Source organism: Rhodococcus sp. 1168 (assembly GCF_002091955.1).
GTDB lineage: Bacteria > Actinomycetota > Actinomycetes > Mycobacteriales > Mycobacteriaceae > Rhodococcoides.
Window position 1 is genome coordinate 1 of the sequence record NZ_MKKY01000032.1, and the last position, 57,671, is coordinate 57,671.

At 63.3% G+C, this 57,671-nt stretch carries 52 protein-coding genes (1 of these 52 running past the window's edge); 30 read left to right on the forward strand and 22 right to left on the reverse strand.

Annotated elements, in window-relative coordinates:
- Nucleotides 1-63: 63 nt before the first annotated feature.
- The 3 genes from BJI47_RS04000 (at nucleotide 64) to BJI47_RS04010 (ending at nucleotide 2,586) form a co-directional block, all read left to right on the forward strand.
- Nucleotides 64-525, forward strand: coding sequence for a hypothetical protein (locus BJI47_RS04000; RefSeq protein WP_176224659.1), 462 nt, complete (start codon nucleotides 64-66; stop codon nucleotides 523-525).
- Nucleotides 498-1,535 (forward strand): DDE-type integrase/transposase/recombinase, encoded by a 1,038-nt coding sequence (locus BJI47_RS04005; RefSeq protein ID WP_217808503.1) that lies wholly within the window; start codon nucleotides 498-500, stop codon nucleotides 1,533-1,535. The genes BJI47_RS04000 and BJI47_RS04005 overlap by 28 nt, the downstream gene beginning before the upstream one ends.
- A gap of 112 nt (nucleotides 1,536-1,647) precedes the next feature.
- The gene (locus BJI47_RS04010) at nucleotides 1,648-2,586 is read left to right on the forward strand and encodes a hypothetical protein (protein WP_088942520.1); all 939 of its coding nucleotides are present in this window, start codon (nucleotides 1,648-1,650) and stop codon (nucleotides 2,584-2,586) included.
- Nucleotides 2,587-2,683: 97 nt separating this feature from the next.
- Here BJI47_RS04010 and BJI47_RS04015 read toward each other — a convergent pair whose 3' ends face one another.
- Complete coding sequence (locus BJI47_RS04015) at nucleotides 2,684-4,594, reverse strand: prolyl oligopeptidase family serine peptidase (protein ID WP_088942521.1); 1,911 nt, start codon at nucleotides 4,592-4,594, stop codon at nucleotides 2,684-2,686.
- A 64-nt stretch (nucleotides 4,595-4,658) separates the two neighbouring features.
- Nucleotides 4,659-5,366 carry an SOS response-associated peptidase gene (locus BJI47_RS04020; RefSeq protein WP_088942522.1) on the reverse strand — a complete coding sequence of 236 codons (708 nt, stop codon included), beginning with the start codon at nucleotides 5,364-5,366 and terminating at the stop codon, nucleotides 4,659-4,661.
- Nucleotides 5,367-5,455: 89 nt separating this feature from the next.
- Between BJI47_RS04020 and BJI47_RS04025 the strand changes: the two genes are divergently transcribed.
- Nucleotides 5,456-6,709 carry a pyridoxal phosphate-dependent aminotransferase gene (locus BJI47_RS04025; protein WP_088942523.1) on the forward strand — a complete coding sequence of 418 codons (1,254 nt, stop codon included), beginning with the start codon at nucleotides 5,456-5,458 and terminating at the stop codon, nucleotides 6,707-6,709.
- 304 nt (nucleotides 6,710-7,013) lie between these two features.
- Nucleotides 7,014-8,291: a YibE/F family protein gene (locus BJI47_RS04030; RefSeq protein ID WP_088942524.1), complete on the forward strand. Its 1,278-nt coding sequence runs from the start codon at nucleotides 7,014-7,016 to the stop codon at nucleotides 8,289-8,291.
- Between the two features lie 13 nt (nucleotides 8,292-8,304).
- On the opposite strand, the gene ald is transcribed toward BJI47_RS04030, so the two are convergent.
- Complete coding sequence (gene ald, locus BJI47_RS04035; RefSeq protein ID WP_088942525.1) at nucleotides 8,305-9,387, reverse strand: alanine dehydrogenase; 1,083 nt, start codon at nucleotides 9,385-9,387, stop codon at nucleotides 8,305-8,307.
- 99 nt (nucleotides 9,388-9,486) lie between these two features.
- Here ald and BJI47_RS04040 point away from each other — a divergent pair, with 99 nt between their 5' ends.
- The gene (locus tag BJI47_RS04040; protein WP_088942526.1) at nucleotides 9,487-10,023 is read left to right on the forward strand and encodes an Lrp/AsnC family transcriptional regulator; all 537 of its coding nucleotides are present in this window, start codon (nucleotides 9,487-9,489) and stop codon (nucleotides 10,021-10,023) included.
- Between the two features lie 8 nt (nucleotides 10,024-10,031).
- Here BJI47_RS04040 and BJI47_RS04045 read toward each other — a convergent pair whose 3' ends face one another.
- Together BJI47_RS04045 and BJI47_RS04050 are read right to left on the reverse strand one after the other, a co-directional pair.
- A complete protein-coding gene (locus BJI47_RS04045; protein WP_088942527.1) occupies nucleotides 10,032-11,684 on the reverse strand; it encodes an Hsp70 family protein in 1,653 nt (550 codons plus the stop codon).
- A gap of 107 nt (nucleotides 11,685-11,791) precedes the next feature.
- Entirely contained in the window at nucleotides 11,792-13,321 is a 1,530-nt protein-coding gene (locus BJI47_RS04050; RefSeq protein ID WP_139804845.1) for a hypothetical protein, read from the reverse strand.
- A 323-nt stretch (nucleotides 13,322-13,644) separates the two neighbouring features.
- Between BJI47_RS04050 and BJI47_RS04055 the strand changes: the two genes are divergently transcribed.
- The 12 genes from BJI47_RS04055 to BJI47_RS04110 all read left to right on the forward strand — a co-directional run bounded on the left by BJI47_RS04055 (nucleotide 13,645) and on the right by BJI47_RS04110 (nucleotide 27,951).
- On the forward strand, nucleotides 13,645-13,902 hold the full coding sequence (locus BJI47_RS04055; RefSeq protein ID WP_088942529.1) for an acyl carrier protein: 258 nt from the start codon (nucleotides 13,645-13,647) through the stop codon (nucleotides 13,900-13,902).
- 5 nt (nucleotides 13,903-13,907) lie between these two features.
- A complete protein-coding gene (locus BJI47_RS04060; protein WP_088942530.1) occupies nucleotides 13,908-15,065 on the forward strand; it encodes an acyl-CoA dehydrogenase family protein in 1,158 nt (385 codons plus the stop codon).
- A complete protein-coding gene (locus BJI47_RS04065; protein ID WP_088942531.1) occupies nucleotides 15,066-16,007 on the forward strand; it encodes an amino acid--[acyl-carrier-protein] ligase in 942 nt (313 codons plus the stop codon).
- 33 nt (nucleotides 16,008-16,040) lie between these two features.
- Nucleotides 16,041-17,837, forward strand: a complete 1,797-nt coding sequence (locus BJI47_RS04070; RefSeq protein ID WP_254900366.1) for a hypothetical protein — start codon at nucleotides 16,041-16,043, stop codon at nucleotides 17,835-17,837.
- Nucleotides 17,834-19,492 (forward strand): lipopolysaccharide biosynthesis protein, encoded by a 1,659-nt coding sequence (locus BJI47_RS04075; protein ID WP_088942571.1) that lies wholly within the window; start codon nucleotides 17,834-17,836, stop codon nucleotides 19,490-19,492. The genes BJI47_RS04070 and BJI47_RS04075 overlap by 4 nt, the downstream gene beginning before the upstream one ends.
- Complete coding sequence (locus tag BJI47_RS04080; RefSeq protein ID WP_088942532.1) at nucleotides 19,489-20,760, forward strand: hypothetical protein; 1,272 nt, start codon at nucleotides 19,489-19,491, stop codon at nucleotides 20,758-20,760. The genes BJI47_RS04075 and BJI47_RS04080 overlap by 4 nt, the downstream gene beginning before the upstream one ends.
- A gap of 5 nt (nucleotides 20,761-20,765) precedes the next feature.
- Nucleotides 20,766-21,482, forward strand: a complete 717-nt coding sequence (locus BJI47_RS04085) for a hypothetical protein (RefSeq protein WP_125458656.1) — start codon at nucleotides 20,766-20,768, stop codon at nucleotides 21,480-21,482.
- Nucleotides 21,483-21,499: 17 nt separating this feature from the next.
- On the forward strand, nucleotides 21,500-22,408 hold the full coding sequence (locus tag BJI47_RS04090) for a glycoside hydrolase family 16 protein (protein WP_088942534.1): 909 nt from the start codon (nucleotides 21,500-21,502) through the stop codon (nucleotides 22,406-22,408).
- A gap of 43 nt (nucleotides 22,409-22,451) precedes the next feature.
- The gene (locus BJI47_RS04095; RefSeq protein ID WP_254900367.1) at nucleotides 22,452-23,753 is read left to right on the forward strand and encodes a glycosyltransferase; all 1,302 of its coding nucleotides are present in this window, start codon (nucleotides 22,452-22,454) and stop codon (nucleotides 23,751-23,753) included.
- On the forward strand, nucleotides 23,734-25,908 hold the full coding sequence (locus BJI47_RS04100) for a hypothetical protein (RefSeq protein ID WP_088942535.1): 2,175 nt from the start codon (nucleotides 23,734-23,736) through the stop codon (nucleotides 25,906-25,908). The genes BJI47_RS04095 and BJI47_RS04100 overlap by 20 nt, the downstream gene beginning before the upstream one ends.
- Nucleotides 25,909-26,128: 220 nt before the next feature.
- Complete coding sequence (locus BJI47_RS04105) at nucleotides 26,129-26,989, forward strand: glycosyltransferase family 2 protein (protein ID WP_088942536.1); 861 nt, start codon at nucleotides 26,129-26,131, stop codon at nucleotides 26,987-26,989.
- Entirely contained in the window at nucleotides 26,986-27,951 is a 966-nt protein-coding gene (locus BJI47_RS04110; RefSeq protein ID WP_088942537.1) for a glycosyltransferase family 2 protein, read from the forward strand. The genes BJI47_RS04105 and BJI47_RS04110 overlap by 4 nt, the downstream gene beginning before the upstream one ends.
- Here the strand turns inward: BJI47_RS04110 and BJI47_RS04115 are convergent.
- Complete coding sequence (locus BJI47_RS04115) at nucleotides 27,948-30,362, reverse strand: beta-mannosidase (protein ID WP_254900368.1); 2,415 nt, start codon at nucleotides 30,360-30,362, stop codon at nucleotides 27,948-27,950. The two genes, BJI47_RS04110 and BJI47_RS04115, sit on opposite strands and share 4 nt — an antisense overlap.
- A 15-nt stretch (nucleotides 30,363-30,377) precedes the next feature.
- Complete coding sequence (locus tag BJI47_RS04120; RefSeq protein WP_254900369.1) at nucleotides 30,378-31,409, reverse strand: DUF1839 family protein; 1,032 nt, start codon at nucleotides 31,407-31,409, stop codon at nucleotides 30,378-30,380.
- Between the two features lie 351 nt (nucleotides 31,410-31,760).
- Between BJI47_RS04120 and BJI47_RS04125 the strand changes: the two genes are divergently transcribed.
- Entirely contained in the window at nucleotides 31,761-32,705 is a 945-nt protein-coding gene (locus BJI47_RS04125) for an endonuclease/exonuclease/phosphatase family protein (protein WP_088942575.1), read from the forward strand.
- Nucleotide 32,706: 1 nt separating this feature from the next.
- Here BJI47_RS04125 and BJI47_RS04130 read toward each other — a convergent pair whose 3' ends face one another.
- Nucleotides 32,707-34,053 carry an Hsp70 family protein gene (locus BJI47_RS04130; RefSeq protein ID WP_254900370.1) on the reverse strand — a complete coding sequence of 449 codons (1,347 nt, stop codon included), beginning with the start codon at nucleotides 34,051-34,053 and terminating at the stop codon, nucleotides 32,707-32,709.
- A gap of 147 nt (nucleotides 34,054-34,200) precedes the next feature.
- Here BJI47_RS04130 and BJI47_RS04135 point away from each other — a divergent pair, with 147 nt between their 5' ends.
- The 3 genes from BJI47_RS04135 to BJI47_RS04145 all read left to right on the forward strand — a co-directional run bounded on the left by BJI47_RS04135 (nucleotide 34,201) and on the right by BJI47_RS04145 (nucleotide 35,540).
- The gene (locus BJI47_RS04135; RefSeq protein WP_088942538.1) at nucleotides 34,201-34,704 is read left to right on the forward strand and encodes a low molecular weight phosphatase family protein; all 504 of its coding nucleotides are present in this window, start codon (nucleotides 34,201-34,203) and stop codon (nucleotides 34,702-34,704) included.
- A 126-nt stretch (nucleotides 34,705-34,830) separates the two neighbouring features.
- Nucleotides 34,831-35,052: a hypothetical protein gene (locus BJI47_RS04140; protein WP_088942539.1), complete on the forward strand. Its 222-nt coding sequence runs from the start codon at nucleotides 34,831-34,833 to the stop codon at nucleotides 35,050-35,052.
- A gap of 86 nt (nucleotides 35,053-35,138) precedes the next feature.
- Nucleotides 35,139-35,540, forward strand: a complete 402-nt coding sequence (locus BJI47_RS04145) for a hypothetical protein (RefSeq protein ID WP_254900371.1) — start codon at nucleotides 35,139-35,141, stop codon at nucleotides 35,538-35,540.
- A gap of 17 nt (nucleotides 35,541-35,557) precedes the next feature.
- Here BJI47_RS04145 and BJI47_RS04150 read toward each other — a convergent pair whose 3' ends face one another.
- The 3 genes from BJI47_RS04150 to BJI47_RS04160 all read right to left on the reverse strand — a co-directional run bounded on the left by BJI47_RS04150 (nucleotide 35,558) and on the right by BJI47_RS04160 (nucleotide 37,441).
- Complete coding sequence (locus BJI47_RS04150; protein ID WP_125458657.1) at nucleotides 35,558-36,502, reverse strand: hypothetical protein; 945 nt, start codon at nucleotides 36,500-36,502, stop codon at nucleotides 35,558-35,560.
- 99 nt (nucleotides 36,503-36,601) lie between these two features.
- Nucleotides 36,602-37,078 carry an ATP-binding protein gene (locus BJI47_RS04155; RefSeq protein ID WP_254900372.1) on the reverse strand — a complete coding sequence of 159 codons (477 nt, stop codon included), beginning with the start codon at nucleotides 37,076-37,078 and terminating at the stop codon, nucleotides 36,602-36,604.
- 24 nt (nucleotides 37,079-37,102) lie between these two features.
- Nucleotides 37,103-37,441, reverse strand: a complete 339-nt coding sequence (locus BJI47_RS04160) for an STAS domain-containing protein (RefSeq protein WP_254900373.1) — start codon at nucleotides 37,439-37,441, stop codon at nucleotides 37,103-37,105.
- Between the two features lie 151 nt (nucleotides 37,442-37,592).
- On the opposite strand from BJI47_RS04160, the gene BJI47_RS04165 reads away from it, so the two are divergent.
- Both BJI47_RS04165 and BJI47_RS04170 read left to right on the forward strand, forming a co-directional pair.
- Entirely contained in the window at nucleotides 37,593-37,970 is a 378-nt protein-coding gene (locus BJI47_RS04165) for a CrcB family protein (RefSeq protein WP_088942542.1), read from the forward strand.
- Nucleotides 37,967-38,329 carry a CrcB family protein gene (locus tag BJI47_RS04170; RefSeq protein ID WP_088942543.1) on the forward strand — a complete coding sequence of 121 codons (363 nt, stop codon included), beginning with the start codon at nucleotides 37,967-37,969 and terminating at the stop codon, nucleotides 38,327-38,329. The genes BJI47_RS04165 and BJI47_RS04170 overlap by 4 nt, the downstream gene beginning before the upstream one ends.
- A gap of 5 nt (nucleotides 38,330-38,334) precedes the next feature.
- Here BJI47_RS04170 and BJI47_RS04175 read toward each other — a convergent pair whose 3' ends face one another.
- The 4 genes from BJI47_RS04175 to BJI47_RS04190 all read right to left on the reverse strand — a co-directional run bounded on the left by BJI47_RS04175 (nucleotide 38,335) and on the right by BJI47_RS04190 (nucleotide 40,438).
- Entirely contained in the window at nucleotides 38,335-38,901 is a 567-nt protein-coding gene (locus tag BJI47_RS04175) for a YdcF family protein (protein WP_254900374.1), read from the reverse strand.
- 363 nt (nucleotides 38,902-39,264) lie between these two features.
- Nucleotides 39,265-39,465 (reverse strand): hypothetical protein, encoded by a 201-nt coding sequence (locus tag BJI47_RS04180; protein ID WP_084347164.1) that lies wholly within the window; start codon nucleotides 39,463-39,465, stop codon nucleotides 39,265-39,267.
- A gap of 107 nt (nucleotides 39,466-39,572) precedes the next feature.
- Nucleotides 39,573-40,064 (reverse strand): META domain-containing protein, encoded by a 492-nt coding sequence (locus tag BJI47_RS04185; RefSeq protein ID WP_088942544.1) that lies wholly within the window; start codon nucleotides 40,062-40,064, stop codon nucleotides 39,573-39,575.
- A 74-nt stretch (nucleotides 40,065-40,138) separates the two neighbouring features.
- The gene (locus tag BJI47_RS04190; protein WP_088942545.1) at nucleotides 40,139-40,438 is read right to left on the reverse strand and encodes a hypothetical protein; all 300 of its coding nucleotides are present in this window, start codon (nucleotides 40,436-40,438) and stop codon (nucleotides 40,139-40,141) included.
- Nucleotides 40,439-40,583: 145 nt separating this feature from the next.
- On the opposite strand from BJI47_RS04190, the gene BJI47_RS04195 reads away from it, so the two are divergent.
- Nucleotides 40,584-41,057, forward strand: a complete 474-nt coding sequence (locus BJI47_RS04195) for a hypothetical protein (protein ID WP_088942546.1) — start codon at nucleotides 40,584-40,586, stop codon at nucleotides 41,055-41,057.
- Nucleotides 41,058-41,083: 26 nt separating this feature from the next.
- Here the strand turns inward: BJI47_RS04195 and BJI47_RS04200 are convergent, their stop codons facing one another.
- Nucleotides 41,084-42,541 (reverse strand): MDR family MFS transporter, encoded by a 1,458-nt coding sequence (locus BJI47_RS04200; RefSeq protein WP_088942547.1) that lies wholly within the window; start codon nucleotides 42,539-42,541, stop codon nucleotides 41,084-41,086.
- A 113-nt stretch (nucleotides 42,542-42,654) separates the two neighbouring features.
- On the opposite strand from BJI47_RS04200, the gene BJI47_RS04205 reads away from it, so the two are divergent.
- Nucleotides 42,655-43,290 carry a TetR/AcrR family transcriptional regulator gene (locus tag BJI47_RS04205; RefSeq protein WP_254900375.1) on the forward strand — a complete coding sequence of 212 codons (636 nt, stop codon included), beginning with the start codon at nucleotides 42,655-42,657 and terminating at the stop codon, nucleotides 43,288-43,290.
- Between the two features lie 211 nt (nucleotides 43,291-43,501).
- Here the strand turns inward: BJI47_RS04205 and BJI47_RS04215 are convergent, their stop codons facing one another.
- The 3 genes from BJI47_RS04215 to BJI47_RS04225 form a co-directional block, all read right to left on the reverse strand.
- A complete protein-coding gene (locus tag BJI47_RS04215) occupies nucleotides 43,502-44,965 on the reverse strand; it encodes an NAD(P)/FAD-dependent oxidoreductase (protein WP_088942548.1) in 1,464 nt (487 codons plus the stop codon).
- Nucleotides 44,966-45,069: 104 nt separating this feature from the next.
- Nucleotides 45,070-46,104, reverse strand: a complete 1,035-nt coding sequence (gene dmpG / locus BJI47_RS04220; RefSeq protein ID WP_088942549.1) for a 4-hydroxy-2-oxovalerate aldolase — start codon at nucleotides 46,102-46,104, stop codon at nucleotides 45,070-45,072.
- The gene (locus BJI47_RS04225) at nucleotides 46,101-47,045 is read right to left on the reverse strand and encodes an acetaldehyde dehydrogenase (acetylating) (protein WP_088942550.1); all 945 of its coding nucleotides are present in this window, start codon (nucleotides 47,043-47,045) and stop codon (nucleotides 46,101-46,103) included. Before BJI47_RS04225 ends, dmpG begins: the two co-directional genes overlap by 4 nt.
- A gap of 76 nt (nucleotides 47,046-47,121) precedes the next feature.
- Between BJI47_RS04225 and BJI47_RS04230 the strand changes: the two genes are divergently transcribed.
- The 4 genes from BJI47_RS04230 (at nucleotide 47,122) to BJI47_RS04245 (ending at nucleotide 49,418) form a co-directional block, all read left to right on the forward strand.
- Nucleotides 47,122-47,877 carry an IclR family transcriptional regulator gene (locus BJI47_RS04230; RefSeq protein WP_088942551.1) on the forward strand — a complete coding sequence of 252 codons (756 nt, stop codon included), beginning with the start codon at nucleotides 47,122-47,124 and terminating at the stop codon, nucleotides 47,875-47,877.
- Nucleotides 47,878-48,100: 223 nt separating this feature from the next.
- Nucleotides 48,101-48,673, forward strand: a complete 573-nt coding sequence (locus BJI47_RS04235; protein WP_088942552.1) for an STAS domain-containing protein — start codon at nucleotides 48,101-48,103, stop codon at nucleotides 48,671-48,673.
- A 68-nt stretch (nucleotides 48,674-48,741) separates the two neighbouring features.
- Entirely contained in the window at nucleotides 48,742-49,185 is a 444-nt protein-coding gene (locus BJI47_RS04240; protein WP_088942553.1) for a MerR family transcriptional regulator, read from the forward strand.
- 2 nt (nucleotides 49,186-49,187) lie between these two features.
- The gene (locus tag BJI47_RS04245; protein WP_088942554.1) at nucleotides 49,188-49,418 is read left to right on the forward strand and encodes a hypothetical protein; all 231 of its coding nucleotides are present in this window, start codon (nucleotides 49,188-49,190) and stop codon (nucleotides 49,416-49,418) included.
- Between the two features lie 94 nt (nucleotides 49,419-49,512).
- Here the strand turns inward: BJI47_RS04245 and BJI47_RS04250 are convergent, their stop codons facing one another.
- The 3 genes from BJI47_RS04250 to BJI47_RS04260 all read right to left on the reverse strand — a co-directional run.
- Nucleotides 49,513-50,175 (reverse strand): S1 family peptidase, encoded by a 663-nt coding sequence (locus BJI47_RS04250; protein ID WP_254900376.1) that lies wholly within the window; start codon nucleotides 50,173-50,175, stop codon nucleotides 49,513-49,515.
- Nucleotides 50,176-50,183: 8 nt separating this feature from the next.
- A complete protein-coding gene (locus BJI47_RS04255; RefSeq protein ID WP_088942555.1) occupies nucleotides 50,184-51,692 on the reverse strand; it encodes a polysaccharide biosynthesis tyrosine autokinase in 1,509 nt (502 codons plus the stop codon).
- Nucleotides 51,693-51,839: 147 nt separating this feature from the next.
- Nucleotides 51,840-57,671, reverse strand: the 3' portion of a protein-coding gene (locus BJI47_RS04260; protein WP_254900377.1) for a non-ribosomal peptide synthetase. The gene runs 4,053 nt beyond the window's last position; 5,832 of the gene's 9,885 nt are visible here — the last part of the coding sequence; the start codon falls outside the window, past its right edge — the gene reads right to left on this strand; it ends in the stop codon at nucleotides 51,840-51,842.

The window sequence follows — 57,671 nt, forward strand, 5'->3', positions numbered from 1 at the left end:
CGTTCTTTGCCAGGATGATCGTGAGACACATCCTGGCAAAGTAGGCGGGGAATCGAGTTGCTTGTGATCGACATCGAGATCGGACGCACCCGCACGGGCGGGCGCACGTTTCCGGTTGCGTTTCGGATCGCGTTCGTCGAAGAGTGGGATCTGTGTACCGACCACGGATCGAAGGTTCGACTGATGCGTGAGCACAACCTCACCAGAGCGACCGTGCGGAACTGGCTTCGGAGCCGAGACGAGGGAGAATACGAAGCACAGATGGCTCCGGCCGCAGAAAAGAGGTCACTACGCCGCATGGAGAACTTCGACCGCGCCGAATTCAACAGACTCCGTAAAGAGAACCGCGAACTCAAACACAAACTCGCCCAGAGCGAGGCGGTGCAAGAGATCCTGGGAAAAGCGTACGAGCTCTTGGAAGGAATCACCACGAGCTCACCGAACGAGGACCCGACCGAGATTCCGGTAACACTGCTGAGCGCGAACGAATACGCACGGTGGCTCGAGCGCAACAAACTGTCCTGATCGCCCTCGTCGGCGCGCTCGTGGGAGCTGACGTCGGTGTCCGTGACGGATGCGAATTGGTCGGTATCGCACGCGCCACCTATTACCGAATAACACGCAACTACTCCCACTACCGCCCTGTCGTCGATCCGACACCGCACAAGGATCGACACCAACCAGCAGCACTGACCGCATCCGAACGGACTGCGATCGTGTCAGTCCTCGAAGCTGACGACTACGCCGATCTGTCTGTCGTTCAAACATATTGGCGTGCATTCGATGCCGAGAAAATTGACTGCAGCGAGCGTACGTTCTACCGGATAGCCGCCCAACAGGGGTTGGTCGGTGATCGTCGACGCAGCAAGCTCGGCGGTCTCGTCCAACATCGCAGCAAGCCGATCGTGCACGCCGGCGACGTCGGTGAACTGTGGTCCTGGGATGTCACCGAACTGCGGGGGCCACGGACCCAGGATCGATACAGGTTGTATCTGGTCATAGATGTGTTCTCCCGCTATCCGGTGGGTTGGCGTGTCGAATACTCGGAAGACTCTGCCCTGGCGGTAGCGATGTTCGCCCGCGCTATCGAACGATTCGGGGCACCTAACGGAGTGCACGCAGACAATGGTGCAGTCATGCGTTCGGATGCTCTGGTGAGATCTCTCGTCGCCGAGAACGTCGTCCCGACGTATTCACGACCGAGGGTCAGCGATGACAATCCGTTTTCGGAGTCATTGTTCAAGACCATCAAATACGACCTCAACTGCCCACCGCACTTCGATGACATCGAGCACGCCCGCACATGGACAACAGAGTTTCTTCATCGCTACGCCACTGAACACCGCCACAGTGGACTCGGACGGCACACACCACATCAGGTGCACACCGGCATCGCTGCTGACACTCAGCAACGACGCCAGCGTGCACTCGACCGGGCTTACGCCAACCACCCCGAACGCTATCGCGCAGCACCCTGTGCCCCTGACCTTCCCGGACCCACCGGGATCAACACCAACCTGTCTCGGACAGGTTGACAACTTCCGAGAGAAAGGGGGTTTGCTTGTGAAAAGGGGTGCGCGCTCGCGTTATCCACAGGTCCATACACAGGCCATTGCCCTGAACTGCATCGCTGACGACTATGAGCACGTGACCCAAATCGTTCGCCGGAAAGACGCCCTCACCCGCGGAATTACCGACTCCGAACTACAGCGTTATTGCCGAACCGAATCGTGGAAACGTTTGCGCCCAGGGGCGTTCGTGAGCCGGGACGAGTTCGACGCGCTCGGTGCCGTCGACAAGCACCGCGTGATCGCCGAGGCAGTACTGGGCGCTGCTCGCACCCCCGATGCCGTGCTCAGTCACGTTTCGGCGGCCGTCGTCCATGGCCTGTCGGTGTGGGGCCTGCCTTTGAGGAAAGTGCACGTCACACGCAATCGCAGAAGTGGAGCGCGCACGAGTTCGGTTCGCGTCCTGCACTGTTCGCCTTACCACCCGCACGAGATAGTGGATGTCGACGGTATTCGCGTGACGAGTATCGGACGAACCATTGCCGATATCGCGCGCTCCGAAAAGTTCGAGGCTGCGGTGTGCGCGGCCGACGAAGCTGCTCGCTTACACCGTCTGACCTCGTCCGAGGTGGTGAACGCACTGGATCTGCGCCCGACGCATTCCGGGAACGCCGCCGGGTTGAGGGTTGCCAACTTCATGAACGGTCGCGCGGAAAGTGTCGGGGAATCTCGAACTCGAGTGGCAGTGGCCGAACTCGGCTACCTTCCCGAGCTGCAGACTTCGATTGTGGTGCGGGGTAAATCGATCGCGCGTGTCGACTTCTATCTCCGAGCTATCACGACGGCGTGTGAGTTCGACGGCAAGATCAAATACGGACGACTGGTCCCCGAAGACTCGACCGCACACGAGGTGGTGTGGCGCGAAAAGCTTCGAGAGGATGCGATACGCGACGCCGGTTTTCAAATGGTTCGCCTGACGTGGGCGGACTTGACTGCGCCGGGCGAGATTCGTCGACGAATCGAAGCCGCAGCGCTACGAGCGGCCAAGTCGCCGCCGCCGACCGCGATAGCCCGCTGAGCGTGCACCCTTTTTCCAAAGCACACCCCCACGCTCGGACGTGAACAACCGTCCCCGGTTACCAAAAAGGGTGCGCGCTCCGAAACTCGAACGACGCTCAGGGCCTCCACAATTCGAGCTGAGGGATCCCGGGCGGGGTGAAGCCGAGCACTTGACCGTAGAAGGACAGTTCGGATTCCCGCGCGTGAACTTGCGTCTCCAATTTGCGGAAGCCGTGCGATTCACCCTCGTACGCCAGATATGCGTGCGGAATACCTTTGCGTACGAGTGCATCCCGGAATCGTTCGGCCTGTGACGGCGGCACGATCGGGTCGGAGAGCCCTTGCAGCAACAGCACTGGGCAGGACAATCCGTCGACGTTGTTGATCGGTGCGCGGCTTCGGTACAGGTCGATCGCGTCGGGGAGCGGTCCGATCAGGCTGTCGATGTATCGTGATTCGAAGTCATGAGTCTCGGCGACGAACATTTCCAGTTCGGCAACTCCGTAGTACGAAGCACCGCAGGCGAATACATCCGAGGATGTGAGCGCCGCCAGGACGGTCCAGCCGCCTGCCGACCCGCCTTCGATCGCGAGCCTGGCTGGATCTGCGAGACCGGCATCGGCAAGCCCTTGCACTGCCGCGATCGTGTCCTCGACGTCGACGACACCCCATTGCCCGCGGAGACGGTTGCGGTATTCCCGCCCGTATCCGCTCGATCCGCCGTAGTTGACGTCGATCACTCCGATTCCGCGGCTGGTGAAGTACGCGAACACCGGGTTGAGCGCAGGCGCTACGTGGGCCGTCGGACCTCCGTGCACAAAAGCCACGTAGGGCGGCAGCTCTCCTTCGAGTCCTCGGTAGTCGGGATTGCGCGGCGCATAGGCGATCGCATGGACTTCGCGCTGTGGGCCCTGGAAGGTCATCAGCTCGCCCTGAGGGAGGTAGTCGGCGTCGGGAATCGTCTCTCTTCCCGAGCGGATTTCTGCCAGTGAGCGGGTGCCGAGATCCAACTGTCTCAGCCCGCTGGCACTGTGTGTACCGCCCGCGCGCAACAGCACGGACGATCCGCGGCGGCCACCGAGGGAGATGGAGATGAGTCCGCCGAGGTCGATGTCGTCGAGCGATCCGGTGACGGGATCGAGGATGCCGAGCGTATCGGTTCCGAAAGTCCTGACCGTCAGGAGCTTTCCGTCGTCGAGCACCGAGTACGACTGCGCACCGAGCTGCCACAGCGGAGCGCCGAAGTCCGCATCCGCTGCATGCAACGCCACTACCTCTGCGTCCAGGGATGTCCGGTACAGGTTCCACCATCCGGATCGGTCGCTGATGACGTACAGCGACTCGTCGTCGATCCACTCCGGTTGCAGCACGGATTCCTCGGTGCCGCCGAGGATGGTTCGAGACACCCCGGTGGCGAGATCGACTATTCGGAGTTCGGTTCCATCCCAGGGCATCTGCGGGTGGTTCCAGGCGACGAACGCCAGCGTGTTCCCATTCGGCGAGAGCCGCGGGTACGCCAGGAAGTCCGATCCCGAGGCCAGTGATCGAACGCCGGACCCGTCGAGGGCGATCGCACAGATGTCGCGGGAGACGTTCGCCCCGTCATGAGTTTCCCGTACCGCCAGCACTTCGTTGCCGACGATCGACAGTTCGGCGTATCGAACTGCTGCCGCCACGGCGGGTGCCGGGGTCAGCGGGACCGGTATCTCGCCGGGCTTGCCGATGTAAACGCGTTGATCGGTGAACTCCGAGAACACGATTCGACCGTCGTCGGTCGCGGTCCAGGCCCCACCCCCGTATTCGTGAACACGGGTGCGTGCGTTGAACGGTTTGGGCAGAAGCGAAGTAACAACACCGTTCTCGACGCGGCAAACTGTGGTGCGCCCATCCTCGGTCGGGCGCATCTCCGACCACCACACCTCATCGCCGACGAACCGACCTCCCTCGACGGGGTGTCCGCTGGCGGAAAGATCGACGGCGGAAATCGGGGATGGCCAGGAACCGAAGGGGAGCGCTGCAGGGGTCACACCGACCAGGGTAGGTGAGTACCTCCCCCGCGCCGTGCGCACCTTCGCGCCAGCAACGACGGAACTAGCCGGCCGGTTGAAGCAGATCAGGGTTGTCGTTCTTGACGCTGTTGACCGCGGAGCTGACCTCGTAAGGCACCAAGCTGGGCTCGGGGATAGCGGCCAGCATCTCCTGGACCGAACCCAGATCGGTCATCGCCGGGTCCAGCCAAGCGGACCGAAGGGACTTCGGCACGATCACTGGAGAGCGATCGTGAATGTGACCGAGCGCGTCCGCGGCGGGAGCCGTCAACACCGTGACCGACCAGACCCATCGATCCGGGTCCTCCTCGGACTTCGTCGGGTCACGCCACAGCTCGTACAAGCCGGCCATCTCCAGAACCCCGCTGGAGTGCAGAAAATAGGGCACTTTTCTGCCGTCGCGCTTCTCCCATTCGTAGTAGCCATCGGCCGGGACGATGCACCGCCTACGGGCTGCTGCCTTCTTGAATGCCGGTTTCTCGGTGATCGTCTCGGATCTCGCGTTGATGAGCCTGCTTCCGATCTTGATGTCCTTGGACCACGACGGGATCAGACCCCAGCGAACCGAACGCAACTGCCGCACGGCGTCGGCTTCGGGTTCGGCTTTGGGTGCGCGCTCGAGAATGGTTCGTACGGTCTGCGTGGGCGCGACGTTGTACGCCGGGGGCAGCTCTTCGCCGATGGTCTCGGCAATGTCGAAGACTGCCCGCAGGTCATGATCGCTCTGGGTACTGGCATACCGTCCGCACATAAAGAAAATTGTCGCATCCCGCACCGACAAGAAAGGCCTGGTCCACTATGCCTGGATGTGCTGGGCACCGACCTGGCAAGATTAGGGGGGTGAACCATCCGCAGACGAATCATCAGACGCGTCAACCTCGCACGTTGCAGCAGTCGACCAAGCTGCAGAACGTGCTGTACGAGATCCGCGGCCCGGTACACGCCCACGCGGCGCGACTGGAAGCCGAAGGCCATCGAATTCTCAAGCTCAACATCGGCAACCCTGCGCCGTTCGGTTTCGAGGCGCCCGACGTCATAGTCCGTGACATGATTGCCGCGTTGCCGTATGCGCAGGGCTACTCGGAGTCGAAGGGCATTCTGTCCGCCCGGCGTGCGATCGTCACGCGCTACGAGCTCGAACCTGGCTTCCCCGAACTCGACGTCGACGACATCTACCTGGGTAACGGCGTGTCCGAGCTCATCACGATGACGATGCAGGCACTGCTCGACGACGGTGACGAGGTCCTGATCCCGGCGCCCGATTACCCACTGTGGACGGCGATGACGACGCTCGCGGGCGGCAAAGCCGTGCACTACATATGCGACGAGGAAAACGAGTGGAACCCCGACCTCGCGGACATCGAGTCGAAGATCACCCCCAAGACGGTGGCTCTCTTGGTGATCAACCCGAACAACCCGACCGGTGCGGTGTATTCGAAGGAGATCCTGCAAGGCATCGTCGAGCTGGCTCGTAAGCATCAGCTCCTCTTGTTGGCCGATGAAATCTACGACCGCATCCTCTACGACGACGCCGAACACACGTCGTTGGCAAGCCTTGCTCCCGACCTTCTGTGCTTGACGTACAACGGACTGTCCAAGGCATACCGGGTGGCTGGATACCGTGCAGGCTGGCTCGCGATCACCGGGCCCAAGGCTCATGCTGCCGGATTCCTCGAAGGTATCGATCTGTTGGCGTCGACCAGGCTGTGTCCCAATGTGCCCGCACAACATGCGATTCAGGTGGCGCTGGGCGGACATCAGAGCATCGGCGATCTCATCCTTCCCGGCGGCCGACTGCTCGAGCAGCGTGACGTCGCATGGAAGAAGTTGAATGAGATCCACGGCGTCTCGTGCGTTAAACCGCGCGGTGCACTGTATGCGTTTCCGCGCCTCGACCCGGAAGTGCACGAGATTTACGACGACGAGAAGCTTGTCCAGGATTTGCTGTTGCAGGAGAAAATTCTGGTGGTGCAGGGCACCGGTTTCAACTGGCCCGGAAACGACCATGTGCGCATCGTCACGCTTCCATGGGCGCGTGATCTGTCGGAGGCGATAGAGCGGTTCGGCAACTTTCTTGCTTCGTACAAGCAATAGGCTGGTCAGCGCGCTATTTTCGGGCGGAAGTCCCAAAGTTGTCTGTAAAGTAGGGAAATTAATTGAAAAGTGACATACAAAACAGTTCTATGCTCCTGCCAAGTCGGCTATAGATCTGTACATTGGCGTACGGCACTTCGCGTGCCCGAGCACTGGTCGTGCCCACCCCCCCCGGGGCGATCAGGAAGGTGGCGGGGGACGCCCCCCCTGCTCCCCGCCACCGAGCTCCATAAACGGGCAGGTCGCGGCTTCTCGATCCGACGAGGCTGCACAACCACTCGCCATTCCCCGATACTGTGTCACCGTGGATTCACACGGTCATGGTCACGGACACAGCAACACACCGGCACCACTCGGCCCCATCGCCGCACGAATAGTGGTGGGGCTTCTGGTCGTGATCGGAGCATGCGTCGTCGGCGGCGCAATTGCACTGTGGCCGAGCCAGCAGCACACCGACATTCCGCTTCCGTTCAACACCTCCAGTGGCCGCGCGGTCGAAAGCGAAGCAGGAACTGTGGTGTCGCAAGACATCGGCCCCTGCGGCAGCGCGTCTTCCGGCCGCGTGTTCACCGGTAACCCGACGCCACCTGCGAGCGCAGGATACGACTGTCAACGCAGCATCGTCTCGATCGACTCGGGACCGAACGCGGGTACGCGCACCCTGATCGAAATCGTTCCTGGCCCCGGCCAGCCGGACCTCCGCACCGGTGAGAGCATTCGACTGGTCCGGCAGACCGATCCCACCGGAACCACCCAGTATTCGTTCAACGACTACGCCCGCGGACTGCCGCTCGCAGTCATCGTCGGCGTGTTCGCCGTCGTCATCTGCATCGTCGCGAGATGGCGCGGATTTCGTGCGCTGCTGGGATTGATCGTGGCGTTCGGCGTGCTCGTCGGGTTCATGCTCCCCGCGCTTCTCGACGGCGCACCTGCGATTCCCGTCGCCTTGGTCTCCGGTGCTGTCATTCTGTATTGCGTCCTCTACCTTGCACACGGTGTCAACCTGCGAACGAGTTCTGCCCTCCTCGGAACTCTCCTGTCGATGGTGTTGGCTGCGGTGTTGTCCTATGTTGCGATTCGAATGACCCACCTGACAGGGCTCTCGGAAGAACAGAACACCGACGTTCAGGCCTACATCCAACAAGTCAGCATCAGCGGACTACTCCTTGCTGGGTTCATCATCGGATCGCTCGGCGTCCTCAACGACGTGACGATCACCCAGGCTTCCAGCGCTTTCGAGATCGCCTCGGCGGATGCAACGACGACGCGACGGCAGATCTTCTCCTCCGCGATGCGCGTGGGGCGCGACCATATCGCCAGCACCGTCTACACCCTGGTGCTGGCGTATGCCGGTGGGGCGCTTCCGCTTCTGCTGCTGTTCAGCGTCACTGGCCGCTCCATCCAGGATGTCTTGACCGGTGATGCCGTGGCCATCGAGATCGTTCGCTCCTCGGTCGGCGGTATCGCGCTAGCGCTGTCCGTTCCGCTGACCACAGCCATCGCCGCCATGCTCGCCCGGCCGGGAGGACCGCCGGAGCCGTCGGAGACGCCTGCAAAGAAGGCTGGCAGACACTCTCGCTAGGACAGTCGGAAAGTCACGCGAAGGCTGCCGCGACGCTCTCCGACAACAGATCACCGTGGTGCGTGCTGAGCCCGTTACGCAAGCCTGCGTCTGCCTCGCATGCCTCTTCCCAGCCCTTGTCGGCGAGCGCGCAGATGTAGGGCAGCGTCGCGTTGGTCAACGCGTACGTCGACGTCCGTGGAACAGCGCCCGGCATGTTCGCGACGCAGTAGAACACCGATTCGTGTACCCCGTAGGTCGGGTCGGCGTGCGTGGTGGGAACCGAATTCTCGAAACAGCCACCCTGGTCGATGGCGATGTCGACGAGCACCGAACCATGCTTCATGCGCTGAACCAGACTGTCGGAGACCAACATCGGCGCTCTCGCCCCGGGTACCAGTACCGCCCCGATCACCATGTCGGCTGCAAGAACCGCCTGTTCGAGCTCGAAGGCGCTGGACGCGACCGTCTTGACGCTGCCGTGATACAGATCGTCGATGCCGCGTAGCGCCTTGACGTCGAGATCCAGCACCGTGACGTCGGCATGCATGCCGTGGGCGATGGCGACGGCGTTCTTCCCCGACACGCCTGCGCCAATGACGACGACGTTCGCCGGACGCACTCCGGGGACTCCCCCCATGAGAACGCCGCGGCCTCCACCGCTGGCCATCAGGTGGTAGGCACCTGCTTGCGGTGCAAGCCTTCCCGCAACCTCGCTCATCGGTGCCAGCAGTGGGAGTGATCCGTTCGGGGCAGTGACTGTCTCGTAGGCAATTGCGGTGGTGCCCGATGCGAGCAGTGCGTCGGTGCCGGGCTTCGATGCAGCCAAATGGAGAAAGGTGAACAGGACTTGATCACGCCGGAGCAGTGCGTACTCTTCGGCGATCGGCTCCTTGACTTTGAGCAGCAGGTCGGCAGCGTCCCATACCTTGGCAGCCTCGGTGACTATCTGCGCGCCTGCTGCTTTGAAGTCGGTGTCGCAGAAGGACGAACCGACGCCTGCTTCGGATTCGACGATGACTTCGTGGCCGTGCGAGACCAATTCGTGTACGCCCGCCGGGGTGATGGCCACCCGGTATTCATTGTTCTTGATCTCGCGAGGAATTCCGATCTTCATGGTGGCCTCCTGAATAATGATTCGACGGATTGCCACAATTGTGAATTACAAAGAGAAAAGGGACCAACAGATGTGAACATAATTCTGTAGATTGGGCCTATGGGTTCGGATAATTCAGCTCGTGTTGGGCATGGAGGGCGCAAGCCGAACGATGTTCGGCACACCGCTGATGCTCGCAGGACGCCGCTCGACGACATCGACCACATCCTCATCGACGTACTTCGGCACAACGCCCGCACGCCCAACAATGCACTTGCTGCGGCAGCGGGCATCGCCCCATCGACCGCGCTGGGACGGGTACGTTCCCTCGTCGAGCGCGGAGTCATTCGCGGATTCCATGCCGAGATCGATCCCGAAGCCCTCGGGCAGGGCATCCAGGCCATGATCTCGGTCCGACTACAGGCAGATGCCCGGCGAAGGATCAACGAGTTCGGCGAGCAGATAGCGGCGCTCGAGGAGACGTTGAACATTTACTTCATCGCGGGTGCGGAGGACTTTCTGATCCACGTATCGACGGTGGACACCGCTGCACTACGCAACTTCGTCGTAGACAACCTCAGCGCCCATCCCGCGGTTGCCGCCACCGAGACGATCCTGATTTTCGAGCACATTCGCCCGCGGAATCCGGTCGCCTGAAACTTGGATCAGGGAACGGGCGGGAAGAGCGGCGGCAAGGTAGGCAGCTTGAAGTCCGGCAAGCCTGGGATCAGGGGCGGCGGAGGCGGAGGCGGAGGTGCGACCTCCGGCTCGGAAGATTGCTCCGTCGTCTGTTCCTCGGTCACTTGCTGGCGCGTCGGTTCGACAACCTCGGTTTCGGGTTCGACGACCGGAGCTTCCGGGACGGTGCCCGCGGGCGGCGGGGGAGGCGGAGCCGGAATCACCGGAGGTGCTGCCGGAGGCGACGGCGTCCCTGCCACGCTCGATGTGGCCGGCGGCTGCGTCACCGCGGTTTCGACGACAGCGGTCGTGTTCGGACGCGTCACGACGAATCCAGATACTGCGATCACCGCTGCAGCAGCAACTCCGAATACGGACCACGCCCGAATGCGACGTCGTCTGACCACGTCTTCGTCTTCACCGTCGTCCTCTTCGTAGTCCGCGTCCAGCCAGTAGACCTTTTCGAGCGCAAAATGTTTCGGTTCGGGCGCAGCCGATGCAGCTTCACTCGCGGCCGGCGCAGGAGCAACAGCAGGTGCGGCAACCGTAGGAGCTACAGGCGGGGATTTCGTCGGGTAGAACGGCCGCGCACCCGTGTCTGCAGCAGGTAGATTATTTCGTCCGTTCGCTGCGGCCGGAGTCGTTTCGACGGGCCTGGGCGCAGCGAAACCGGTGGCGGGCATACGTACCGGTTCCGGCCGGACCGGCGCTGCAGGAGCGGGGCGCGCCGGCATCGTCCGGGGCTGCACACTCTGCGGGTACTCCGTCGGCCGCGCCGAGAGGGCTGCGCCTCGGGCCGAGACGGTTTCCGGCTCGTTCGGGGTGATCGCCGGCAAATGCAGAGACGGACCGACGCGTTCACGGACGAGCGGGATCCGCGACCCGCCACCGATGAGAACGACCGCGTCGATAGGAACGTTTGCATCGATGAGAACACTGCGCGCGAACTCGATGGCCTGATCGACGTGGTCGGCGATCAATGCCTCGAAGTTTTCCCGCGAGAGCAGGATCATTCCGCTTTCGTCGGGCAGGCAGACCGCGTCATTGCTCGACAGGCGTTCCTTGGCGACACGACACCGGCGCTCGAACAGGTCCATGTCGGCGGCATCGCTCGGCTTGCCGAGGCGTGCGAGCTGATTGTCACGGAGGAATTCGTCGATGAGATCTCCGCTGAACTCACTGGAGCGCTGCGTGACGACGACTCGACGGGCCGCCAGGTTCAAGACGCTGACGTTCAGACCCGAACTTCCCAGGTCGAACAATGCGACGGTCGAGAAACCCGCTGCTTCACCACTGACGACGAGGTATTCGAGTACAGCCTCGACCTCGGGGACGAGGCGGTAGTTCTGCAGGTGCTGATTTTCCAGGGCGCGGTGCAGGGTGTCTGCCTGATGCGCGTCCCGGTACGCGACGCCGGTCGTCATGGACGGCTCGGACTCGGCGGCCAGCGCGCTGATCGACTCGGCGGCCAGGTACTCGACGTGATCGTCGATCGTGTCGATGACTTGATTGTGGAAGAACAACTGCTGAGGGGCTTCGAGCAAACGGGTCGAAGAGAGGCGAGCAGTGGCCGTCTCGTTGCGTGGCTGAGCCATACGCACGGCGTGGGCACCCATGGACACCCCCAACAACACAGTCATCTCTCTTGCCTCGCTTCGCGGTAGACGGTCGGACTCCGATACTCGCCCCATCGGGTCACGCTACCGGGTGAGTGGCCGAAGTGCGGCGCGGCCCCGTCAGCGCTGGGTCAGTTCGCAAGCGAGTCGTCTTCGACCGCAGAACCGTCGTCGTAGTAGAAACCGTCCTCGGTGTATTCGACGTTGCCGGTATCCGGATCGCCACCTGGTTCGACGGGATCAAAGGTGTCCACCGGCTCGGGCACAGGCTCCGGCTCGGGCGTCGGGATCGGTCTCGGTAGCGCGGGCACACTCTCGGCGACCGAGGAATTTTCAGCGGGGGTCGAGCCGGGATCGATTCCGATCCCGGGAGGAGGGGCTGTATTGCCTCGCAACGCGACGATCGCCCAGACCAGCAGAACCGCCGTGACTACGGCCCCGAACCGGAAGGCGTCTTTTGGCGACCACTGCATACGACGGGAGCTTCGCGACGCGGGGACCGATGCCGGTGGGGGCTCGATCGGCACCGACCGGTTCGGAGCCGACCAGCTTGGGGCCGGCCGGTTCAGGGCTGCAACAGAGGCCGTCTTCTCAGGTGCCCTCCACTCAGTATGCGTGCCCACCGGCGCCGCCACTACCGGGGACGCCACCGGTACCGTCTGCATCGGCGCTGTCTCCAACGCCGCCTGTGCCATGTCCGTATCTGCGGTCGTCGCCTCCTGCGTCGAGGATTCCGCCTCGACCGGCTCGGAAACCACGGCTGGTTCTGGAACTACAACCGGCTCGGAAACCACAGCCGGTTCTGGAACTACGGCGGGAGGCGTGCTCGAGTCATGCTCCGCCAGCAGCGTCGCAAGCGTCATCGTGGGTGCGATCGGTGCGGCCTCGAGCGCTGCGCCTTCCGCGATGACCGACATCGGGGAATCCGGAACGACGACGTCGGCGACCCACTTGTGTTCGACGAGTGACCGCACGATGGGCATATGCGAGCCACCGCCGATGAGCAACACAGCGTCCGGAGGCGACGGGTCCGCCCACGCGAGTGTTTGGAGGATCAGCGGGGCTGCGGCGTCGTCGAAGTCGTTGCGAGTGATCAGCACCGGCCCGTTGTTCGGCGCGCGGACGCCCGCAGCCGTGCTGAGCATCTCTTTGAGGTCACGGAAGAACACGCGGTATTCGCGTTCGCCTTCCGGCCCTTCGGCGGGGGGAAGGATCTCCTTGGCCATGACGATCGTCTCGACCATCCGGTCGAGGATGTCACCGGAAAGGATCGAGGTGCGTCGAGATTGGGTGACCTTGCCTGCTGCTACGTCCAACGTGAGCGCGGTCGTGCCGTTGGTTCCGAGGTCGAGCACCAGCAAGGCACGCGCAGTCGCGAGCCGTCCGATCGAGCGCGCATAGGCGAGCACCGCCGAACCCTCGTCGACCATTCGAATGGTGGAGGTTTCACTACTGTCGAGCGAGTCCAGTAGCGAGGCCACTACGTCCGAATCGCGTCCGGTGAGTACGACGTCGTCGAACGGTCCGCAGTCGGCAAGCTTGCCGTTCAGGAGCCAATGAGCTCCTTCGGCGTCTATCGAATCCTCGATGCGGCGCCCGTCTCTGAGGTACGAGATCCGGACGGCGCTCGGCTCCACAGCTACGCCGCAGACTCCACTCACCGGCACTGACGTTCCTTTGATTTAGCCCGACGACGCTCTCACTGTACTTCTATGGAACGCCTGAATTGATCGCTACAGCTGTGAGCCGGCATCTCGGAGCCGTGATGCTCCTCTCGATTGAGAGCCCGATTCTCAGGAATACGCTGGTAGGAAACTCATCCGTCAGCGATCAGTCGAATCGTGGCAGCGCTTCAAAACAATCTACTATATTGTTTGGGAAGGTCTGGGGAGACTGCTGGGTCGGAACACTCTGGTGTTGCAGACCCACGGTCAACACGAGGCCGCCCGGTCTCGGGAAGTTACGAGATTCAGTGGAGGTTCGTATGGAGACACTCGATATTGCCGATGTGGCCAGGATTCGAGAAGTTCTGGACAAATTCGGAAAGCTTCCACTTCCGGCTGCGGATATCGAAGACTCGGCCGATCTCTACGACAGCGGCCTCACCTCGCATGCCAGCGTCAACGTCATGATCGCTCTCGAGGACGAGTTCGACATCGAATTCCCCGACGCGATGCTGCAGAAGGCAACGTTCGCCAGTATCGAGTCCATCGCCACAGCCGTCGCACAGCTCACGGACTGAGGGCCATGACTACCGCTTACTGGGATGGCATCGATGTCTCGACCATGTCCGAGGTACTTACCACGGTGCGTGCGTTCGCAGACGAGGTCGATCGCGATGCACGATTCCCGACCGAGTCCATGGAGGCGATTCGCCAAGCCGGCCTCCTCGAGGCAGGAATTCCCGTGCACTTCGGTGGCGGCGGTCTTTCCCTTACCCAACTCGCTCATATCGCACGGTCACTAGGCGCAGAATGCGCCTCTTCGGCAATGATCTTCGTGATGCATCAGTCTCAGGTTCTGAGCATCGTCAGGCACGGCAAGTCCGACGCCATGGAATCGTTGCTGCGTCGGTTCGTGCTCGAACGTCCACTGGTGGCCTCGGCGACCACTGAGATCAACATCGGTGGCGACGTGCGAACCAGCGGGTGCGCGGTCGAATACGACGGCGATCGGATCATGTTGTCGAAAACCGCGCCGGTGATCTCTTATGGCGAATACGCACAGTTCGTCCTCGCGACGGCTCGCCGCTCGGTGGACAGTCCCCCGAGCGATCAGGTGTTGGTCGTCTGCGAGAAGCCGGACGTCGTGCTCGAACGCACCGGCGATTGGGACACCCTCGGGTTCCGTGGAACGTGCAGCCCCGGATTCCAACTCGAGGCAACCGCCACGACGTCGAACATTCTGGGTGACAGCTACGGCGATATCTCCGCGCAGACGATGCTGCCTGCCGCACACGTGCTCTGGAGTGCCGCGTGGCTTGGAATAGCGGATGCGGCAGTGACCAAGGCACGCAAGTCCGTTCGCAAGGCCGCCAGTCGCACGCCGGGAGTGACCCCTCCGAGCGCACTTCGGCTCGCCGAGCTGTATGTCGTGCACGAGCAGCTCGTAGACGCGGTATTCGGCGCGGCAGCAAAGTATGAGGCCATCGCGGACTCCCCCGGAGATCTCGGTGCCATCGGATTCGCGGTGCGGATCAACAACCTCAAGGTGACTGCGTCGTCACTCGTCATCGACATCGTCGGCAAAGCGCTGCAGATCTGCGGCATTTCCGGCTACCGACAGGACTCCGACATGAGCATCGGTCGTCACCTGCGGGACGCGCACGGCTCCGCCATCATGGTCAGCAACGAACGCATTCTCGGGCACAACTCCCAACTTGCGCTCGTCTACAAAGGTAACTGAATGACTACACACGCGAACCCCACCGAGATTTCCGAACTCGATTCTGCGCGAGCACGATTCCGCGAGGAACTCGTTGCCGCCGAGCTCCTCGTACCCAGCTCGGTGGAGGGTCTCTACGGCCGCTCGGGTGAGTTCGAGGACATCATCGACAGAATCGACCAGGTCGTCGACGCCGCGGGACGGTCCGAGCACGGATTCTCGGCTCCGCGATTCCGGTTCCCCCCGGTTTTTCCGCGGGAAGCATTCGAGCGCACCGACTACATCGCCTCGTTTCCCAACCTGACCGGTGCCATCAACACCTTCGACGGTGACAACAAGGCCCATGCCTCGTTGCTCGCGGACCGCGCCGAAGGCAAGGACTGGGATCACCACCTCGAATCCGCAGGCACCATGCTCGTGTCGGCCGCATGCCACCCGTCGTACTCGATGATGACGGGCGTACTTCCGGAAGAGGGCCGGTTGCTCGACATCTACGGCTACTGCTTCCGGCACGAGCCGGCCGTGGATCCTGCACGGATGCAAGCATTTCGGATGCACGAGTACGTTCGTGTCGGCACTCCGGACGAGGCCATCGCGCACCGCGAACGCTGGGTGGTGCGAGGTATGGAGGTGCTTGCCGATCTCGGCCTCGAAGCCGAAGCCGTCATCGCCAACGACCCGTTCTTCGGACGCGCAGGCCGCATGTTGGCCGCGAACCAGCGCAACGAGAATCTCAAGACCGAACTGGTCGTCAAGCTCTACGGAGACCTCGACGACGGCACTGCTGTGGTCTCGTGCAATTGCCACCGTGACCACTTCGGTCACACGTTCGGGATTTCCACGGTCGACGGCGAACCCGCACACAGCGCGTGCGTCGGCTTCGGCATGGAGCGCATCGCACTGGCGATGTTGCGCACCCACGGCCTCGACAGCCGAAAGTGGCCCGCTTCCATTTCCCGCTGAGCGAACGACAACTTACAACGAGGGGATCGTCCTGTGAGCACCCGAAGTACGGCAGAGCGAAACACCGACACCTCGCATGTCGACGTGCATCCGCATACTGCCGGCGGAAAGTACTCGACGTGGTTCGGCCCCGAATCGGAAAGCTTGTTCGGAACCGTGCATGTACCCGAAGGTGGGCGCGTACGTGGCGGTGTAATCCTCTGTCCGCCATTGGGTAAGGAGCAGGTCGACTCCTATCGAGGCTTGACACTGCTTGCTCAGAAGCTGTGTGATTCGGGTCTGCTCGTACTTCGGTTCGACTACTTCGGCACCGGAGATTCTGCCGGCGATCAGGATTCGGTGGACATCGTCTCGCGGTGGATCCGCAGCGTCGTCTCTGCCGCCCAGTTCGTACGCGCAAGCGGGGTCGACGCAGTGGCGCTCGTCGGATTGCGTGCGGGCGCGCTACTGAGTGCCGCGGCGTTCTCGGAGGTCGGTCCACTGACCGCAGTTGCCCTGTGGGACCCGGTCGTTCGCGGTCGGTCCTACCTGCGCGAGCAGCGTGCCCTGTATTCGGTCAGTGTCACGCAGGACTCCGATGAGGATGCTCGGGTGTCGATCATCGGTGCCGTTCTGCACCCGGATGTGGGCTCGGACCTCGCCGCTCTCGATATCTCCAAGCTCGAACCGCTCGGGTGCCCTGTTCTTGTCGCCACCCGCCCGGAACGCGCCGACGCCAAGCCCATCCGGACCTTGGTGGAGAAGCAGAACGCCGAAGAGCGCACGCTCTCCGATCACGAACTGTTCCTCGAACCTTCGGATTTCGAGGTGGTCATGCCCACTGCGGACATCACCCATCTGGCTCGTTGGCTCTCGGACCGTTTCATCGGTAGTGATGCGCCGGTCACCGTGCCACTGCGTGATCGTGCCGAATTCAGCAGCGGCGAGAATGCCGTGGTCGAGACGACACAATCCCTCGGGCCGAACGCACTGTTCGCTATCAGGACCACATCCCCGTCGTGCGCGACAGGCGGGCCGACCCTCGTGCTCTACCCGACCGCGAACGAACACCGAGTCGGACCTGTTCGACTGTGGGTCGAGATAGCCCGATACCTTGCCGCCCACGGTGTCTCGGTTCTTCGATTCGATCGCCGCGGCACCGGAGAAAGTGGGCCGGTCTCGGACAACGAGATCACCGAGCTCTACAGCGAAGAAGGAAACCAGGATGCACTGACGGCAGTGCAGCAAGCGGGAGCTGGACCGCGCAACGTCATGGTGTCCGGGATGTGCTCGGGTTCCTGGTACTCCAGCTTTGCCGCAGCCGAACTCGGCGTGAATTCCGTGGTCCTGTTGAACACCCTCGACTGGACCACCAAACGGCTCGAGTTCGTCAAACGTTCCTCGATGGTGCACGAGGACAAAGGCTTTGTCGCGTCCACATTGGATCGCCTGCACCATGTCGGCGTCCGGGTGAAGAACGGCCTGCAGCCTTCGATGCCGTATCGAGTGTGGTTGTGGCTCGGCTTACGCGGTCTCATCCAGGTTCCGGAGATTTCACTACGCATGTTGGAGTCGAAGAACGTGAAAACCACTGTCCTTCTGTCTCCGAAGGACACTGCATGGTTCGTGGACAACCGCGGCCCGGAGGGAATGCGTCGTCTGCGTAAGCAGTCCGACACCCGATCCGGTTCGACGACGGTCAAGTCCTTCGAGGTCGGCGATCACTCGCTGTACAGCCGCGATCTGCGGGAAACAGTTCGCCGAGAACTCGTCGACGCGGTGAACGAGGCCTTCGACATGGAGATCGGTTTACCTGCGCCCCCTGTACCTGTGCGGTGGCAGCCTCTGTGAAACACCGCGCACCGAAGATCGCACCACCGCGACACGACAATCTGGAGCGGCTCGAGTGGTATCCACTCGAACCTGTTCGTTGGGACATGGGCCTCATGTCTCACACGATGCCGATCCAGAAGGTCAGCCAGTCCCAGATCCCCTATCGACCCGACATACCGGGCGACCCGCGGATACCCGACACGGCTGCGACCGGCAAAAGTTCCGACCGCAACCTGGCACTGAACTCTCTGGCCTTGATGCTGTCCACCGTCATCACCGGTGGCCTCGGGTTGCTGTTCTGGGCTGCAGCCGGCCGGTTGTACCCGGTGGCCGAGGTCGGCAGCGCCTCCGCGGTGATCACCTCGGCCGTCATGCTCTCGACATTGTCCAACCTCAGTCTGGGCTCGATGTACGAGCGGTTTCTGCCCGATTCCGGCCGACTGGCACGGTCTTTCGTCGTGCGCGGCTACCTGACGATCACCGCGTTCGCGTTCGTCCTCGGGTGCGTGTTCCTCCTTCTCGCGCCGGTCGACAAGATGTTCACCAGCACCGCCGAAGTCGTCACGTTCCCACTGTTCGTTGCGGTACTCGCGGTGTTCGCGCTGCAAGATCAGACGTCGTCCGGGCTCGGAGTCGCACGCTGGGCAGCGGCGAAGAACGTCTTTCATGCCGTCGTGAAATTCGGTTTGCTTCTTGCTTTGTTCGCGACGGCTCGGAGCACGTCGATCATCGCCGCGTGGGCTATTCCCGCGGTCATCGCGTCCGTGGTCGTTCTTCGCCACATCCTGCGGGCGCTGCGAACCGAGCCGCGCTACAAGTTGGAGCCCAATCTTCCGCCGCGTCGAGAGCTGTGGTCGTACTTCGGATCCGCCTACGGCATCACCGCACTCGGTTCACTTGCTCCGCTGCTGATCCCGATGATCGTCGTAGCCACGTTGGGCACCGAGAGCAACGCGTATTTCTCGTTGACCTGGTCGATCGTCAGTGCCCTGTACATCCTGATCAGCGTTCTGGTCGGCCCGTTCGTCGCCGAGGTCGCAGCGCATCCGGATCAGTTCTCGCGATTGACCAAACGTTTCATGACGATGGTCGCAATCGTGGCGTTGGGTGGTTCGTTCTTCCTCGCTTTCATTGCACCGTTCGGGTTGGGAATCATCGGGGCGGAGTACCGCGAGAACGGCACGATCATCGTCCAGCTTGCTGCGTTCACCATCCCGCTCTCGGTCGTGGGATCCCTCTACGACGGTCTTGCGCGTGTCCAACGAAAGATGCGGTTGGCTGTCGTGGTGCAGGTGATCGCGACGTCGATCATCATCATCGGTTCGTTGAGCCTGTCGTCCTCTCTCGGCATCGCGGCTGTCGGCTGGGCATATCTGGCGGCCGAGGGATTCGGCGCACTCGTGTTGATCGTGCCGTTGATTCGATGGATCAGGCTGTTGTCACATCAGGACGGCCCGCCTCCACCGGAGGATCCGCTTCCTCCCGCCCCGTCCGGGCCACGCCCGTACCCGACGGGACTGGCCGAACGGCCGCAGCAGTTCGCGAACGGTGAGTACGCCCGCGAGTACAGCACCAGCGGTGCGCATCACATCGATTCCAGGCCTCGTATCTTCGACCCTGGCCGTATCCACGCTCCCTATCGTCGGCCGACACCGGAGGGTGGTGCGCAGTGAGCCGAAATGCGATCACCTACAAGGCAACTGCGATGGACATGTTGCGGTCGGATTCTCGGATCATCGGCGGACTCGGGCCCGCAGATTTCGGTGGCATCGAGCGTGTCCGAGCGCGGTTACACACGCTGGCCTTGGCTGGCCCTGCTGCACGACTGGGCTTGCGGGTCACGCCGTCGACGCAGCGGTGGGCCTACGAACCCGATGCAGTCTGCGTCGAGGTGGAATCCGCGCCACCGATCACGGCAGCGGGTATTGCCGATGCCCTGGTCGAACTCTCGACGACGGCATGCGCGGAAGTCCCGCTGCGAGGCCGTCTTGCCGGTGAGTACCTCCTTCTGGATCTGTCGCATGGATTGAGCGACGCGTTGCTGCCGGTGGAGCTTTACGCCTACCTGGCCGATCCTTCCGAAGATCCCCCTCTCCCTGCCTGGGCGACGGCACCGGTTGCGAAAAGCCCTCTGCCACGGGCGTTCAGCAGTTGGGCTGTTCGTAATCCATGCAGGGTCGGTGCTGTTCTGTACGGACGGCTACGTTCCTCACGCTCCGACTCGACGGCGACCGCCACGGAGACCACTGCGATGCCCAGACGCATCCCGTGGACTCGATCACCGGCGGTGGCAACGGCGACGTCACCCGCCGGTGCTCCGACGGCACTTCGCACCTGGCGCGACCGCAACGCCCCCGACCTGTCGGTGGCGTCGATGCTGTGCGGTTCCGTTGCGAATGCAATTGCTGCACAAGGAATTTCCGTCGCACAGTCGCTGACCTTCCTGTTCGATTGCAGGCGCTATCTCCCGACGAGCGATCTGGTGCTGGGGAACTTCGCAGTCGGAATCGACTTTCATGGGCTCGATCCCGCATCCCCACGTGCGGTCCACGGTGCCGTCGCCCACGCGATCGACAGTGGACGTCCGCTCGCTGCAGGGGCATTGAGCGCGCTGTCGTATCTGCGGACCCGAGCGGCGTTACCTGCCACCGCGGTCGATACCGCTCCGGTGAACGCCGACGCACGCTTGACGTTCTCCGACATCGGGCGGATACGGCAGTTGGACGGCATCGCGTGGACCACGGAACCTGAGAAGAGCCAGTTCTATCCGCTCAGCGAACCTGCGCTCCCCGACTCCATCGTGATCACGTCCATGCACGTCCGCGATACTTTCCAGGTGTCGGCGTCGTTCCACGGCAATGTCTTCGACGTCGAGACCGTCCAGTCCGCCTTGGACGTAGCATTGTCCGATCCCATCGCTATGCTCAGCGGCCAGGAGTGACCACCATGAGTACTCAACTTCGACAAGCCCGCGCAGCGCTGCAGGGCAAGCCGACGACGGGCCCCGACGCATCGTTGTGGGCCAGGATCGGCTACTGGGCCGGCTTGGCAGTGCTGCAGATTCTTCTCGTCGAGTTCGTCGTTGCCGCGTCCTGGCGCGGGCTCTACAGCTACCGCACCAACTTCGTCAGTGAACTCGGTGTCGCGTTCTGCGGGCCGACCGGCAATTGGCCGTGCAGCTCGCTGTATCCGTTGTTCAACGTGTCCATCACGCTGTTCGGTCTCTCCCTCGTCGTCGCCGCGACGGCGTGGATGGTCACCGGCGTCGTCGACGTTCGCGGCGGCGTTCTCCTGTGCGTGGCCGGGTTCGGCGGCATTGTCGCCGGAGTTGTGAACCAGGGCATGAACTATGGCGTGCACTCGTTCGGCGCGACCGTCTTCTTCGTCGTGGGAAGCCTTGGGTTGATCGTCGCTGGAGGTCACCGCTCGCTCCGCCGCACCATCGCTATCATCGTGACGACTCTCGGCGGGATCGGACTCACCGCGACGTTGTTGTACATCGGCGGTCACAGTGTCGGAATCGGGATCGGCGCGGTCGAGCGAATCGTCGTCTATTCCATCCTTGCCGGAACAGTGATATTGGCGGTAGCGCATCGCTCGACGGCTCGCCGCATGAAGATCGTGGCCTCCGCTGCCACCGCGAATCCAGTCGGACGTCGATGACGCAAAAGGTAGACCCGATGACCGTCGAGGTTTCCCGGCTCCCCTCTCCGGGCTCGATTCCACCGAAGAAGAGAAACAAGCTCTGGTCTCGGCTGCTGAGCGCTGCGGTAGTTGCGGCAACGGTCGCAGTGTCGGGCACGGTCGCATATCGAGAGTTGTGGGTGCAGCCGAGCGAGGACAAAGAAGGATCCGACGCGAGCGGAAACGGCAGCGAGTTCACCGTCTACGACGAGTTCGACGCCGCGCGGGGTAGCGCTCTCGACTCGAGCAAATGGACTTACGACACCGGCCGAACCGGGTGGGGAAACAACGAGAAACAGGACTACACCGACTCCACGGACAACTCGACTCAGGACGGATCGGGCAACCTCGACATCTCCGCCCTGGACACGGCCGGCGGATACACCTCGGCGCGGGTGACGACGAAGGACAAATTCGAATTCACCTACGGCCGCGTCGAAGCTCGCATCAAAATGCCTGCGGGCCAAGGGCTCCATCCGGCGTTCTGGCTTCTGGGCACCGACATCGATTCCGTCGGATGGCCGATCTCCGGCGAAATCGACGTGATCGAGACGCTCAATGCCGCCGACAACTATCACTCCGGCATCCATGCCCCGCAAGCCGACAGCGTGAACAGCCAGAAGGCGGGCACGTCGGGAATTCCGATCGAGCCGCTGTCCGAGGACTTTCACACCTACTGGGTCGAACGGTCGCCGAACAAGGTCGTCACAGGCATGGACGAGACCGTTCTCTCCACGATCACTCCCGCCGATCTGACCGGCGGTAACGAATACTGGGTGTTCGACAAGCCGTTCTATCTCCTGTTCAACGTTGCGGTCGCAGGGGACTGGCCGGGACCGACCACTGCCCAGACGAAGTTCCCCGCCACGATGTCCATCGACTGGGTTCGTTACCGAACCGACTGAAGCTCTTCGGCACCACCATGGCTGTATCGAAAGGATCTCCCCCGTGTTGAACCCCGCGCTCGAAAGATTGCAGTCACCGGAATGGGACGGCGCACTCTGGATCGGCGACGTCGACATCGAGCACGAGATGCCCGAGTCCCTGTCCCTGTCCCTGTCGGACGCGGAGGGGTATTCACGTGCACGGCTTCTCGTTCGGCACGGCATGGATCCGATGGGCTTCGTCGAACTTCCGATCGTGGACGGCTGCGTCCGCGTCGACACTCTCATCGAGCGGGTGCGCAAACTCGACGTCGTCGATCCCGGAGAATCTCCCGCCGTCGCGTCTGCGTTGTATCCGCTCACGCCTGCCGTCTCCGTCGTGATCTGCACGCGCGATCGGATCGATCATCTACGCGGGGCGTTGGCCTCGGTGCTGGCGGTGGACTACCAGGACTTCGAGGTCGTCGTCGTCGACAATGCGTCGCCGACGAACGCCACCGTCGATTACGTTCGATCACTGGCAGATCCACGGGTTCGTGTGGTGTCCGAGCCCATCGCCGGGTTGTCCCGTGCACGAAATACCGGTCTGCGTGCCGCTCGAAACTCCATCGTGGCGTTCACCGACGACGACGTGGCCGTCGACTCGTTGTGGCTTCGGAGCATTGCCCGCGGATTCCGACGCGGCGATCGGGTGACGTGCGTGTCGGGGATCGTCCCGAGCGGGGAGATCCGAACTCATGCGCAGGCCTACTTCGATCGCCGCGTCGGCTGGGCCAGTTCGGTGACGCCTCGGATCTACGACCTCGCGCATCCTCCTGCGGACGTTCCACTGTTCCCGTTCCAGGTCGGTATGTACGGCACGGGCGCGAATTTCGCCGTCTCCCGCGACCGCATGTTCGATCTCGGTGGATTCGACGAAGCATTGGGCGTCGGGTCTCCGACCAATGGCGGTGAAGACCTCGACATGTTCTTCCGCGTGCTCATGTCAGGGGACCAATTGGTCTACGAGCCTGCGTCGATCGTGTGGCATCGTCATCGCGCGGATTCGGACGCGCTCGCCGTCCAGGCTCGCGGGTACGGGCTCGGGCTGGGGGCATGGTTGATGACGGTGGCGACAGATCGACGGGCTGCGACTCTCGCGGCACGCGTCGCAGTGCGAAGGCTGGGTAGCGCCGTCCGCCTGTCGGTGAAGATGAGCAAGGTCGCCTCTCCCCCGGACGATCTCGCCGCGGACCTGCCGGACGGAATAGGCCGGATGGAGCTGCTGTCCATCGCCAAAGGTCCAGGTGCATTGCGTCGGAGCCGACGCGAGGGCCGCGTCCGTACACCGTTGTCGGAGGTGAGCCGTGTCCCTGTCCTCGACTGATGCACGCGACCTCGCCCATCGACCGGCGACGTCGCCACGCCCTGACATCCGGTTCGCCGACGTAGCAGTTGTTGCCGCATTGGCGGCGTTGGTGGCGATGGCACCGCTACCCGCCTCGATTCGTGCTGCTCTTCTCGCGGTGACCGTGTTCACCGGGCCCGGATCGGCGATTCTGACGTGGATCTACATTCCGCCGCGGGCTCGACTTGCTGCCGTTCCCATCCTGAGCCTCGCTTCCTTCGTTCTCGTCACGACAGCCGCTATGTGGGGTTACCAGTGGTCACCGCGCTGGATCACCGCGATCGTAGCGTTGGCGCAACTCGGATCCTCTGCCCTCTGGTATCGCAGGAACAGTGAATGGCCGGAGGTGCGGGGGTGGCAAGACTGGGCACGGCAGAGTTTCTCCCGTCAGTCGATCCGCGGACGCGTACAGGGTGCCGCCGAGATCGTGTGGGACCGAGAATTTCTTCGCCACAACGTCGCCGGCCTTTTGCTTGCGCTTGCTGTCGTGCTGTGGCTGCCTGCCCTGCCGGGGCTCGAGAGCGCCGGCTACTCACAGTTCGGGCTACTGTCCGCCGGCACCGGTCCTGTCCTGGTCATCTGCATGGCCTTGGTAGTCGTCGCTTTCCTGACGGCGGTTCGCCGTCATCAGCTGCGTATCGCTGTTGCTGCTATCGGCGTGGCCATTCTCGTACAGCGCGTGACGGTCACGCTCGTGACCGATGCTCCGGTGTACGAGTGGACGTACAAGCACGTCGCCGTCACCGAATACATTCTGGCGTTCGGGGCGTTGCCGCCCAACGGGATCGACATCTACGCGCAGTGGCCTGGCTTCTTCGTGGTCACGGCGTGGTTCGCTGAGGTCAGCAACCTTGGGATCCTCTCCCTCGCGCACGTTTTCGCACCGATGATTCACATCCTGACTGCGGTATTCGTTTATTCGCTCGCCCGGGTTCTCAAGGCTCGGCGGCGCGTTGCGATCACCGCGGCGATGATCGCGGAATTGGTGAACTGGGTCGGCCAGGACTACTACGCTCCACAGGCACTCGGTTTCGTTCTGGCCGTGGGCTTTCTGGTGCTACTGCTCGCGTCGACGCAACTGCGGGTTACAGGGTTCCTTGCCATCATCCCGTTCGCAGCGTTGGTACCCACGCACCAACTGACGCCGTACTGGCTGTTCGCAGTCACCGGCGTCCTGCTCGTCACGCGGCGAGCCAAACCGTGGTGGCTCATGTTTCCGCTGGCGATCATTCTTCTGGGGTATCTCTATCCCCGGTTGTCGATCGTTGCGCCGTACGGGCTGCTGTCCGGTTTCGATCCGGTGGAGAACGCAGCGAGCAACGTTCAGGCGCCGGGAATCCTGGGCAAGCAGGTGACCTCCCTGGTGTGCCGTGCCTTGTCGGCGGGTGTCTTCGCGCTGGCGATGGCATCGATCGTCTACGCCTGGCGAACCAAGAAAACGTTCTGGGCGCCGATGGTCATGGCCTTCGGCTCGATCGCTCTGCTCGCCGGGCAGAGCTACGGTGGCGAAGCGATCTTCCGGGTGTACTTGTACGCCATTCCCGGCTGTGCGTTGCTGATCGCCCCGATGTTGCTCGCCGCCCTGGATATGGAGCCGTCGGCGGCTCGTTCCACTATGGGCAAAGTAGGCGCCCGTGCCGCGTTGGCAGCTGCGGCTCTGGGGACCGTCGGCGCAGCGACCTTCGGGTTGCAGGGGTACTTCGGCTTGTGGCCGTTGATCATCGAGAATCGTGCGCAGGTCGACCAAACGCGGGACCTGGTCGCGCAGGCGCCCGCGGGCTCGACGTTCACCCTGCTCTATCCCGCCGGCTACCCGATCAGGTCGACGGCAAAGTACGTCGAGCAGGCCGAGGCGAACGAGCTGTTCGACGCGCCCCTGAACTATTACGGCCCCGAATACATGCTCGAGTTCCCGACGGCCGAGCAACTCGAAGCCTTCGACTGGGACGCGTCGCAGCGCGACACGCCGTCGTACGTAATTTTGACCCGCCAGTCGCTCGAGTCGATGAAGTACTACGGATTCATGCAGGAAGGTGCTGCGGAGACGTTCGAGCGTTGGTTGAGGTCGAATCCTGCCTGGTCGGTGCGGTCGCAGGATGCCGACACCATCGTCTTCGAGCGGCAAGTCCCTTAAACATTCAATTGGTATGATGAAGGTCTCACAAACAGCACGTCAGATTGTTTATGCGTGGCTTGACAATCCCAAAGCATATTTTAAGCTATATCCAGGTCGAAACAGAATGTCGCGCGTTCAGATAACAGGGCGCGCACTTCTACAGTCTGCGGGATCCGCCGGGGGTCGCGCCGCAGATGTTCCGAGCCTAGGTCGGTCACCTCACTAATATCTTTTTGGAATGGGAATGAAATCCATGAACCCGCGCATCAGTATCGTCATCCCCACTCTCAACGAGGCTGCAAATTTGCGCCACGTTCTGCCCCTGCTGTCACAAAATTACGAACTCATCTTGGTCGACGGCGGTTCCGTCGACGGGACCATCGATGCCGCTCGTGAGATTCGCGGAGACATCCGCATCATCAAGCAGACACGCAAGGGCAAGGGCAACGCTCTCGCGTGCGGGTTCGAGGCCGCAACCGGCGACATCATCGTGATGTTCGACGCCGACGGCTCGGCCAACGCCGACGAGATTCCACGCTTCGTCGATGCGCTTCTCGCCGGAGCCGATTTCGCGAAGGGCTCGCGCTTCACCGCCGGCGGCGGAAGCCACGACATCACTCCCCTGCGTCGCGCGGGTAACGGTGGCCTGCATCTCGTCGCGAACACGCTCTTCGGAACCAAGTTCTCCGATTTGTGCTACGGCTACAACGCATTCTGGCGCGATCTGGTTCCGGTGCTGGACTTGCCGGCACTCGAGCAGGAGCACGCCGAGGGCGAGATGCTCTGGGGCGACGGCTTCGAGATCGAGACCATCATCAATTGCCGTTTCGCCGAAGCCGACGTTCGGATTCAGGAAGTGCCGAGCATCGAGTTGGCTCGGATCTACGGCCAGTCCAACCTCCGCACGTTCTCCGACGGTTTCCGCGTACTCCGCACACTGTTCACCGAGCGCTTGCGTGCACGTCGGCTGGCCAAGCAGTCCATCCCGCGTCCGAGCCGCAGCACCAACGATGCGCGTACCGACATGGACCTCGAGTTCGAAGCGTTCGAGGCCTTCGAAGAAATGAATTCGATTCCGCTGCACAAGAAATCGGCGTGAGCGAGCTCACCTCGTCGGTCGTCGTCTGCGCTTACACGCTCGATCGCTGGGACGACCTCAGTGCGGCAGTCGATGCGGTGTTGGGCCAGTCCACGCCTGCGACGGAACTACTCGTCGTCATCGACCACAACGAGAGGTTGTTCGAGCGCGCGAGGGACGAATTTCTGCCGCGCAGCTCGGCCGTAACAGTCGTCGAGAATTCGCATCCGCGTGGCTTGTCCGGGGCCCGCAACACTTCGTTGGACCTCGCGATGGGTGACATCGTGGTGTTCCTCGACGATGACGCAGCACCACGTTCGACCGAGTGGATCGCCTCTATTTCGGCTCACTACGCAGACCCCACGGTGTATGCCGTGGGCGGGTCCGCGCACCCGGTCTGGCCCAGTTCACGTCCCGCTTTTCTACCGACCGAGGTCGCGGGAGAACCGGGTGAGCTGGATTGGATCGTGGGCTGTACTTACCGGGGCCAGCCCACGACGACTTCGACGGTTCGCAACCTCATGGGCGCCAACATGTCTTTCCGTCGCGCGCCGATCGTGGAGCTCGGCGGTTTCATCTCCGGGATCGGCCGCATCGGGCGTATTCCGTTGGGCTGCGAGGAGACCGAACTGTGCATCAGGCTCCGTCAGACTCACCCCGAAGCGCAGATCCTCTTCGACCCGTCGATCGCCGTCGACCACAATGTGAGTGCCGATCGTACGCGGCCCCGTTATCTCCTCTCGCGCAGCTATGCCGAGGGAGTTTCCAAAGCTGCCATCGCGCGTCTCATCGGCCCCGGAGACGCCTTGTCTTCCGAGCGTTCGTACACGGCCAAAATTCTGCCGCGTGCAGTCGGACGTGAAACTGCTGCGGCGGCACGGGGAAACCCGGTTCGCCTGTGGGGCGCCCTCGCTGTCGTCACCAGTCTCGGTGCAGCTGGATTCGGTTATGCGCGTGGACGATTGAGCCGTATTTCCGGTTAACGGATCTGCGCCCGCTTCACCGAATTGAGCGCGCGCACATGCCCTGCCGGCTTCGGTCCCCCGCCAGTCAGTGTCACAGTTCGGCTCGCCCCCGCGGCGAGGTGGAACCACGAGTCGCTGGTATCGAATCCGCCGACGTCGACACACACGTACTGTGCGGCCCAGTTCGTCGACACGGTCAGCGACCACCGACCTGGCTCCACTGGTTCGACCCGGGCGGACAGTCCTACATCGTTTTGTCGAACGTGGACGTCACCGATGAGGTGAGTTGCCTCGGCGACTCGAATGCCGGCAAGGTCTTCCAGCTCCACGACCACCGCGGCGTACGTCTGGGTACCGAATCGATATGCATGGTTGACGTCGGCGAACGTTCCGATGACCCGATCGAGCGCAAGCTTCGCCGAACTGTGTCCCGCAAGTTCGATGGACTGCTCGTAGGGCTCGCCGATTCGGCCCGTCGTACCGTGCAGCGACACCCGAAGAGTTCCCAGCAATGGCTCAGCCGTGTCGTCGACCAGCTCGATGCTCAGACCGTCGAGACCATCGTCTACGAGGAACACCGCGATCGGGCTGCTGACACGCGTCAGGCTGTACCACGGCGCCTTCGGGTCTCCTGCGGAGTCGATCAGTCCCCAACCGGCTCCCGGAACCAGGTCACGGAGTGTCAGCACCAATGCGCCGCTGCACTCGGATTCAGTTCTGCGCCAATGCGAATAGGATGCCGTTACCGCTTCACACACGGCCGCGCGTCCATAGTCGAGATATAGTTCGGCATCGGTTCGACGGACCAGGTGAGGGTCGACTGCGAAGATGGTTCGAACGTAGTGATCACGGACATCCTCGAAGTCCCAGGACGATCCACGGTCGCGTGGCACCGCAGACTTCCAGTCGGGATGATGGCCGGCAACGTTGGCGGAGCCGAACATTCGATCCACCGCTCGTCGCTCCGGCGGGATCGAGAACGCCAGGCATTCGGCAGCGAAACGTACACGCGCCGTGCGTACGTCGGTGATCGGCCGCAGATAGCCTCCGACACCGAAGTAGTGCGCGATTCCGTCACCGATGTGGGTGTGCAGTTCACCGGACGTCGACGACGGACTGGAGGTGACGTAGGCGGTGCCGGCGAGGCAGTTCTCGAGGATCTCGGGAACCACACTGTCCAGCAATGGCATTTGTTGATCGGCAGCCGAGATCCCCAGCATCGTGGGCTGTTGCTGCGTCTCACTGCCACCACTGACGACGGCCAACGCCGGGTTGCCCCCAACGATCGCGAACAGTGCTTCGAGTTCGCGTTCGACGACCTCCACGAACTCATGATCCTGCGGCGGATCGGTGGTGGCGAACATAAAATCCTGCCAAACCAAGATGCCCAATTCGCCACAGAGGGACCAGAATTGACGCTGTTCGTACATCAGCGTTCCGACAATGCGGATCATGTTCAGTCCCGCGTCGCGTATACGCAGTAACTCCGTGCGCATTACTTCTTCCTCGACCCACAGTCGTGTCGGATCGAGAGGAGTCCAACAACCGCCGCGAGCAAAAACCCGAACACCGTTGACGCTCAGTTCCACCGATCGTCCGTGCCGAAGCAGCTCGGTTCGACGAAAACCGACCATTGCACTGTGCACACGATCTTCGTCGACGGTCACGGACACGGGGTACTGGACCGGCTCACCGTGTGTATGCGGCCACCAGAAGCTGACATCCGGGATGGTCACGGACACATCGAAATCTGCGGAGTCGACGGCGTAGGAGAACCGATGCTCACCGATGTCGAGGGTTACCGCCGACACCGTCTCGTCGAGATCTGCACGGACTCGCAGCACCCCGTTCGCCCCGTCGACCGTGGTGTGGAGCCGGCAGTTTCGCGCACGGGATCGTGGCCGTAGCGTCACCGGGCGCCACAGGCCGATCGGGGCAGGAACCGGTCCGTAGACGGGGGCGCGGCCGAGCAGGGTGGTGCGTTCGTGTCGCAGGCCTTGCTTGTCCACCAGCGAGGATCGCCACCGTCCTCGAGGCTTTCTACTGCCGAGGACGACGTCCATCGACTCGACACGCACCGCTATCTCGACGACGGAGATACCGGCCGGAAGGTCGAGGGTCGTCGGTACGAACATGGATCGGACCTGGGCAGCCTCCGCGCCGTCGACCCAGATCGTTGCCCGCGTCGCGATGCCCTCGAACGTCAGGGTCGTAGCGATACCGCTGGGTACGGACACAGAGGTGGTGAACCACCAGTCGGACGCGTCGAGATCGGGCCGGTCCACCACCGAGGCGACGGTGCCCGGCACGAGAGCAACACACCACTCGGCGTCCTTGTCGAGCTCACCTGGATGCAGACACGATCCCGGTGCCGTTGCAGTCAGGTGCCACTCGGCGCCATCCAGAAAGTCCTCGAGATCTCTGCTCACCCAGTTATCTTCCACTCACAGAGCGAGCGAGAGGACATCCATCGCTGCACTCCAGCTCGCGGTCATCTCCGCGAGTGGCTCTTCGAGCGATACCGCGCGCCCTCGCGCGGCGCGGGCCATGCGGAACTGAACGGCTTTCGCGCCCTGAGCCACCTGCAGAAAATGAGGCACAGCCGCGCCGATACCGTCCACACCCCTGGCCTCGAGATACCCGCAGAGGTCTGCGGCGAGCTCGGCGCTTGCGCCGCACTGGCGGAGCAAACCGAACGACCACAGATGGAATGCGTCGGGGCCGGACCGCTGGACCAGTGGGATATCGGCGATGACGCGTCGGGCAAGGGCGTCGACGGGGTTACTCGACGGCCTCCGCGCGAAGTGCGCACGCGCAAGGTCGAGGTCGCGGTCGTCTACACCACTCGCAATGGTGTTGCGGCCGAGGTCGATCTGCTCGACGTACGGAAGAAGGACCTCGGGATGCGGAGTGGGGACGAGATTGAAAACGCCGTCGAAATCTGCGCCGGAAAGCTCGAAGTAACCGCGGTTGTGGAAATAGCCGAGCACTTTCTCGGTCTCGTCCAGCGAGTTCGGAACGATCGTGGTCTTGGTGTGATTGTTGCGGTAACTGGTGCCCGAGGTGTCGGGCAACCAGAAACCGTCGACCTCCACGGTGACGAGCACACCGTCCTCGAGCCCCTCACGGATGTGCTCGAGGACGGAACGCCACACGTTCATCTCGTGCACGTCTATGCCGTAGAGCGTGCGGAGGTCCTCGGATTGCATCTTGACGAAGTCCCACTGCCGACCGTCGCAGCCGGCGCTCAACACGAACGCCAACGCTGGAACCGGATCGGCGCCCAGCGAATGGAGGAGTTCGATCCACAGATCGACATAGCAGTTGGTTTCGGTCCATACCCGATCGTGGGAGTGGATGGAATGCGTCTCGTACGTCGAGGGGTCAAGGCTCAGCAGGCGCAGCGCTGCTGCAGCATTGCCGTCCGACGCGACCGCGTCGGTATACCCAGGGATGACCGAACTGTCTGACGCCACTGTGCCTCCTGCCGGATGACAAGCTCAGGGCCCGAAGTCGAATTGCCCATTTTGCCTGGATCGAGGGCTCAATACTAAACAATCGGTCTGTTTAGCGTCCAATCGAAGACTGTACAATTATTTGAGGCGCTGAAGCTGGCGGTTGGCCTGATCGACAAGTCGTGACACAACGGGTTGTCGGAACCGGTCGCAATCACAGAGCGAGCAGTCGCTTCCCTTGCGGTAATGCTGATGCGCGGTCCGCTGATGACGACACTTGCATACCGCGTCCGAGCTGGTCATAACCGTGAGTCTAGTCAATATTTCACTCAACTTTTGCCGCGTGCGGCTCATAAAACCGGAGGCACCACAGTGCGACGCGTCTTACGTGGGACGGCGCTTGCAATTGCGTGGTCGATCCTGGTTTTCACCATCGCGATGCTGGCCGTTCGCCAACTGGGTGTGACGCAGATCACGCTAGTGGCGCTCGTGGTCGGAGCCCCCTACTTCGCGGTGATCGCCGCCGTGGCAGCGATCCTTTTCGCCGTGACGCGCTCACGCGTCGGTCTGGTCACCGCAGTGACGCTCGCGATCCTCCTCGTCGGCATCCAGATCCCCCGGTTCATCGCAGACAACGCGACCGCCACCGGGCAGGACATCACCGTCCTGACGGTCAATGTCGCGCATGGTGATGCCGATGCCGCAGCGATCGTCGACGAGATCCGTACGAGCGATGCCGATCTTCTCGCCGTGCAAGAACTCACCCCCGCCGAGGTCGACGATCTCACCCGGGCCGGGATCGCCGATGTGCTGCCCTACAGCTTCACCGCCGCTCTCCCGGTCTCGGACGGCACCGGCTTGTGGAGCAAGACTCCTCTCACCGACGGCACTCGACTGTCCGACTTCGGTTTCGTACCGGTTCAGGCGAATACCGTCATCGGGAGCGTCGCGGTGACCGTGGTTGCGTTTCACGCCATGTCGCCTGCAACACCTCTCCACGCCGTGCAGTGGGCCGAGGACCTGGACCGGATGCGCGCCTTGATGGAGTCCTACCCGGGAACTGTGCTGATAGCTGGGGACTTCAACGCCACGGGCGATCACCGACAGTTCCGCGATCTGGCAAGCGCGGGCTTCGTCGACGCCGCCGGACGGGCGGGATCAGGATTGTTCCGCACTTTCCCCTCGAACCGTCCGCTGGCACAGCTCGACCACGTGGTCACGAGCGACACGGTCGACGCGCTCGAGGTGCATCCCGTACCGATCCCCGATTCCGACCACCTCGCGGTGTCCGCGCGACTTCGACTGCCGGGCGCGTGAACTAGAACCGCGGCAGCTCGAACACCGGCGGCGGAGGTAGCTGAAACTGTGGAAGCTTCAAGCCCGGCAGACCCGGGATCAGAGGCGGCGGCTCCGGTGGCGGTGCCGGAGCCGGAGCGGGCGTCGGGTCCTCGTATTGCGGCGCCTCGTAGGTCTCGACCGGTTCCGGCGCCGGAACCACCGGCTGGGGCGTCGGCCGGGGCACCATGGTCGTGGACGGTGCGGGGCGTGTAGTCGACGGCATGGTCGTCGTAGGTTCGACGTTGTCCGTGGGCGCACTTGTCGAGTTGTCGGAATTGCCGTACCCGAGAGTGAGACCGAGGGCGGCGATGAGTCCCAACCCGCCCGCCACGAGCGCCGCGCCACGAACCTTTCGGGTGGACGTTGCAGGTTTGTCTACCGGCTCCGGGCTCAGCCACTCGGGGGCACCGGAGAGCGCCAACGACGACGCGGCCTCGGTGGCCAGGTTCTCCACCGGCGTCGCGAGCAGGGCGGCTCCCTTGGCTGCGACCGACTCGGGATCACCAGGCGTCACCACTGGCAGTCCGGTCCACGACCCGATGATGGTCTCGACCAACGGAATGCGAGCGCCACCGCCGATCAGGAACACGGCATCGACGTACTGCGGTGATCGAGTCAGCACATCCCGAAGCAACCGTGCCGAGTACTCGATAGGGACCGTGACGAGCGCCTCGAACGCCTCACGGGAGATGAGGATGACGCCGCTGTCACCCGGAAGGCAGACTGCGCCGTTGACGGACAGTTGCTCCTTCGCGATACGGCACCGGCTGGTGAACTCGGCGATACCGAGTGCTGGAGGTGGCTCTGCACCGCGCCTGGCGAGTTGGTTGTCGCAGATGAGTCGATCGAAATCGTCACCGCTGATGTCGGTGGTCCGTTCGGCCAGCAGCACGTCGCCGGTCGCGCGATCGATCACGCTGATGGTCAGACCCGAGCTGCCCAGGTCGTATAGCCCGATAGTGCCGAAGTTGCCCAGCTCGCCGGAGGCTTCCAGATAGGCCAGAGCTGCTCTGGCCTCGGGGACGAGCCGGTAGTTGTAGAGACGTTGGTTCGCCATCGCTTGCTGAATCTCACCGAACTGCTGCTGATCGCGGTAGGCGACGCCGGTCGCCTCGACTTCGGGGCATCCGTTGCGCTGCGAGAGGACCACACCGATCGACTCGGCGGCTACATCTTCCGCGCAGTCCTGCCAGTAGGCATCGACCGTGTCACTGAAGAAGTCGAGCCCTTGACTGTCTGCTTGCTCGCCTGCCGAGTACAGCCGCAAGTCGGGACGAGCCATCCGGACGGCGCTCGACCCCACCGAAACACCGAGAACCTCAGTCATGACCTGCCTTACTTGGATGCGCACGTATCGAGCGCACGCCACTGGGACTCGCCACAGAAAGAGATATGACTATCCACTTTCGGTGCCCCACTCGGCAATACTGTAGCGCGGCCGTTGCTCGATGGCGATCGCCGTAACGTAGACCCCGTGCATATCCTCTTCGTTTGTACAGGCAACATCTGCCGCTCCCCTACCGCCGAACGTCTGGCTCTGGCGTACGCCGCCGAAGGCGGGTTGGCGTTGACCGCCTCCAGTGCCGGGACCCACGGCTTGACCGGTCACCCCATGGACCAACCCGCTGCCACCGTCTTGCGCCAACTGGGCGGAGACGACGAGGGCTTCGTCGCGCGACGCATCTCCCCTCGCATGGTGGAGGAAGCGGACCTGATCCTGACCATGACGAGCCGTCACCGCGACGCAGTGCTGGGCATCGCGCCGCGCAGGCTGCGCCGGACGTTCACGTTGCTCGAGGCTGCAGAACTCGCGCGGTCTTCCGGAGCCACCTCCCTCGACCAGATCGCCGACGCCCGAGCAAAACACTCGGTATCGACCTTGGACATCGAGGATCCGTACAAGCGGGCGCACGAGATGTACGAGGAAATCGGACAGCAAATAGCCGATACTCTGCCCGAAATACTTCGGTTGATATGACTCGCGGTCCGTTTGTATCCCACTCGGGCGGTTGGCTTGACCACGGGATACGCGTTAACGGTCAAACGTACGGTCCGGTATCTTTCGGGTAGGAAATTTGCCATCACATGATGCAAGATGTGACTCATGCCGATGTATCAGGTCAGAACCGAGGACGAAGTACTCGCCGAAGCCGAGCTTGCGACCGACAGCAAAGCGATGACATGGGCTGTCCGCATGACGACCGTGCACCGTAAGGTGCTCCGCGGGCGGCGATGGCAGGGCCACCGACTCGTGGGCGGCGTATGGGAGCACCGATTCGGCGGAGGCCGCCGTACCGCAGCACGCGGCGATGCCGCTGCCGGCTGAGCGTCACTCACTCTTTCTGCGGTAGCGTTCGCAGGTCATTTCCGCGGTAACTCGGCCGGCGGGAACCGGAGTGAGGGTTGATCTACATGCGCGACAAAGTCATCGCGGTATCGGCGGTGGCAATCGCAGGTGTCGCAGGAGCCGTCGGACTGACCATCGGAGCGCTGGGCGGAGCGTTCGCCGATACGACCTCCACGGTGCAACCCCCGGCCCTGCGATCGGATCTGAGCTCCGCTGCGCGCGCCGCTCCGTCCACCGGCATCCTCGTCCCGCCGTCGCCGACATGGAAGGTGGCGGTGCCCACGACGCCCAAACCCACCACGACTACCCAGACCGCCACGACGCCGCCCACGCCTTCAGGCATGACGACTGCCAAGGCCCCCGCCGCGAGTACTGCCGAGTCGTCGTCGGCGAGTACGCCTCGCAGCAACGCCCGCCAACAGCCGCGCGCATCCTCCGCGAAAACCGAGACCACACCGAAGCGCTGAGGGATTCCGTCTTCGCCTCAGGCAGGGGTGAATCCGATTTCCGATATCTCGGATGCGAATCCGGATGTCGCGGGTGCAAGCTCGGACACCCACACCAGCACCGCACGTGAGCCCGGAACCACCTCGGTGGGGATGGTCGTCACACCGCGTCCGGTGACAGCGGACCCGAGGACGCGCGTCGAGCTCAGCGTGCCGTTCGGTTCCGGTGGCGTCCGGATCTCCACGGTCGTACCGGCCACCGGGGTCGAAACCCAGACCTCGTCGAAGTCCACCTGATAAGCGAAGTTCACGACAAGGCCGATTCCATTGTTGGTCGTGCCGAAGGGGCTTCGGTAATCGTCCGTGGACCATGCGGTCGCCGGGTTCGCGTCGATGGCCAGTCGGGCATCTTCTGGGTTGTCCGGGCTGCGCACCGCGGACCACACCTCGGCACCGACCGGCAGAATCGGTGCCGGCGGCGGTTTGGTCGGCATCGCCGACGGCAGTTCCGGCGCCGCGGCCACGTTGGATACGTCGCCGAGGTTGTTCGCCAGCATCGTCGTGGACAGTAACCACCCCATCAAGCCGAAGGCCGCGACCGCTGCGACTGCAGCGAGCACCCACGTCAACTGTCGACGTGGCCCTGCGGCATCGGCGTCGGGTGGTGCCTCGGCCGGTGGAGCGAACGGACGGCGAGACCCTAGCTCCTCGATCACCGCGACGTACGGCGTCGTTTCCAGAACGTCGAACTGTCCGTCCCTTCGCCGTCCGTGCGCACGCGCGGTCTCGATGAATTTTCCAATCGCGTCAGGGCTCGGGTCGTGGGTCTGAATTACCGCGATCCGGAACAGCGATAGGGAAAAGTCACGACCAGATGTCAGGTCTTTGGCACGCCAGCGGGCACCCCAGCCGATGGACGGGCGACGCTGCAGCAATCGATACCGGTCCGCAACCACGGCACCGGGCACCTGCGAAGCATTCACTTGCGCCTCCACCCTCGGACTATGTCCCGATGGAGCGATTGTGCTACTTCACAATGTGCATGTCATGGCATTGACCGAAGTCGGGTAGTGCCACTCCGGTCAAACAGAAACAGTTGCGTCCCAGATGAGGCGGACTGTCGTGCCGTCGTGGTCGGACGTCACGGCCGTGGTGTCCGCGAGAGCATGCATCAGGGGGACACCCCGTCCACGGGTGGCGTCGGGCGCATGGACAGCCCACTCACCGTGGTCGCAGACGACCACTTCGATGGAACCGGTCGACGGAACGAACTGCGCATGCAGGTCCAGCGTGCCCGGTTCGGCTGCATCGGAGTACGCGTGCTCGACGGAATTGGCCAGCGCCTCGTAGGTTGCCAATACCACGTCGTAGGCACGGTTGGGGTCGACGGCGAGACCGGTCAGCCACTGGCTCAGTGCGATCCGGAGTGCGGACGCTCGATCCGGCACGGCGGCTTCCCCATCGAAGTCCAGATTCATGGCATCCTCGAGTCGCGGGCCGGAGTTCGGTTCGGTGGCAGGAGGGACCAGAGGGTCGCTCCCACCGAACACAATTGCCATCATTGCTCCGTCATACCCAAAGCGTCAGGATTTACCCACCTGAAGCGCATCCAGCGCCTCCTCTACCGTCGCGAAGATTCCGAATAGCTGATCGAGCCCGATCAGCGTCAGTGGCCGGCCCGTGGCTGGGCCGTCCGCGACCACGGCAAATCCTGCCGTGTCACCGAGTTTCTGATGCGTGGAGGCCAGCAGCGACATTCCCGCAGAAGCTAGGAATCCGACGTTGGAAAGATCGATGACGAGGGCTGTCGGCTGCTTCCCGCAGACCAACTCCACCGATTCCGTCAGCTGCGGCGCGGTCACCAAATCGAGCTCACCGGAGACCGTCACGATGGCCGCAGTGCCACGCCACTGAACAGCCACGTCGAAATGTTGAGGGCCGAGCCCTGACTCGTCAAGCGTCACAGTCGACAAACATACCCGAGGAACGCAAGTCCCCTCATCTGGTGTGATTCTCGACGCCGGACGCTCTCTCACCTGGCGTCGCTGCCGATTCGCACTAGGGTGAAATGCGATGAGCTACGACAGATTTCCTTCCACCGTCGCGGTAGCCGTCGGCGGTGCGTTCGGGGCGATGGTCCGCTACGAAATCTGGGATCGACGCGAGTCCGCGCGATGGCTTCTGCTGAGCACGTTCTCGATCAACGTGGTCGGGTGCCTACTCCTCGGTGCCGCGTTGGGCTACCTGTCGGGCCGCGCAGCGCCGATCCTGCGGCCCCTCGTCATCGGGACGTCCTGCGGTTTCACCACTTTCAGCTTCTATGCGCTGCAGGGAGTCACGCATGACGATGCTTGGAATTCGGTCGTCTACATCGTGGTGACGCCCATCGTGGCCGTCGCAGCGCTCGGTATCGGCGCGCTCATCACTCGCCCCCACGAGTCCGTCGGATGACCGTGCTGCTCCTCGTCGCCCTCGGTGGCGCGTGCGGAGCACTCGCGCATTACGTGATCACCGGCTCGGTCACCGACAGTCGACGGGTCCTCCTGCTGACGATGGTCTCCTGCGGAGCACTCGGACTGATAGCGGCCGCGACGCCCCCGCAGTGGGTCCTCGGCCTCGCAGGCTTCGGCTTCCTCGCCTCGCTGGCGCCGATGTCCTCGGTTGCTCTGCTGACCGTCGGGTACGCGCGCCGACGCCGGTTTCGAGTGGCGGCACTTTTTCTCACCGCCAATGTCGTAGGTGCGATCGCCTGCGCGATGCTCGGGTTCCTACTGTGGAAGTCCGGTGTCACGCTCTACGACAAACTCTGACCCGCTCAGACGTTGCCGCATCCGCCCTGCACGCCGGCTTTGACGAAGCCCGCAATCTGATAGAGGTAGGTGTACTCCCATTGCACGAGCGAGAAGTCATAGGTGCGTGGGACCGGACGCATGGTGACCTCGCCGTCGAAGCACTGCCCGAAGATGAATCGAGAGCGCGGCAGATGGTAGCGCCAGCTCACGACGATGACATGTTTCCAGCCACGTTCCTGCGCAAGCTGCTGGGTGAAAATGGCTTCCCCACGAGTCGTACTGGGGACGGGATCGACACACAGCACGGTGTATTTCGACGTCTTCTTGTCGCAATACTTCTTCATCACCGGATCCTTGGCACCGTATGGATCCGACAGCACCACCGTGTCGGCAACACCTTGCTCGGCCAGGGACACACCGTACGCCTCACGGCCGTCGTGCTCACCGCCCAGAACGATGATCGCGTCCGCAGAGGCCACCGGGTCGATCGCAGCCCTAGTGAACGTCAGGTATCCGCCGAATCCGATCAATGAGACAAGTAGCACCGGAAGCATGATGGCAACAATGACCAAAGGGCTCCGGCGAATCACACCTCGAGCCTAATCAGCTAGGCCGACCGGTGCATTTTCAGCGACCAACGTCACCTTGTGGGGTGGCCGTTTCGGGATGCCCACCGACCGCTTGAATGGGCCATTCACGCGTTGGGAGCCGACCTCCCCGCTTGAATGGACCACCGAAGTCATCAGATCGTATGAATGTCACATTGAAGCGATGGGTGGGCCGCCGAAACCGCCCGACCTCCCCGCTTGAATGGACCACCGAAGTCATCAGATCGTATGAATGTCACATTGAAGCGATGGGTGGGCCGCCGAAACCGCCCGACCTCCCCGCTTGAATGGACCATTCACGCGCAAAACCGGCCGCCGAAAACGGCAACCGGTCGCGCGAAGGACCTACTGGCTCGGCTGCGGCAGGTTGCAGTCCGTGACCTTCGGGTTGACGCCTGCGTAGTTGAGCGGGCCTGCGACGACCGTGAGAGCGATAGTGCCGACACCTGCACAGTTCTCGGGCGCACTGGAGACGTATCCGCGTTGGAATACTGCGATACCTCCAACCACGAGCCATATAAGGACGATCAGAGTGACGAACCGCATGATGAAACCCCTCCCGTAGCCGACCGTCGGCTACCGCGAACGAACATATACCCCCACGATCGGGCCCCAAACCCTCTGCGCTGCCGGGAAAACCACCTATCAGCAGATCAGCCCGCGACGCGAGTGGCCGTGATCGACCCGGCCGGCGATCTCAGCGTCACAGTGCCTTCGCCGAGTGTCCGTACCGGTGTGGAGTCGCGGAATTCCTGTAGCCAGCGGTCCTGCTCCATCAGCGCATCGTCGCATGCCATCATCGTCGATCCCATCGGACCGTTCGACGCCCCGGCGCCGGGTCCGTCGATCACCCCGGCGTCATTGTTCAGGGCTCCGAAGAAGGTGTTGCATCCAGCGCTGAATGCGACGGCGTCGCCGGTGGTCGCCATCGAGATCGTCATCGAAGTGCCTGGGACGAGGGCGTGTCCGCTCACCTCGGCCGCTTCGAACTCCACCGCATCGGTATCCGGTTGCGCTCCAGCACTTTCCGAAGCACTCTCCCACCCTGCCGACGAACCGCTGCCCTGACCGCATGCCGATAGGAGGGCACAGACGAGGGCGATCATCACACTGTTACGCACTACGCCGACTCGAACGAATGTCATCGATGCACTCCCTGGCAGACTCGACGGGCCCGAGTATGCGCCCGCACGCTCTCTACTGGGGCCATCCGTCCGGTTCAGTGCAACGGTTTGAGCACCCGACTCGGCACCCAATGCGTGACCGTCTCACTACGATCCTTCGACATCAGCTCGTAGGTGACTCTGCCGATCCAGTCGCCGTCGACGGTCATCGACCATTCCGTCAGGTCTCCGGGCACCACTTTTCTGACGTCGAATCCCTCCGCGGTGTAATTGCCGTGATGGTGCGGTGGCTGCGGATAGAGAATCGCCAGGTCGATCAACACCTTGACCGACGGGGTGAGCACCTCGAACGGTCGACGCGAATCTGCACCTCCTCTCGATCTACGCGCAACCATTGTTCGACCATACGTTCGAATCAGCTCGTACTCAATCCGGCGTGGTGACATTTCCCAACAAGTGGATGTCCGACTCGACAAGAGGCACCCTCTCCTGTGACGGTTATGCGGACCTATGCCCCGATCCGTTTGGAGACATACCCGCATGAAGCTTTCGGCCCTACCCGTCCTGTGCATTGCCGCCGCTGTCTCCGTGGGGCTGGCCGGTTGCGGATCGGACGACAATGCAGAGGCTGCCCCCGAGGTAGACATCTGTGCACAACTGCAGGACATCGCGAACTTCGAAACTGCCTCGATGAGCACCCTGGCCGGAGACCCGAGCGATTGGCCCGCGATGCAGGCCTCGTTGAAGACGTATGCGGACGGCCTGAGCGAGCATTACGACCCGGCGATCAACGCCGACGATCCCGACGTCTCACCCGATCTCGCGAAGCTCAAGGATGCCAGCGTCGTCGCCACGAGTACTGCTGCCGACGCGCCGACGTACGAGGCTTTCACCGAGAAGTCGACGACGTCGATGGACGCCGACACCGCGCAGGACGCAATGGCGGCCAGCGATCGGGTAAACAAGTACGCGACCGAGAAGTGCGGATTCTCGCTCAGTCAGCCGCCTGCCTGAGGTATCGACCCGAAGTCGAACCGGTTTCAGTGAGCGGCAACCGGTTCGGCATCGGTCGACTCCTGTGACGTCTGCCGGATGAAGAAGGAACCTGCGACCGCGACGAGCGATATCAGGCCGCCGCAGACGAATGCGGCTTGAACGCCGGACTCGCTGGCACTGATTCCGTCGGTGCCACCGGTAATTCTCGATGCGGCGGTATTCGACATGATTGTCACGAAGAGCGCGGTACCCGCTGCGCCGGCCAGTTGCTGCACGGTGTTGAGGATCGCGCTGCCGTGCGAATACAGGTCCCTAGGCAGTGATCCCAGCGATGACGTCATGAGCGGCGTCATGATCAGTGCGAGTCCGGCCGACAGCAGAACGTGGATGCCGATGGCCATCGCGAGCGGGGACTCCGCGTCGAGCAGGGTCATGAGCCACAACGCTGCGCTGACGACGATGGTGCCGGGTACTACGAGTGGTCGAGCCCCGATGCGGTCGAATGCCCGGCCGACGAACGGTGCCAGAACGCCCATCATCAGGCCGCCTGGCAGCAGCATGAGACCTGTTGTCAGAGTGTCGAGTCCACGCACACTCTGCAGATAGATCGGCAGTAGTATCAGTGCCCCGAACAGGGTCATCAGGCTGATCGCCAGGAGTCCGAGGCCGATACTGAACGCGGGCGTGGAGAACGGCCGCAGGTCGAGAAGTGCCCGCCCTTCCTTCTGGCGCGCTAGCTGTCGGAGCACGAAGACTACTAGTGCGACGAAGCCGACGACGAGCGGTATCCATACCGGTACGGACGAGCCCTCGGAGGAATGGCCGATACCGGCGAGGCCGTAGATGATTCCGCCGAATGCGAACGCGGACAGCACAACCGATATGGCGTCGAACGGCGGTTTACTGGTCGCGCCGACATTCTTCACCAGTGCGGCTCCGACCCCGAAGGCCACGAGGGCGATCGGCAGTACGAGCCAGAACATCACGCGCCACGCGAACGAGTCGAGGATGATGCCGGAAATAGTGGGACCGACAGCAGGTGCGACGGCGATGACGATCGAGATGACACCCATCATCTTGCCGCGCTTGTGCACCGGGACGAGGCCGAGCACGGTGGTGATCAGCAATGGGAGCATAATGGCGGTGCCGCCGGCCTGAATCACCCTGCCCGCCAACAGGATTTCGAATCCCGGCGCCACGGCTGCCAGTAGCGTTCCTGCACTGAACAGGGTCATCGCACTGATGAACATCTGCCGCAGAGTGAAACGCTGGAACAGGTACCCCGTCGTCGGGATGACCACTGCCATGGTGAGCATGAATCCGGTGGTCAACCACTGAGCGGTGGTGGCGGTGATGGTCAGGTCGATCATGAGCCTCGGAAGCGCGACGCTCATGATCGTCTCGTTGAGAATCATCACGAAGGAAGCGACAACCAAGACGCCGATCAGCATCTTGCTCGCCGAGGACAGCTCTTCCTCGGGGACGGCGTCTTGTGTCTGCATGAAGGAACTCTCCGGTTGATTCGACGATTGCCGATAGTTTCATGCAGCATGACAGTGACTGTCAATTCGATATTCGCTGGTAAGTTGAAGTAGGAACGACAAGGAGGTGGACAGTGGCCGTACATCAGACCGATGCTGACATCAGCGCCGTCCCCGACCTGCGTGAACGACGGCGTAGGGAAACCCGACGTGAAATATCGGAGGCGGCCCTGGACTTGTTCGAACTTCACGGTGCTGCCTCGACGACGGTGGATGACATCGCACGACGGGCCGGGGTGTCACCGAGCACGTTCTTCCGGTCCTTTGCCACCAAAGAGGAATCCGTGCTGATCGCCGATTTCCAGTTCGAGGCAGAGTTCACCGAATGGCTCGAGTCTGCGACCTCGGAGCGCATCACACTCGACGCCGTCGAGGGCATCTACGAACGCTCTGTCGTTCGACTCGCCACTTCTTCCGACGGCAGCAAGGAACGCTTGCTACGGGTTCGACAGCTCGTCTTGTCGGACGCGCAGGTGCGATCCGCTGCCTACGCCGCCGACGCGGTGATGCTGGCCTGTCTGACCGAGAAGGTGGCGAAGAAGCTGGGCACGCCATCGACCGCTCGCCTACTCATCGAGACCGTCGCACTGACCCTCCGAATCGCGGTCGATCGCTGGGCCGAAATGGTCGACAGTGGTGACGCGTCCGCTGATCTCGTCACCGTCTATCAGGCGGCTCGGTCGGACCTTCGCCGCCTCGTTCGCGACTGAAACCCAGCACGCTTCCTCACCGCCAACGCGCGACGAGCCCTCGCTGCCAGGGAGTTTCGACGGCCCGATGCGAGTAGTGAGCTCGCACGTAGCGGACGGCGTCGACGTTCGGGATTCCAGGCCGGCAGCGCTGTGCGTAGCCCCCTCCCCCGAATCTGGCGTCCCGACGGCAGTGGCATGACTCCGGCTGCGTCCGCGTCCCACATCGGATCTACCTGGTGAATTCGTATGCGGCGGGGTCGGCGGTGCGCAGGCGTCGACGCATGGCGTCTGTGGACCAGGGCCAGCTGAAGCTGTTGGTGCCGGTTTTGTCGATAAAGTAGCTGGTGCAGCCGCCGATGTTGTAGACGGTGGTGGCCAGGGCGTCTGTTCGGTCGTTGTTGTAGGTCTGTTGGGCGTCGGCGCGGGTGTCGAATACTTCCGCGCCGAGCTCGCGGGTGGTGCGCACGAGGGACCTGATCAGACCCAGCTGTGTTTCGGTGACGGTGAAGGCGGACGCCAGGGTCCCTAGTCCTGGGCCCAGCAGGATCGCGAAGTTGGGGAAGCCGTGGGTGGTGGTTCCGAGGTAGGCCTTGGGGCTGCCGCGCCAGTGGTCGCTCAAGCTCTGCCCGTCCGCGTCGAATACTTGTTCTGCCAGAGGCATATCCGTGATGTGGAATCCGGTGCCGTAGATGATGATGTCGGCGGGCACTTCGATCCCGTCGGTCCCGATGACTCCGTTTTCGGTGAGTCGGGCGACGCCGCTCGGGCGCACTGTGACGTCGGCGCGGTCGAGTGTCGGATACCAGGTGTTGGCGAACAGTGGACGTTTGCACCCGAACACATAAGCAGGCGTGACAGTCTCACGTAGCTCGGCATCACCGATCTGACGTTTGATCTGCCACCGGCCGATGATGTGCGCTATTCTCATGGCCCTGCTGTGCCGGGTTCCGAACGCGACGAGTTCGAGGATGCGATAGATGACGGCGCGCTGGATCCGAGCAACAGCCGGACTATGGCGTAGTAGCCAGCGAAATGCTGTGGGCTGACGGTAGTTCGGCTTGGGGAGTACCCACTGCGGGGTGCGCTGATAGATCGTCACGTGTTCGGCGGCGTCGACGATCTCGGGTACGAATTGCACTGCGGATGCGCCGGTTCCGATGACGACGACGTGTTTACCGGTCAGGTCGACGTCGTGCCGCCAGCGCGCCGAGTGGAAGGTGACTCCGCTGAAGTCGGCTGCTCCGGGGAGATCGGGAACGGACGGCGTGCTCCACGGTCCGGCGGCGCCGATGACGAGAGTTGTTGTGACGTCCCCGATGTCGGTTCGAATCTTCCACTTGCCGTTCGTAGCGTCCCAGTGCGCACCGAGGAAGGTGACGCCGAACCGTACGGCATCGCGCACGCCCCAGCGGTCAGCAGTGTCGACGAGGTAGCGCTGAATTTCCTGTTGGCTTGCATAGAGTTTCGACCAGTCGGCGTTCTGTGCATCGGTGTACGAGTAGATCGGCGAAGGCACGTCGCATTCGCATCCGGGGTAGGTGTTCTCTCGCCAGGTGCCGCCGAACTCGGCGGCTCGTTCGATGATCAGAATGTTGCGCACACCCTCCTCGCGCAGCGCTCGGTAAGCGGCGATGCCTGACATACCTGCGCCGACGATGACGGCGTCGTAGTCGCCGTCGAGAGTGTGGGTCATCGGTATGCGCTCCTCGGTGCGAGCCTACGGCCAAGAAAAAAGCAGAAACCCCGGGTGCGGTCCCTGTCGTAGCGACCACACCCGGGGTACTCGTTGCGTGAAGACTACTTGCGAGCGGCAGCCAAATCCAGTGCGATATCGGTGATCAGGTCTTCCTGACCGCCGACGAGTCCGCGTTCGCCGACGGCGAGCAGGATAGCGCGGGTATCGAGTCCGTACTGCTTGGCAGCGGACTCGGCGTGGCGCAGGAAGCTCGAGTAGACGCCTGCGTAGCCGAGGGTCAACGTCTCACGGTCGACCTGGACCGGTCGGTCCTGGAGCGGCCGCACGATGTCGTCTGCAGCATCCTGCAAGCCGAACAGATCGCAGCCGTGCTTCCAGCCGTTGAGATCTGCGACGGCAACGAACGGTTCGATCGGGCAGTTACCTGCACCGGCGCCGTGACCGGCGAGCGAAGCGTCGACACGCATGACGCCTTCTTCCACTGCCACAACCGAGTTCGCTACCGACAGCGACAGGTTCTGGTGGGCGTGGATGCCGATCTGGGTTTCCTCATCGAGGACGTCGCGGTATGCGCGCACTCGTGCTCGCACTCCGTCCATCGTCAGACGGCCACCGGAGTCGGTGACGTAGACGCAATGCGCGCCATAGGATTCCATCAGCTTGGCCTGCTCGGCGAGCTTCTCCGGCTCGGCCAGGTGCGACATCATCAGGAAGCCGGACACGTCCATGCCCAGTTCGCGGGCCTTGCCGATGTGCTGTGCCGCGACGTCGGCCTCGGTGCAGTGTGTCGCAACGCGGACGGAGGTGACTCCGAGCTTGAAAGCGTGCTCGAGTTCCTTCACGGTGCCCACGCCCGGCAGCAGCAGCGTCGTCAGCTTTGCGCGATGAACGACCTCGGCTGCGGCTTCGATCCATTCCCAGTCGGTGTTGCTGCCCGGCCCGTAGGTGAGGCTGTGGCCGGCGAGTCCGTCACCGTGGGTGACCTCGATGGCGTCGACGCCTGCACTGTCCAGGGCGCTGGCGATCCGCGCGACGTTTTCCGGGGTGATCCGGTGACGCATCGCGTGCATCCCGTCGCGCAGCGTCACATCTTGGATGTAGAGCGCGGCGCCATCGGTGGCGTTGGGGCGAGTCATCGTGCAGCCTCCAGAGTCTTGTTCTCAGCGAGCTTCTCCGCGACCTGAAGAGCGGCGGAGGTCATGATGTCCAGGTTTCCCGCGTATGCGGGCAGGTAATGAGCGGCGCCTTCGACCTCGAGGAACACCGACACCTTCCACAGGCCCGGGCCCTTTTCGACGCCACCGGTGAGGGTTGCGACGGACTCTGCGTCGTCGAGCTGGGTGAACTGGACTTCCTGCTTGAGCCGGTAGCCGGGAACATATGCCGAAACCTTCGCGACCATGTCCAGAATCGACTGACGGATCTTGTCCTGATCAGGGTTCGATACCAGTGCCAGCACCGTGTCGCGCATGATCAGCGGCGGCTCGGCGGGGTTGAGAACGATGATGGCCTTGCCGTGTGCGGCTCCGCCGACCTTCTCGATTGCCTCCGAGGTGGTCTCGGTGAACTCGTCGATGTTCGCTCGCGTGCCGGGTCCGGCGGACTTCGACGCGATCGACGCCACGATCTCGGCGTAGTGCACCTCGGTGACCGAGGAGATGGCGGCGACGATCGGGATGGTCGCCTGTCCGCCGCAGGTCACCATGTTCACGATCGGTGCGTCGAGGTGCTCGTCGAGGTTGACAGCGGGCACCACGAACGGGCCGATGGCGGCGGGCGTCAGGTCGATCAGGCGCTTGCCGTAGGGCCGCAGTGCTGCCTCGTTGGCCACATGCGCCTGGGCGGAGGTGGAGTCGAAGATGATTTCGATGTCGGCGAAATCGGGGTGATCGATCAATCCCTGCACGCCCGAATCGACGGTGGAGACTCCCAACCGCCTGGCGCGAGCCAGTCCGTCGGAATTAGGGTCGATGCCGACCAATACGGCAATTTCGACGTTCTTGGCGATCCTTTTCAACTTGATCACCAAGTCGGTACCGATGTTGCCCGATCCGATGACCGCAACTTTCGTGCTCATATACTGCCCGCCTTCGCGTGTCCGATGTTGGTGTAGACGTTATCCACGCTCCTGGCCGGTGCATAGGATCTGTCCCATGGAACGAGACAGCTCGTCATTGTTGGAGAGGTCGGCTCTCGTGCTGGACTCGTTTCCCGGCGGAACGGCACTGTCCCTCGCCGAGGTCTGCGCTCGGACGGGTCTGCCCAGGTCCACCACTCACCGCGTGCTGGTGAGTCTGACGAACCTCGGCTGGCTCACACGCACCGGGAACAAATTCGAGCTCGGCATGGCGTTGTTCGAACTCGGTGAGCGTGTCGCGATCAAACACAGTCTTCGATCGGCGGCTCTCCCGTTCATGCAGGACCTCTTCGCAGTGACCGAACAGACCGTCCACCTCGCCGTCAGGGATCGATTCGACGCGATCTACGTGGAGAAGATTCACGGCCGCTCGGCGATGCCGTTTCCCTCGCACACCGGCGGACGGTTGCCGTTGACGTGTACGGCGGTGGGTAAGGCGTTGCTCGCCTCCGAGGACCCGGACGTGGTGGCAGAGGTGCTTGCCCAGCCGCTTCGGCGGTGTACTCCAAATTCGATCACCGACCCCAAACGGCTTGCCCTCGAGATAGATTCGGTCCGACGCACCGGTGTCGCATCCGAGCGTGAAGAGTCCGCGATCGGTGGATGTTGCGTGGCAGCTCCTGTCACGATGGCAGGTAAACCGGTTGCTGCACTGTCGGTGTCAGTCCCCAAGGCGCAGTTCAGGCCCGAGTTGCTCGCCCCTGCCGTGCGAACGGCCGCGCTGTCCCTGAGTCGAGTTCTCTCCCGTGGGTCCACCGCTCGGGAAAGCTGAGGCGCGCGCCGACTCGGCGGTCTACGCTCGAAGCATCGATTGAGTCCATCGGCTGACCGGAAAGCCCCAGGCATCGGCGCATTTCGGTCACCCTAACCAGCGTCGTAACCGATTCGTTACTTGTCAGTGGCCGTATCGTGACCGCGAGGATCCAACGGAGAGATCTCGCCCTGACAGTGTTGCTGTGTAGAACACGCACAACGTCGAGGGAAGGTGCCGAAAGATGACTATTGCCGACATCGCCCGTCAGATATTCGAATATCGCGTCTCGGATTCGATAGCTCGGAAACCGCAGTTCGCGATCGAAGTGGAGTCCCACTCGCCTTCCTACGCCGTACTGCGAGTGTCCGGTGACCTCGATATGTCTTCGCGAACTGCTTTGACCCACAACCTCGGCCGACTCACAGCCTCGGGTGCGGACGTGCTGATCGACATGTCTGCGGTGTCGTTCATGTACTCCGGTGCAGTCAATGCCGTGATCACGTCAGCATTGGCGTCCGACGGCACCGTGCGTATCTTCGCACCCACCCGTGCGGCGCGAATGGTCATCGAATCACTCGGTGCTGCTGCACTTCTCGTCGACCACTTCCCGTCTCCACCGCTCCCCCGACAAGACCGTCTCGTTCAGCCGAATCAGGAGGCCACCATGGCAGATCACGATCTCCCCCGCACCCTCGACATCGGTCACGCGTCATCGGACAACGAAGAGTCCAGGCCGACGTCGTTCCTCCAGATGTTCGTCGACGCCGACCGATCCCGCCCGTCCTCCGATCGCTCGCAGCACCGGATCTTGTAGAGCGCCCGCACGAAATGCGGCCGCGAAACCCTTGACCTTGACGCAGCGTCATAGTCGACACTGATGGGGTGAGAATCAGTCAGTTGGCGGAGGCCGCCGAGACCACCCCACGAGCCGTGCGCCACTACCACCGCCTGGGGTTGATGGATGAACCCCCGCGACAGCCGAATGGCTACCGCGAGTATCGCCTCGTCGATTTGATTCGATTGATGAGAATTCGCTGGCTCGCCGACGCCGGGGTACCGCTCGGGTCCGTGGAGACGGTGCTGTCGGTCCGCGCCGGCCGCGAGGACAAGAATGATGCCGTCGAGGATCTCACTGCCTTGATCGCCGGGATCGAAGCTGAACAGGCGAAGCTTGCTGCCCGACATGCCCGGCTGGTCGTCATGCTCGAACGTGCTGCGACCGGAATCGAGATGTCTGCACTCCCAATCGATCTCGCCGAGGCTCTCGACAGCGCGAGTCGGGGTCTACGGTTCTGTCGCTGTGCCGCAACGACATTGCGTCGGTAGCGATGGTTCGCCGATTCTCCGAGACCACGCCGGCTATTCGTGACGGGCGCCTGTTTCTCCCCAACGCGAATGGCACCTCGGTCGACATCACGCTCCGCGGTCGGGTCGACGCCCAGCTGCCTGCGCTCATACCCAAGTATCGACAGGCCGGTGCCGTCGGACAGGTCAGTCTGTGTCTCGACCACCCGGCGGACTTCGTGGCCCTGATCAAGGCCGAGGCTCCCCGCACGTGAGCAGCGGTGTTCCAGTTGCGCCTCCTACGGGCGGAATCCCCGCGCGTAGCGGACGCAAGTGGAACACCATGCTCAGCACCACGTGTGCAGCGGCTCAGGAACCGATCGGCCGGAAGCCTGCGCCTGTTCCGCCGCGCGCACCGAGCATGTTCACCGAGTCGAGAGCCGATGCGTAGACCGTGGGGCTCAGCAGGGGCACTCCGTCGGCGTGGCTGGCGATGCCGACGAGGGTTGTTCCGCTGACCAGTGCGCTTCCCGAGTCTGCCCACACTGTCGGGGTATCGGTTACGAGGTCGGATCCGCGCACTTCCCGGATGGTGCCGCAGGTGACGCCGCTGGCTACTCCGGATTTGCAGACGGGTTGACCCGGGACTGCTTGTCCGATGCCGGTGACGGTGACGCCGCCTACTGAGGACACCGGGATCACTTTTGCGGGGTCGAGTGCGATGACTCCGTAGTCGGGACCCCAGTGCGAGGAGACAGTCGTTCCGACCGGCCCGGCTCCGGGGTTACCGATGAGCGTCACCGGCAGGCCTGGCGAGAGGACGCAGTGTCCCGCCGTCAGGCCGACGAGAGTCCCCGACGCGTCGTATCCGACTGCGGCGAAGGAGCAGGCCGTCAGATCGTCGAGGCCGCCAGTGGTGACGTATCCCGTCCCCGGCCCGACGATCACCCCTGGTGCTGCGACGGCGCTCGGTCCGACGAGTGCTCCTGTGCCGAACGCGATGGCCATAGCAGCCACCGCTCCTGCGGCCATCGCTCGTCTCATTCTCGGTGCCGCCGGCCCGAAGTGACGGTGGAGGGAGCCGAGGACTCGGCCTTCTGCGTCGAGACGGGCACACCTGGCCCCCGGGGCGGCGACCACTGCGCAGAGACCGTTCCCGGGGTGACCGGGCTCGGGGTCTGGCGTGCGATGGTCTTGTCGGTCTCGTAGTAGTACGAGTAGCCGTCGCCACCCTTGCGGGTCAGGGGCATCATCGTGAAGACCGCGCCGAGTACGTGGGCGCCGATGGTCTCGAGATTGCCGACGGCCCTGGACACTTCGCTTTCGCTCGTGTGCCCGAAGCGTGCGACGATCAGCGCACCGTCACTGTGCGTGGTGAGCAGTGCCGAGTCGGTGACCGGCAGAAGTGGTGCACCGTCGATGATCACGTAGTCGAAGCGTGAACGCAGTTCTTCGATGACGCGACGTGATGCCTCCGATCCGAGCAGTTCCGACGGGTTCGGCGGCAACGGTCCCGATGCGAGGACGTCGAGTCCTTCGTAGCTGCTGGGCTGGATGACATCGGTGATGTCTGCTTGCCCGGCGAGGACGGTCGACAGGCCGACCGAACCGATGAGTCCGAGGTACTTCGACACGCGGGGGCGTCGTAGATCGCCTTCGACGAGGACGACGCGGTGGCCGGCTTCGGCGAGTGCGAGTGCGAGGTTGACCGCGACGGTCGTCTTGCCCTCGGCGGGTACCGCACTGGTGACGACGATGACGCGCGGCGGATGATCGACCTCGAGGAACTGCAGGTTGGTTCGCAGTTCGCGGAAGCCTTCGGCGCTCACCGAGTGTGTTGCCCCGAAGGAGACGATCGCTGAATCCTTGAATGCCTTGTCGTAGGGAATGGTGCCGACAAGTGCTGTGTTGGCAGCAGCTTCGAGCTTCTTGCGAGTCTTGATGGTGTTGTCGAGCCGGTCGCGAAGGACTGCAAGCGCGATACCGAGGAGCAGACCCACTGCAGCTCCGAGGGCAAGGTTGCGGGTCGTCTTCGGGCTGACAGGTGAAGCAGATTCCTGAGCTTGCTCGACCACTCGGACGCTCGAGGCAGGCGCGCCGCCGTCCTCGGGAGTTTCGAGTTCGCGGACGAGGGTGGTCAGCTGGGTGCCGAGTGAGTTCGCGATGTCGCGCGCGGTTCCGGGGTTGGCGTCGACTACGCAGGTGTCGAGCAGAACGGTGTCGGGGGTGGACGTGGCGGTGACCTTGGCCGCCAACTCGGCAGGCGTGACGCCGGTCAAACCGAGTTCGTCGATCGTACGGGCGGCCAACGTCTCTCCGGTGACGAGTTCGGAGTAGGACGCGACGCGCTGCTGCGCGAAGAGGTTGCCCTGGTAGCTTTCGCCCACTGTCGACCCACCGGAGGTGGAGACGAAGACTCGACTGCACGACTGGTAAGTCGGCGTGGTGAGAAGTGAGGCCGCTAGTGCGCCCAGGATGGCGACGGCAACGGTGACGACGATGATCATCCACCGCGTTCGCAGGATCTGGAGGTAGTCCTGGATTTCCACTTGGGCTCCCTAATACTTTCGGTCGAGCTTTAAATTTTATGGCTTCATGTCTTGGTACGCATGCTCACTCGGTTCGTACGGGCACCACTTCCGGCGCAAGAGTGAATTGCACGACGTCGAGCTTCTTGCCGGTGCCGGAAAGGTTCATCACGCCACGCCTTCCGCGACCGAGGTGGTGCCGATTGCTCGGCCTATGGTGTGGGCGCTTGCTTCACCCAGCAGGTCTTCGTGTTCAGCATCGATGCGGACGACCGAGAGGTGGCCGCCGACGTATTGTTCCCATTGCTGCGCACCGTGTGATCCACGGGCCGCAAAGTACACGACGTCACCGTCGTATATTCGGGGTCGGTGTGCTGCCACCCACCGCGGCGCAGCCGCTACCGGGGCATACATTCTGCGGAGATGGTCGCTGGTGAGAAATCCGAGTTCGCTTCGTGTGTAACGCAATTGCGTTACGACATCCTCGAACGAGGACCCAGTGACTCCCAGTTGGCGGGCCAGATCTTCGACACCGAAGTCGACGGCGCCGGCCGGGACATCCGTAGGCAAGCTCAGCTGCGGGTCGAGCAGTGCGAGTAGCGCGACTTCCTCCCCGGAGCTCTGCAGGACGGTGGCGACGGCGTGCGCAATCACGCCACCGAGCGACCACCCGAGCAGGTGGTAGGGGCCGGTGGGCTGAACTGCGCGGATCTCACGCACGTATCGGGCTGCGAACGCGTCGATCGAGGCAGGCGAGGTTTCACCGCTGGCGATGCCGGGGACCTGCAGTCCGTAGAGCGGTCGGTCGGTGACCGAGAGCAAGGACAGGTAGCTCCACGCGATGCCGATGGCGGGGTGGATGCAGAACAGTGGCTCTCGTTCGCCCTCGACCCGCAGTGGCAGTACGACATCGAAGACGTCGTCGCCGGCGTCGCCGAGTCCGTCCAGCTTCGCCGCCAACGACGCCGCTGTCGGGTGCGTCAACAGCCAGCCAACGGGAACCGGACGTCCGAGTTCGTCGCCGAGGTTGTCCATCACACGCACCACCGACAGCGAGTGCCCGCCGAGGTCGAAGAAGTTGTCGTCGACACCGATACGGTCGGCGTCGATCTCGAGAACCTCCGCGAACGACGCCCGCACGCTCCACTCCAGCGGCGTCGAGGGCGCAAGATGCACGACGGTCGCCAGCGTGGGCTCGGGTAGTGCTCGCGCGTCGACCTTTCCGGAGATCGACATCGGGAGCGTGTCCACGACGGTGACCGAACTGGGAACCATGTAGGCAGGGATGGTGCGCGTGAGGAATTCGCGGACTTCGCTGGCATCGGTGTCACCGGCGATGTAGGCCGCCAACGAGTGATCGTGCCCGAGGACGCAGGCCTGTTCGACGTCGGGATGCCGCAGCAGTGCCGCTTCCACCTCCGCGAGTTCGACGCGATGGCCGCGAATCTTGACCTGCGAGTCGACGCGTCCGAGGTATTCGAGTTCGCGTGCGTTCCGGTGCTCCACCCACCGGACGAGGTCGCCGGTTCGGTAGAGGCGTTTGCCGTTGTCGCCCAACATGTTCGGCACGAAGCGGCTCGAGGTTAGCCCCGGCTGGGACAGGTACCCCTCCGCCAGCCCTGGGCCGCCGAGGTACAGCTCCCCCACCACGTTGTCCGGTACGGGCCGCAGCCGTGCGTCGAGAACGACGGCGTCGAACCCACGCACCGGTCCGCCGATGGTCACCGCAGCGGGGTGTTTCAGTGCGGGCGTGCAGGTTCCCATGACCGTGGCCTCGGTCGGTCCGTAGGCGTTGAACACGGTGCTGCTGTGCGACCAGCGCTGCACCAGTTCGGTATTGGCTGCTTCGCCGGCCATGATGACGACGTCGACGGTCGGCGTCGCTGCCGGGTCGGTGATCTGCAGGACGGTCGGGGTAAGGCACACGTGTGTGACGGCTGAGCTGGTGATGAACGTTTCGAGTTCGCGGCCCGCGTAGATCTCGGCTGGCACGACGACCACGGCAGCGCCGACGCCGAATGCGAGGAGCATTTCGAAGATCGAGGCGTCGAAACCTGGGGATGCGAATTGCAGTACCCGTGATTCGGTCTCGACTCCGAACGTATCGCGTTGGCTTTGCACCAGATCCGCGATTCCCCGGTGTGTCACCCGCACGCCTTTGGGTGCGCCCGTCGAACCCGAGGTGTAGATGACGTACGCGGTGTCGTCGAGATAGGCAGTGTCTTCGAAATACGAGCGAAGCGGGGCCGGCTCGGGGGAACTCGCCAGGCCGTCGACCGTCACCCATCGTCCTCCGACGGGAGCGAGGGCCGCCCTGGTGATGCCGGTGACGGGCTGGGCGTGTTCGAGGATTTCCTCGATGCGTGCAGCTGGATGGTTCGGGTCGATCGGCAGGTAGCCGGCACCGCTCTTGGCGACGGCCCACATTGCCGCAACGAGATCGGCGGACCGCGGCAGTGCTACGGCAACCAGAGTTCCCGGCCGCGCACCTTCGGCGATGATGCTGTCCATCAACACATTCGAGCGTCGATCGAGCTCCGCATAAGTCAGTGATCGACCTCCGTCGACGACGGCTGTTGCGTCCGGCCAGCTCTCGACGGCCCGGCGCACGAGGGTGCCGAGGGTGTAGCGTTCTTCGGCACCGTCGGTGTGCGAGACGACGTCGGGGCGGGCGGCGAGGAAGTCGTGGCTGCCGAGTTCGATGTCCGGGCGTGCCGCGACGAGTCGGAGTACCGACTCGAGGCGTTCGGCAAGGGCGACGCACACGGATCGTTCGAAGCGGTCGCCGGAGTAGCCGAGTTGTCCGCTGAGCCCGTCGACGGTGTGCTCGATGACGACCTCGAGGTCGAACTGGTTCTCGGAGATGTCGATTCGCTGCGGCGATACTTCACCGGTGCCGAGTTCGAAGGTCGGGATCTCCAGCGCGCCGACGGCGAGGAGCACCTGGAACAGCGGGTGCGAGTCGATCGCTCTGGTCGGCTCCACGGCCTCGACGACCCAGTCGAAGGGGACGGCCGAGTGCGCGAATGCGTCGAGGTCCCGGTCGCGGACGTCGGTGACGAACTGCTCGAACGTCTTGTTCGGTGCCACGTCGGTCCGGAGCACGATGGTACCGACGAACATGCCGACCAAGTCGTCGAGCACGGGTTCGGAGCGTCCCGATACCGGCGTGCCGATGGCGATGTCGGTGGTGCCGCTGGCCTCGGCGAGCACGGCGGCCAGGGCAGCGTGAATCACCACGAACAGTGTTGCGCCCAGCCGGTTCGCGAGGCCGCGGAGGTCGGCGAGAGTGGCAGCGTCGAGTTCGAAGGCGATGGGTGCCGCATTCTCGAAGGGATCAGGGGTGCCGGTCGGCAGCTCGAGGTAGTCCGGCAGTCCGGCGAGGGTACGTCGCCAGTAGGTGAGTTGGTCGGCTGCGACCGAATCCAGCACGTCCTGCTGCCAGAGGCGGTAGTCGGCGTAATCAACTGCAAGCGGCGCGAACTCGGGTTTTACACCAGCCTGTCTGGCCGTCAGGGCGGTGGAGACGTCGCGTGCGAGTGGGGCGAGCGAGAGCCCGTCGACGGCGATGTGATGGGCGACGACCACCAACGACACCTCACCGCTGCTGTGTACTACGTTGAGCCGCACGGGTGGTTCGACGGTCAGGTCGAATCCGGTTTCGGCAAGCAGTTTCGCATCGGCGTGGCGATCGTCGATCGAGGAGACGACGATCTCGGCGTCGAGCAGCATGGCGACCGGGCCGTCCGGGGTCGACGGGTAGACGGTGCGCAGCGGAAGGTGGCGCTCGAGCACGTCGACGATCGCGGCCCGCAGAACTGCGAGGTCGGTGTCCGCAGGTAGCGGCAGGGCGAACGCAATGTTGTAGGCGGCGGAGGTGGGGTCGAAGCGATTCTGCAGCCACACCCGTCGCTCGGCGGGTGACAGGGCGCCGTGATCGCGTGACTGCGCTCGATGCACCAGCGCGGGCGGGTTGACGTACGCCTCCGACAGCTTGTCGATTGCCGCAGCGAGAGCGTGGGCGCTCGGCGCTTCGAACAGGGTCCGAACCGGAACGTGGGTACCCAACGCAGCGCCGATCCGTGAGGTTGCGCGCGTGGCACTCAGCGAATCACCGCCGAGGACGAAGAAATTCGCGTCGGCGGACGGGTCCACGACGTCGAGCGCGTCGGCGAAGATTCCGAGGATGACTTCCTCGGCGAGCGTTCGGGCTGCCGAGAGATTTCCGGCCACCGTGTCAGGGGCAACCAGTGCGGAGAAGTCGACCTTCCCGTTGGTGGTGACGGGGATGCGATCGACCGTAACGATGACCGCGGGCACCATCGACAACGGAAGCCGTTCCAGCAACCAGGGCGTGAGTTCGCGTTCTTCGGCCCCGACGACCCAGGCCACCATTCGTCCGTCGCGGACGTCGGCGACCGCACCCTGGACCGAAGGATGTGCGGTGAGGGCGGATTCGACGTCGCCGAGTTCGATGCGCACTCCGCGCAATTGGACTTGGGAGTCGCCGCGGCCACGGTAGTCGAGGACGCCGGACTCCTGGCGCCGTACGAGATCCCCGGTCCGATAGAGCCGCTGGCCACCGGGGCCTGCGACGAAGCGTTCCGCGGTCAGCGCGGCGCGGGCACGGTAGCCGCGCGCAATCGAGATCCCACCGAGGTACAGCTCGCCGACGCCACCGACCGGGACCGGCCGTAGGCGAGTGTCGAGCACGAGGGCGTACACGTGCGGCAGCGGTGTGCCGATGGTGACGCGGTCTCCGGCGTCGAGTGGGTCGGTCAGTGTCGCCACGACGGTGGCCTCGGAAGGTCCGTAGGCGTTGAGCATTCGCCGTCCGGGTGCCCAGTCGTCGACTACTGCGCTCCCGAGTACGTCTCCGCCGACGGCCACGGTGGTGACACCGGAAACCGGGGGGACGGTGGCGAGCACGGCGGGGGTGGACAGGTAGTGGGTGACGGAGTGGGCAGTGAGGAACCGAGCCATCTCGTCCCCGCCGAGTATCTCGGTGGGTGCGAGAACCATGGTCGCGCCTGCTCCGAAGGCCAGCACCAGTTCCAGCACGGCGGCGTCGAAGTTCGTCGAGTACCCGTGCAGCACCCGCGAGGAAGTGGTGACGTCGTAGCGCGAAACAACTTGCTGCGCAAGTGCATACACGGCTTCGTGCGTCACCGCCACGGGCTTGGGTACGCCGGTGGAACCTGAGGTGTGGATGACGTAGGCGGGATGCGCAGGGTGCACGGACGCAGCACGGTCGGCGTCGGCCAGCGGGCTGTCGTCGAAGGCCTCGGCTGCAGCTTCGTCGAGCCACTCGACGCCTTCTTCGATACCGCCGAAGCCCAGCTGGGTGTCGGCGAGGATCTGTTCGCGGCGCAGCGGCGGATAGTTCGGATCGACGGGCAGGAACGCAGCGCCGGATTTCACCACTGCCCATAGAGCCACGATGTACTCCGCGGATCGTACGAGAGAGAGCGCCACGGTGGTCTCGGGGGCGGCGCCGCGGTCGATCAGCAGGCGCGCCAACCGGTTGGATCGGCTGTCCAGTTCGCGGTAGGTCAGCGTCGATTCACCGTCCACAGCAATCCGGTCGGCAGTCTCGATCGCCAGCACATCCAGGAGTGTTCCCGTCGCACTGCGCTGGGGTTGCGCAGGCAGAGAGGCGAGTTCGATGTCCCCCACCACGACGGACGGGTTCTCCACGACTGCTTCGAGAACACTCACGAATGCTGCGGCGAAGCGTTCGACGGTCGCCCGGTCGTACAGGTCGATCGCGTATTCGATATCGCCCGCGATACCGTCGGCCGTTTCGGTGACGACGACGTTGAGGTCGAACTCGGAGGTATGCGTGGCGATGGGCAGCACGGTGACCGGGAGGTCCTCGATCGACTGGTGGCGGGCATTGTCGAATGCCAGCATCACTTGGAACAGCGGGTGACGATCGAGAGCTCGGCCGGTGCTCCCTGCGTCGACGATTCGCTCGAACGGCAATTCGGAGTGTGCGAA

What these genes read in the sequence shown, in the direction of transcription:
- BJI47_RS04090 (WP_088942534.1), top strand. Translation starts at nt 21,500, where the DNA reads ATGACCGTCGAGGTTTCCCGGCTCCCCTCTCCGGGCTCGATTCCACCG.
- BJI47_RS04145 (WP_254900371.1), top strand. Translation starts at nt 35,139, where the DNA reads ATGCGCGACAAAGTCATCGCGGTATCGGCGGTGGCAATCGCAGGTGTC.
- BJI47_RS04055 (WP_088942529.1), top strand. Translation starts at nt 13,645, where the DNA reads ATGGAGACACTCGATATTGCCGATGTGGCCAGGATTCGAGAAGTTCTG.
- BJI47_RS04170 (WP_088942543.1), top strand. Translation starts at nt 37,967, where the DNA reads ATGACCGTGCTGCTCCTCGTCGCCCTCGGTGGCGCGTGCGGAGCACTC.
- BJI47_RS04245 (WP_088942554.1), top strand. Translation starts at nt 49,188, where the DNA reads ATGGTTCGCCGATTCTCCGAGACCACGCCGGCTATTCGTGACGGGCGC.
- dmpG (WP_088942549.1), bottom strand. Translation starts at nt 46,104, where the DNA reads ATGACTCGCCCCAACGCCACCGATGGCGCCGCGCTCTACATCCAAGAT.
- BJI47_RS04040 (WP_088942526.1), top strand. Translation starts at nt 9,487, where the DNA reads ATGGGTTCGGATAATTCAGCTCGTGTTGGGCATGGAGGGCGCAAGCCG.
- BJI47_RS04045 (WP_088942527.1), bottom strand. Translation starts at nt 11,684, where the DNA reads ATGACTGTGTTGTTGGGGGTGTCCATGGGTGCCCACGCCGTGCGTATG.
- BJI47_RS04085 (WP_125458656.1), top strand. Translation starts at nt 20,766, where the DNA reads ATGAGTACTCAACTTCGACAAGCCCGCGCAGCGCTGCAGGGCAAGCCG.
- BJI47_RS04130 (WP_254900370.1), bottom strand. Translation starts at nt 34,053, where the DNA reads ATGACTGAGGTTCTCGGTGTTTCGGTGGGGTCGAGCGCCGTCCGGATG.
- BJI47_RS04230 (WP_088942551.1), top strand. Translation starts at nt 47,122, where the DNA reads ATGGAACGAGACAGCTCGTCATTGTTGGAGAGGTCGGCTCTCGTGCTG.
- BJI47_RS04155 (WP_254900372.1), bottom strand. Translation starts at nt 37,078, where the DNA reads ATGGCAATTGTGTTCGGTGGGAGCGACCCTCTGGTCCCTCCTGCCACC.
- BJI47_RS04215 (WP_088942548.1), bottom strand. Translation starts at nt 44,965, where the DNA reads ATGACCCACACTCTCGACGGCGACTACGACGCCGTCATCGTCGGCGCA.
- BJI47_RS04235 (WP_088942552.1), top strand. Translation starts at nt 48,101, where the DNA reads ATGACTATTGCCGACATCGCCCGTCAGATATTCGAATATCGCGTCTCG.
- BJI47_RS04180 (WP_084347164.1), bottom strand. Translation starts at nt 39,465, where the DNA reads ATGCGGTTCGTCACTCTGATCGTCCTTATATGGCTCGTGGTTGGAGGT.
- BJI47_RS04060 (WP_088942530.1), top strand. Translation starts at nt 13,908, where the DNA reads ATGACTACCGCTTACTGGGATGGCATCGATGTCTCGACCATGTCCGAG.
- BJI47_RS04195 (WP_088942546.1), top strand. Translation starts at nt 40,584, where the DNA reads ATGAAGCTTTCGGCCCTACCCGTCCTGTGCATTGCCGCCGCTGTCTCC.
- ald (WP_088942525.1), bottom strand. Translation starts at nt 9,387, where the DNA reads ATGAAGATCGGAATTCCTCGCGAGATCAAGAACAATGAATACCGGGTG.
- BJI47_RS04185 (WP_088942544.1), bottom strand. Translation starts at nt 40,064, where the DNA reads ATGACATTCGTTCGAGTCGGCGTAGTGCGTAACAGTGTGATGATCGCC.
- BJI47_RS04140 (WP_088942539.1), top strand. Translation starts at nt 34,831, where the DNA reads ATGCCGATGTATCAGGTCAGAACCGAGGACGAAGTACTCGCCGAAGCC.
- BJI47_RS04190 (WP_088942545.1), bottom strand. Translation starts at nt 40,438, where the DNA reads ATGGTTGCGCGTAGATCGAGAGGAGGTGCAGATTCGCGTCGACCGTTC.
- BJI47_RS04200 (WP_088942547.1), bottom strand. Translation starts at nt 42,541, where the DNA reads ATGCAGACACAAGACGCCGTCCCCGAGGAAGAGCTGTCCTCGGCGAGC.
- BJI47_RS04065 (WP_088942531.1), top strand. Translation starts at nt 15,066, where the DNA reads ATGACTACACACGCGAACCCCACCGAGATTTCCGAACTCGATTCTGCG.
- BJI47_RS04165 (WP_088942542.1), top strand. Translation starts at nt 37,593, where the DNA reads ATGAGCTACGACAGATTTCCTTCCACCGTCGCGGTAGCCGTCGGCGGT.
- BJI47_RS04020 (WP_088942522.1), bottom strand. Translation starts at nt 5,366, where the DNA reads ATGTGCGGACGGTATGCCAGTACCCAGAGCGATCATGACCTGCGGGCA.
- BJI47_RS04225 (WP_088942550.1), bottom strand. Translation starts at nt 47,045, where the DNA reads ATGAGCACGAAAGTTGCGGTCATCGGATCGGGCAACATCGGTACCGAC.
- BJI47_RS04105 (WP_088942536.1), top strand. Translation starts at nt 26,129, where the DNA reads ATGGGAATGAAATCCATGAACCCGCGCATCAGTATCGTCATCCCCACT.
- BJI47_RS04250 (WP_254900376.1), bottom strand. Translation starts at nt 50,175, where the DNA reads ATGGCCGCAGGAGCGGTGGCTGCTATGGCCATCGCGTTCGGCACAGGA.